This is a genomic window from Rhodococcus spongiicola, assembly GCF_004011835.1.
Classification (GTDB): Bacteria; Actinomycetota; Actinomycetes; order Mycobacteriales; family Mycobacteriaceae; genus Prescottella; species Prescottella spongiicola.
Window position 1 is genome coordinate 862,096 of the sequence record NZ_RKLN01000001.1, and the last position, 57,527, is coordinate 919,622.

Below are 57,527 nucleotides of genomic sequence, written 5' to 3' on the forward strand. Positions count from 1 at the left end.
TATGCTGCCGCGGAGCGAAAGTCGGACGCTGGTTGATATGGAAGAAGTGTCGGCGGGAGCTTTTTCCTGGGCGATGGCGCGGTGCTCACATGGGGCGCTGGGACGTACCGCTATCGCGGCAATTCCGCGCACGCGGGGGTGGGTTGCAGCGGCGGGGTGTCTCGGGAGAATCGGGTCTGGAACGGGCGCAAGGGTCGAGTTGGCATCTGTTCTCGCCCCTGCGGCGACTCATCCGGCCCCGCGACGGCCGGGCGTCTTCATTTCCCGACACGCGTGGTGTCTTGAGCCCCGGCGGTGGATCTAGATTGTACGGTTCTGCCGTTGAACAGGCTTTCTGCTGACGTCCAAGAAGTCTCATCCATTATCTAGGAGAAGACGACGTGCGAAACGGAACCAGGAGCATCATCGCAGCTCTCTCAGCCCTCACACTGGCCATCACCGCGGGTGGGGTCGCATCCGCCCAAGGATTGTTCGGTAGTGCCGGTGGGTTCGGAAGTGCCGGCGGGTTCGGAAGCATCGGCGCAATAGGAAGTCTCGGCGGCGCCGGGTCGTCGGGCAGCCTCGGGAAGCCCACCATTCCCGGGGACGGCACCTTCCCGGTGGGTAACGGGTTGTTCGGCACCGTCAAGCCGGGCATCTATCAGAACCCCGGCCTCCCGGACACGGTGTGCATTGCGGGCCGCGCAGGGCCAACGATCGCTAACCAATCGTTCTTCCTCAATACCTTTGGTCCGTTTCAGTACGGAACGGCGGTGATCATCGAACCCACCGACACCGAATTCTTCACGGCCAGTTGCGCGACGTGGGAGTGGGTTGCCCCCGTGCCGCATTCGACAGGATCGGTTGGCTCGTCAGGGTCGTCGGGCAGCCTCGGGAAGCCCACCATTGAAGGGACCGGTGTCTTCGACGTGGCAGCAGGCGAGGTCGAGCCGGGCATCTACCAGAATCCCGGGCTCATTGACCAGGACTGTTCCTGGGAACGAGTAGGGCCGAATTTCGAGACGGGTTACTCATACGAGCCCGAACCCGGTGAGCAGGTGGCGTCGGCGGTGATCATCGAACCCACCGACACCGAATTCATCACAACCGATTGCGCAACCTGGAAGTGGGTTGCCCCCGTGCCGGGCTCGACAGGCTCGCTGGGTTCGTCCTAGGAGAGGCCCGGTCGGCCGAGATCGGGCACGCCGTGCCTGGGTGTTCCCATCTCGGCTACCGTGCCGCCGCCTATATTCTGGTGCCGAACTCGACGCCGGCGCTCTCGAGAGGCTCCCGCAGATCGTCGAGTTTGATCCAGTCGTGTATCCAGGTCGGTGACTCGATCGGATTACGCAGAAGCCTCATCACTACCTCCGCCGCAAGGACCGCCGTTGCCCGGTACAGGCCGTAACTTGCAGCCCAACAGCATTGCCCGGCGCCGCCATGTGCCGCGATCACCCAGACGGCGCCGCCGGGCATGTCCGGCAGTATCGCCGCGAGTCGCGGCATCAGAGTGAGAGCGGCCAGCTTGACGGTGGCGACCCGGGAATCGAGCCGTAGGTAGCTGCGTACCGGGACGCCGAGGTCTACGGTGAGCTGGTTCTGGTCGCCGAAGTCTGTTCGCAACGCCGGAAATCGCGAGTATCCCGCTTGCGCGGGAAGTTTGAAAAGCTTGGGCCGGGTGTAGTTCCGCACCTGCGACCCGTCCGGGTCCGTGAAACGCTTGCCGCTCAGCCCGTCGAAGAACTCCGCGGATGCAGGCCCACCTAGCTCGCCCGCCCCGAACCCGATCACCACGTCCACTGGCCCACCGCCCCGAGCTGCCTCGACAGCGAGCAGGGTGGTCAGCCCGGGTGCGATCCCAACGCCGAGCAGGACAGGGCCATCCACTTGCTCGAGTTGCTGGAAGTAGTCGTAGTTGGAGGCGATGTCCGTGAACGCGATCCCGCGTACGGCGGCGGCCGCCGCCACGGTGGGATCCTCGATACCCGAGCAGTTCACCACTACGGACACCCCGTCCAAACCGGTGGACAAGGATGAGGGATCGGATAGGTCGATCACCCGGTCCGCGCGCGCCCGGTCGCGACCCGCCGCCAGCGCCTCGATGCCCGCCGCCCGCAGTATCTTGACCAGGTGCTTTCCTGCTGCCCCGGACCCACCGAGGACCAACACTGATTGCGTCATCCCGACCGCCTCCGAGCGCACCAGAGAATAACTCCGGTGCGAAATTCTAGACCTCGACTTCAGTACGCGACAACGGCGAGTCAGGACGACCGAGTGAGGACGACAAGACGCCGCCGCGGCAGAAGATCCTGACCCGACCGCGCCGCCCCCGTGTGCTCCACACCTGACGATCACTCTCGCCGACAGGGTCGACCACCTCGACAGCGAGCGCTGCGTCGACATCGGGCTGACGTTTCTGACCCCCGAGACCCACATCCTGCTCATCGGCGAACGCGGATGGGGCCCAGACGATTATGAGCGACGGATGGTCGGCTTGCTCGCTTGCGTCGCCGACCTCAGGGTATGAGCGGCTGTGCCGAGCGCGGTCTGAGCATCGACCTCTGGGACCCTGCTCGGACGAGCGCGCCGACACGATTGATTCGTCGATTACAGTCTGGCCATGACTGCCGCAGGAGACAGCCACGAAATCGACCGACTCCGTGAATCCGTACAAGCCCGCCTCGAAGTGGCGGTGGGAAAAGGGCGGCTGACCCTGGAGGAGTACTCGGAGCAGGCCGCGGTCGTGTGGTCGCGTGACATCGGTATCGAGCGTCTCCGCGAGCTGGCTTCTGTCGGTGTCGCGATGGCGCCAGTGTCGGCACCTCAGTCGACCATCGTCGGGGTCTTCGGGGACGTCAAGCGTTCCGGGCGTTGGTCACTCGCAGTGAAGACATCAGTGCTGCTCGTGTTCGGGGATCTGAAGCTCAACCTCAGGTCGGCGGTGATCGGTGCCCGGGTCTCGACGATCACCCTCATCTCAGTGTTCGGAGACAGCACCGTCACCGTTCCGGAGGGCGTGCACGTCGAGTTGGATGGGTTCCACCTCTTCGGTGACCGCGAGTTCGATTCCGGTGCACAGGCTCCCGGCCCCGGCGCTCCGACTATCCGGATCAAGTCGTACTCGGTGTTCGGCGACCTGAAGGTGCGCACTCGCTAGTCGTGGCTGAGCCGCTTCAGCAACGCCGACTTGATGGTGGGCCGCCCGGCTATGACCAGCGTGAACGTCGCCTCCCGCATAAGACGTTCCGCAGTGTTCCCGGCAACGGCCGAGGAACCGCCTTTCGCGGTGACGAGGGCAGTCGCCGTCCGGACCGCCAGCGCCGAGGCGCACGCTCGTGCGTCGGCGATCTCCGCTCGTCCTTCGAGGGCCGCATCGAGGTCCAGGCGCGCCTGCGCCACCTGCTTCTCGAACGGTTCGGCGTCGGCGCAAAGGGCCTTCAGTTCGGTGATGGCACGTCGCGTGATGCCCATGGCCGCGCACCCGCCCAGCCACATCACGAACGGCTGGCCCTCCGCGAACTCCTCCGGGGTGAGGGAAGCCGCAACCATTTCGCGGGGCACGGTCACACCGTCGAACGACAGGCGCACGGTGTTGGAACCTCGCGCAGCGATCAGGGGCAGTAGTTCAGCGGAGAGGCCCGGCAGCGAGTCGGTGGGAATGAAGGCCTGCACGATGGAGTTGTCGACCTCGTCGCGCGCCAACACCATGAGCAGATCGATCATGCCCCACCCGGTCACGAACGGCGCGAACCCGTCGAGCACGTAGCCGTCGTCGCCGCGGCGAGCCCACAGCAGCGGCGGCACCGGAATCGCGCCGGCGTTCGAGCCTCCCGCCCGGATGGTGCCGTCCAGGAGACCTGCGAGGTACCGCTCGCGTAGATCAGAGTTGGGTGAATTGGCGATCACCGCGGCCGGCCCGAAGTGCTGTATCCACGTGAAACCGGTGGCGAGGCACCCACCGCAGAGCGTCTCGACCACCTCGACCAGCACGGATGGCGTCACCTCCGTCTCGTCGGCCGCGGCGAGACCGTAGAAGCCGTGGTCGGCGAGGACCTCGAAATGACTCTCCGGGATCTGTCCGTCGGCGTCGACGCGACCGGCGACCGGGAACAGGATGTTGTCGGCGATTTCGTGCGCCATGTCAGTCCAGTTGGTCACCCTCTCGAGGGTAACGCCGAAGCGCGGTAGCCGCCGAGGCGCGAGCAGCCGACGGACATGACCGACGACAGATCGAGGCTAGGCGAGCTCGCTGTCCGCTCGGGATCGGCGGTCTGCGCTCGAGAGGAGCCCGCCGATCACTTCCAACGCGTCCGCCCACGCGTCGATGGTTGGTGGCGCGAGCCTGCGGTGATCCAACACGCCGGGCTGGGCGAGGGCCGGGTCGAATGGAACCTCGACGAATCCCGCGACCCGCGGCGACAGGGCGCCTCGGATCGGACCGAGGTCGACCGGTGAATCGGGGAGCTGATGCGAGACGACGACGATCGCCTCGCCGAGTACCTGCGGGCCGTATGCCGACACCACCCATGTGAGGGCGTCGCGCATGCGGCTGAGCGGTTCGGAGCGCGCGGGGGCCACCATCACCAGAGCGGCACCGGACCGAATCAGCGGGGCCAGCCGTGTCGAACGAAGAGCCGTGCCGACGTCGTGGACACGCGCGCTGTGACGGGCCGCGAGGAGCTCGTCGACGATCGCCGGATCGCTGGGCTGCCCGTCGCTGCTGCCGACCACCACGGCACCCGCCGACGTCAGTGCCATGCGGGACTCGAATTGCCGAATGGACCGCACCGAGTCGACGGCCTCGAATCCCGTCCGGGACAGCAGATTTCCGCCATCGCTGGTGGAGTCGACGGCCGAAACCTCCAGCCCGGTTCCGAGCCGCAGTGCGGTCGCGAGCCCGTAGGCCGTCGTGGTGGTCGCCGCGCCCCCCGATCCCGCAACGACCAACGCGGATACTCGCTCGGGCTCCGGCATGTTCGGCACCCGGCGTAGCGAGACCACATTGCTCACTACGCGTCCTCCACCTTCGCGATCTTGTATCCCTCGGGCGACGGGGCGACAGTGATCCGCTGCAGGATGACGCCCTCGGTTGCTCCTCGCAGGCCGAGTTCGACGGCAAACACGTTCGGATCCGGGGTTGATGTGATGGTGACACAGTGCTCGGTGCCGAGCGGGACGCCGTCGATCCACTTCTGGATGTCGGGAACAGCGCTCGGGGCGACCATGAGCGACGCGACACGGGCGCCGTCCCGTTCGACGTAGTAAGCGTGGTCGAAGGCCCGGATGACGCCGGGGCCGTCGGAAGTGCTGCCGGGACCGCGGCCGACGCTGCGCCCACCGGATGCCGATTCCTCACACCAGGCAGAGTCCGAGGCTGCCGGCGGCGCCGCCTGCGTCGCGAACGCGTCAGCTTCCGGATTCGGCGTACCGCCGGTCACCTCGTCGTCCCCGCCTAGGACGACGATGGCTGTCGTAGCTATCGCGAGAAGCGAAACCGCAAGCGCGCCGATCAACAGGGGCTTCCTGCGGTCGGATGTGTTCTTCTCCGCCGCGCGCTCCTTGGGCTCCGTGGGCGCAATGGGCTCGGTGTGCACCATGGGCTCGGTAGGCGCCGTGCGCTCCGTGGGCTCGGTAGGCGCCGTGCGCTCCGTGGGCTCCGTGCGCTCCGTCGGCGGCATGGGCGCCGCGGGCACGGTCGGCGGCATGGGCGCCGTGCGCTCCGTGGGTTCCGTGCGCTCCGTCGGCGGCATGGGCGCCGCGGGCACGGTCGGCGGCATGGGCGCCGTGCGCTCCGTGGGTTCCGTTCGCTCCGTCGGCGGCATGGGCGCCGCGGGCACGGTCGGCGGCATGGGCGCCGTGCGCTCCGTCGACGCCATGGGCGCCGTGCGCTCCGTCGGCGCCTTAGGTTCCTTGCGCGCCTTACGCTCCTTGCGCGCCTTACGCTCCTTGCGTGCCCGACGCTGCTTCCGCTCAGGGGCCGGTGATTCTGGAGCGACCAGCCACGTCGGCATCTGGTCGAAATCGGCGGGCAGGTCCGAGGTCTGTTGGGGTTGGGGGTTGACGACGTCGATCCGCGGGTCAGCCGGCAACACGCCCCAGGCCGGCTCGACATCGGGAACCGGGGTCGGATCGATGTCCGGAGCAGGATGTTGCTCGACAACCGGGACCGGCGCCGACGCGACGTCCGGAACCGGAGATGGCTCGACCGGCGCTTCGGCTAGAGATTGCTGCGGCGCGGATTCCTCGGTGACCGAGGCCCGTTCGTAGTGCTCGGTCACGTCCGGAAACAGTGAGTGACCGATCCGGTTGTCCGTCGCCATGTGTCCTCCTGCGGGATGGGGCGGACCCGCGACCGGGCCCGCCCCACCTGTCTCATGCCTGGGTGCCGGTACCTACGGCGTCGCTGATCATTTGCGATGCGAGACCGACGGACGATTCGGTGTAGAACGTCTCCAGACGCTCGTCCACATCCTCGAGGAACTGGTCACCGCCGGGCACTGATGCAACCAAATCTCTTGCCTGACGGTCCACTTCGGGCGCGATAGCGACGATGCCGCGTGCCGCCGACGCGGCCAGATTGAGGCCAGGGATGGCGTCCCACTGCGCGAGGGTCTCCTCCGTCCACTCCTGGATCCCCGGCTTGTCGATGTCCGGGATCGCCAGGTCCTTCGGCTCGCCGAGATCGCCGGCGCCCACGGCGGTACCGACCGAAGCGCCCACGGCGCCAAACGCCAGAGCCGCGGGGATGCCTGCGATCGCCGCACCGGCGGCAATACCGACGGGATTGCCAAGAGTCGCGGCTCCGCCGACCGCTGCACCAGCCAACGCGAACCCGGTGCCGAATGCGACCGCACCGGCTGTAGCGCCTCCGAGCCCTCCCGCGGCGACCCGGTCGGCGCGGCTGGTCTCGACACCGACCGAACGCCAGAAGTTCGATACTTCGGCCTCGATGACGGCGGAGGTGTTGTTGGTACGGGCGAGGTCGCCGTCGGTGACCCAGTTGGGCTGCGACGCATGGTGAGTGCCCAGACGCAGCGTGTCACGCGGAGCGATGATCGGCGCGGTGGGCTCTACCTGCGTCGGCAGGTGCAGTTCCTGGATCTGGATGGGTGCGACCTGGTAGTCGTCGGGTGCGTCGTAGGTGTTGGTCTCGTAGTCGTAGTTCTCGAGCGGCTGGTATTCGATGTTCTGATACTGGGCCGGCGGTTCGACCCAGTACAGGGGCTCAGGCTGCTCGGGCACCGAGGTGACGCCGCCCTGCGTCGACGGAGCCGATGTCACGCCGCCCTGCGTCTCGGGGGCGGATGTGACACCACCCTGCGAGGGCAGTTGGTTCGGTGCCGCCTGTGCTGTGCCGGAGGCGGCCACGATCACGGCGGCCGCAGCGGACGGAACGATTGCTACGCGCGCTATCTTCCCCGCATTCGCCTTGTGGTGCTTACCCATCTATGGGATTCCCCCTCGCTGTTCTGGACATAGTCTCGGTCGGTCCGACCTGCGGGAGCAGCGCGCCGAAGAAAGGAGACGTTCGGTGGTTCGCGATGAAGGAGGGATGGACGTGGCGAACGAGCGAAGCGCCGCCCACGCGGGCAGTTGAACACCCGCCAATCCCCCTCGGCAACAACGCTGCCCCCGTCTCGATAATGTCTATCCCGTCGACCCGAGGCCCCAGGCCAGACCCTTGCGTCGGGCACTTTACACGGGCCGGGCCCACGCACTCGAGGCGCCCCTCGACGGCGCCGGAGCAGCCGACTTGCATTGGTCCGCGGTCGCCGAACGTGTAGGACGAGCTCGCCGCGCCACGTCAGAGCCCGTCACCAGGGGTTGCGAATATCGGCGACCCGCTGAAACTCGGCGTTGCAGTATCCGTCTCATGGCAGCGGTCTGACCACCCGACAGGGATTCCCTGCAGCGAAGACGTGCCCCGGCACGTCCTTCGTCACGATGCTGCCTGCCCCGATCGTGGTGTTGTCGCCGACGGTCACCCCTGGGCAGACCGTGACGCCGCCGCCCATCCAGACATTGTTGCCAATGGTGATCGGCGCAGCCGTCTCCCACCGCTGTCGTCGGGCTTCATGGTCGGCCATCGGATGAAGGGCGGTCAGGAGCTGCGTCCTGGGCCCGATCGAGACGTCATCTCCGATCGTGATGGGCGCACAGTCCATCAGGATCGCGTCGTAGTTGAGAAAACTGTTCGCGCCGATGTGAATGTATCGACCGTAGTCACATTGGAACCGCGGCATGATCCACGATCCGGCACCCAGCGAACCTAGGAGGTCATCCAGCAAGGCCCGCCGCAGATCATCCTCGTCGGCAAGAGTGGCATTGAATTTGTCGAGCAGTCGCTGACACGCCTTGCGATCGGCAACCAGATCACCATCACTGTCGCGGTACAACTCTCCACGCAGCATGCGTTCACGCTGTTCACTCACAACGCGCGACGTTAGTTGGTGCGGCCACCTGTCGTTCAACTCGACCCGCACACGGGCACCTTCGAAGCCGTCAGGAAGCCGTGGTCGTACCGCGTGCGGCGATCCGCTCCCGTACCTCGGGCCGTCGCAGCGGCGGGACGGTCTTCGGCGGCTGCCGGCGCGATGGCAGGGCTGCGAGCAGTTCAACCGTCGTCGCTGCGACCTCCTCGACGGCCTTCTCGAAGGCGGTCCGGTTGGAGTCCGAGAGTTTCTGGATGCCGCTGACCTTGCGCACGTACTGCCGGGCAGCGGCTTCGATCTCCTCTGTGGTGGCTGCCGGTTCGAGCCCGCGCAGCTCCGTGATGTTTCGGCACATGCCTCGAACGGTAGTCCCGCGAAACGGCGTCCGGAAGCGTTCCGGAGGCAACCTCACCGGCTGCACTGCTGATGACCCGGGTACCAGGCGATGCTCGATTACGACATGTCCGAATCCGACTCGCACCGTTGATATTCGGGCATTCCAGTCTTCCCGCCACGAATTCGTCGCTACTGTGCGCGGCACACCCGTACACGAGGAACGGCGAAAATCATGGACTCAGCCCTGGCCACCGTGGCCCTACCGGCCGCGCTCGCGATCATCATGTTCGGACTCGGCCTGTCACTGACGGTCGCCGACTTCGTCCGCGTCGCACGACACCCCCGCGTCGTCTCGATCGCGCTGGCATGCCAATTGCTGATCCTGCCCGCGGTCGCGTTCGGGCTGGTGCTGCTGTTCGATCTGCCACCGCTGCTCGCGGTGGGCATGATGGTGCTCGCCGCCTCGCCCGGCGGCACCACGGCGAACCTGTTCAGCCACCTCTTCCGCGGTGACGTCGCGCTGAACATCACACTCACCGCTGTCAACTCGGTGATCGCGGTCGTGACACTTCCGATCGTCACGAACTTCGCACTCGGCTACTTCGACCCCGACACCGGGACCTCGGTGGGCATGCAGTTCACCAAGGTCCTGCAGGTGTTCGCAATCGTGCTCATTCCCGTCGCCATCGGAATGCTGGTGCGGGCCAAGCGCGCCGTCTTCGCCCAGCGCATGGATCGCCCCGTGCGGATCGCGTCGGCGGTCGTACTGATGCTCGTCATCGTCGGCACCATCGTGGCCGAACGCGAGAACGTCGGCAGCTACATCGCCGACGTCGGCATGATCACGCTACTGTTCTGCCTCGCGAGCCTGACTGTCGGCTACTGGATTCCGAAGCTCCTGGGCGCCGACAAGCGCCAGTCCATCGCGTGCTCGATGGAAATCGGCATCCACAACAGCGCCCTCGCGATCGCGATCGCGATCAGTGTCCTCGACAGCGTCGACATGGCGATCCCCGGCGCCGTCTACGGAGTGGTGATGTTCCCGGCCGCCGCTGCCGTCGGATGGCTGATCGCCCGGAGACGGGCCGAAACGAGCGATGCCCTCCCGGCCCGTGAGAGCGCCGAGAGGGCAACGGAAGCGGGCTAGCTCGTCAGCCCTGGATGCGCTCGATGATCGTGACGTTCGCGGTGCCGCCGCCCTCGCAGATCGTCTGCAGGCCATAGCGACCGTTAGTGCGCTCGAGCTCGTTGAGCAGCGTCGCCATCAATTTGGTGCCGGTCGCACCGAGCGGGTGACCGAGGGCGATCGCACCGCCGTTGACGTTGACCTTGGCCGGATCGGCCCCCAGCTCCTTGATCCACGCGAGCACGACGGGAGCGAAAGCCTCGTTGATCTCGACCAGGTCGATGTCGTCGAGGGTGAGGCCGGTCTTCTCGAGCGCGTGCTGGGTGGCCGGGATCGGCGCGCTCAGCATGAAGATCGGGTCGTCTCCGCGGGCACTGACGTGATGGATGCGGGCGCGCGGCTTCAAGCCGTACTTCTTCACGGCCTCTTCCGACGCGAGCAGCAGGGCGCTGGCCCCGTCGGAGATCTGGCTGGCGACGGCGGCAGTCATGCGACCGCCCTCGACCAACACGTTCAAGCCGGCCATCTTCTCGAGGCTCGTCTCGCGCGGGCCCTCGTCGGTGGTGAAGTCACCGACCGGCACGATCTCGTTGTCGAAGCGGCCCTCCGCGATTGCGGCCTTGGCACGCTCGTGGCTCCGCAACGCCCACTTCTCGAGCTCCTCGCGGCTGATGTCCCACTTGTCGGCGATCATCTCGGCGCCGCGGAACTGCGAGACCTCCTCGCCGCCGTAGCGTTCGGTCCAGCCCTTCGACTCGGCGGTCGGGGTGCTGAAGCCGAACTCCTTGCCCACGATCATGGCGGCCGAGATCGGGATCTGGCTCATGTTCTGGACACCACCGGCGACGATCAGGTCCGCGGTGCCGGCCAGGATCGCCTGTGCGCCGAACTGGAGGGCCTGCTGGCTCGAGCCGCACTGGCGGTCGACCGTCACGCCCGGGACATGCTGGGGCAGGCCTGCCGCCAGCCACGACATGCGCGCGATGTTGCCGGCCTGTCCGCCGATCGCATCGACACAACCGAAGATGACGTCGTCGACGTTGGCCGGATCGACACCGGTGCGCTCGACGAGTGCCTTGATGATGTGCGCGCCAAGGTCGATCGGGTGGACCGGGGCAAGGCCACCGTTCTTCTTGCCGATCGGGGTGCGGATGGCGTCGACTATGTAAACCTCGGGCATGGACGGCTCCTGGTTGTCATGTTACTTGCGAACGTCGGGGCTGGTGAGCCCGTCGAGAACAATGGAAAGGTACTGCTTGGCGACGGCCTCGGCGGTCATCGAGCCGCCCGGCCGATACCAGCGCACGGCCACCCAGACGGTGTCGCGCATGAAACGGAAGACCAGTTCGATGTCCAGATCCTGGCGGAAGCTGCCGTCGGCGACACCTGCCTCGAGCACCCCGACCCACAGGTCGCGGAACTCCTGCTTACGCTCGGCGAGATACGCGAACCGCTCATTGGAGGCGAGGTGTTTGACCTCGTCCTGGTAGATCGCGACCGCACTGTGGGAGGCATCGATGGCCTCGAACGAGGCGATCACCAGGGCCTCGAACGTCTCACGCGAGCCCATGTGGGCATCGACGATTTCGCGGTAGCGTCCGAACAATTCATCCTGGAAACCCCGAAGGATCTCGTCGACCATGGACTCCTTGGAGTCGAAATGATGGTAAAGACTGCCGGACAGGATGCCCGCCGCGTCCGCGATGTCGCGCACGGTGGTGGCACGCAGACCACGCTCGGCGAATAGGCAGGCGGCGAGTTCGAGTAGCTCGGCACGACGCCCGGACTTGTTCGAAGACTCGTCAGCGCCTCGGGGTGGGGTCATGCTCGGCATCCTACCAACCAAGCGATTGCTAGGGCCTCGTTCTTTGCTCGGTGGATGCCATTCCGGGGTGGCCGAATGCGGCATCGGGTCAGTACATCTGCACCGATGCGACACTCGGCCACACTCATGGACGGCTACCTATGCGCGCTGGCTGGAGATCGAGACGATCTCGCCGGTCAGGTAGGTGGTGTAGTCGCTCGCGAGCATCGCGATGGTTGCGGCGACCTCCCAGACCTCGGCGGCGCGCCCGTAAGCCTCGCGCGATGCCAGGGTGTCGAGCAATTCGTCGCTTGTCACCTTCGCCAGGAAGGGGTGGCGCGCGATGGACGGCGCGACCGCGTTGATACGCACGCCGTACTCCGCGGCCTCGATTGCCGAGCAGCGCGTGAGCGCCATGACACCGGCCTTCGCGGCGGCGTAGTGCGACTGCGAGTGCTGCGCACGCCAGCCCAGCACCGACGCGTTGTTCACCAGGACACCGCCGTGTTCGACGCTCTTGAAGTAGCGCAGCGCGGCGCGGGTGGCACGGAAGGTGCTGGTGAGGGTGATGTCGACGACGCGGTCCCACTGCTCGTCGGTCATGTCGACGATCGGGGTCTCGCCACCGAGGCCGGCATTGTTGACGAGAACGTCTATGCGGCCGAGCTTCTCGGCGGCGCCGGCGATGAGCGCATCGACCTGTTCGGTGCTCGAGACATCGCACACGAACGACTCGACCCGCGGGCCACCGAACTCGGCCGACAGCTTCTCGACGGTCTCGCCGAGACGACGTTCGTGGAAGTCGGACACCAGGACGTCTGCGCCCTCGAGTAGCGCGCGACGTGCGGTCGCGAAGCCGATGCCGGTTCCGGCCGCGGCCGTCACGACGACCTTCTTGCCCTTCAGCAGGTTGTGGCCCTCGATCTCCTCCGGGGCGACAGACAGGGGGGACTTGACAGTGGCGGTCACGGGCGTGCCTCTCGGGGAAGGCCGAGCACGCGCTCGGCGATGATGTTGCGCTGGATCTCGTTGGACCCGCCGTAGATGGTGTCGGCGCGGGTGAAGAGGAACAACCGTTGCAGGTCGTTCAGTTCCTCGCCCGGCTCGGTGTTCTCGACGCCCACCAGCGAGGCCGCACCCTGGACCTCCATGGCGAGTTCTCCGAGACCGCGGTGCCAGTTGGCCCACAGCAGCTTGGCGACCGACGCCTCACCACCGTTGGCGCTGGCGTCGACGGTGGTGAGCGTGCGCAGCGCATGAGCACGGATCACCTGCAGGCTCATCCACGCACGGGTGAGCTTGTTGCGGATCGCGGGATCCTTTGCGGCACCGTTACGCTCGGCCAACTCGACGATCGAGGCGAGCTCGCGAGCGAAGCCGATCTGCTGACCGAGGGTCGAGACACCACGCTCGAAGGTGAGGGTGCCCATCGCGACGCCCCAGCCGTTGCCCTCACCGCCGACGACCAGGTCGGCGTCGGTGCTGGCGTTGTCGAAGAACACCTCGTTGAACTCGGAGGTGCCCGTGAGCTGGATGATCGGGCGAACCTCGACGCCCTCCTGCTTCATGGGAACCAGCAGGTACGACAGGCCCTTGTGACGCGACGAGCCCGGCTCCGTGCGCGCGACGACGAAACACCAGTCGGCGAGGTGCGCGAGCGACGTCCACACCTTCTGACCGTTGACGACCCACCGGTCCCCCTCGAGGCGCGCCGTCGTCGACACATTCGCGAGGTCGGATCCCGCTCCGGGCTCGGAGTAGCCCTGGCACCACAGTTCGGTGACGGTCTTGATGCCCGGCAGGAAGCGCTTCTTCTGCGCTTCGGTGCCGAACGCGATGAGCGTCGGGCCGAGCAGCTCCTCACCGATATGACTCACGCGCGCAGGTGCATTTGCACGCGCATACTCCTGGTGGAAGATGATCTGCTGGCTCAGCGTCGCCTCGCGTCCGCCGTACTCCTTCGGCCACCCGAGGCAGGTCCAGCCGGCGGCGGCCAGGTGGCGGTCCCACTCGAGACGTTCCTCGAACGCCTCGTGTTCACGTCCCGGCCCGCCCAGGCCCTTCAGTTCGGCGAACTTCCCGGTGAGGTTCTCCTCCAGCCAAACACGAATCTCCCGCGCAAAAGCCTCGTCAGCGGCTGTCCTCGCGCTGGTCTCAATACCCTGGCTAACGTCCACAGCGATACGGTACCCTACCAAGCACTTGCTTTGTAGGCCTCGTCGAGGAGAGATAGTGAGCACGACTGTGACCACCGAGCCCCGGACGACCCCGGCCGCGCTGTGGCGCGCCGCTGAGCAATTCGGATCGAACGAGGCTGTCGCGGACGGACCGGACCGCATCACTTACACCGAGCTACTCGATCGCGTGCGCACCGCGGCGCGGGCACTGATGGCCAAGGACATCGAGGCCGGCGACTGCGTCGCCGTCTGGGCCCCCAACACCCACCACTGGATCGAGATCTTCCTGGCCGCCCAGTACGTCGGCGCGACCCTGGTTCCCATCAGCACCCGCTACACCGGCCACGAGGCACTCGAACTCCTCGAGCGCACCCAGGCCAAGGCCTTGGTCGTGCCCGACCGTTTCCTCGGCAACGACCGTCTCGCAAGCCTTCTCGAGACCGCCGGGCCCGACGGCCTTCGACCGCTGAAGCTCGTCGTGCGCACCCCGGCCGACGATTCCTCGTCCGGCGCAACGACCACCGAACTCCCGGGCGGCGAGATTCTCGAGTGGGATCAGTTGCCGGCCGCGGCCGCGGCCGTCACCGTCGAGGCCGCCGACGCCCGCGCCCGCGCGGTCTCCCCCGACGACGTCGCCGACATCCTGTTCACCTCGGGCACGACCGGAAAGTGCAAGGGAGTCGTCACCGCTCACCGGCAGACGGTCGGCATCGCCGACGCGTGGGCCGAGTGCGCCGAGGTCGGACCCAACGACCGCTACCTGATCATCAGCCCCTTCTTCCACTCGTTCGGCTACAAGGCCGGAATCGTGGTGTGCATCCTGCGGGGCGCCACCATGGTGCCGATGGCCGTCTTCGACATGCCGAAGGTGATGGCGATGATCGCCGACGAGAAGATCAGCGTGCTGCCGGGCGCGCCGACCATCCACCAATCGATCCTCGACTTCCCGAGCCGCGGAGACTTCGACCTGTCGAGCCTGCGGGTCGCCGTGACCGGCGCGGCCACGGTCCCGGTGGTCCTCGTCGAACGCTTGCAGTCCGAGATCGGCTACGACGCCGTCCTCACCGCCTACGGGCAGACCGAAGCCGTCGTGGTGACGATGTGCCGCACCGACGACGATCCCGTCACCGTCGCGAGCTCGTCCGGGAGGGCGATCCCCGGCATGGAGGTCAAGCTCGGTGAGCAGGACGAGATCCTTGTGCGCGGCGAGAACATCATGCTCGGCTACCTCGACGATCCCGAGGCGACGAAGAAGACGATCGACGAGGACGGCTGGCTGCACACCGGCGACGTCGGGGTGCTCGACGACCGCGGCTACCTCGACATCACCGACCGCCTCAAGGACATGTACATCTCCGGCGGATTCAACGTCTACCCGGCGGAGGTCGAAAATGCCCTCGCACGAATGGAATCCGTCGCCGAAGCCGCCGTCATCGGCATCCCCGACGAGCGGATGGGCGAGGTCGGCCGCGCATACGTCGTTCCGAAGCCGGACGCGACCGTTACGGAGGAAGAAGTCATCGCCTTCTGCAAGGAGCGGCTGGCGAACTTCAAGATCCCTCGCGAGGTGAGGATCGTCAGCTCTCTGCCGCGCAACGCTTCCGGCAAGGTGCTCAAGAACGATCTGCGCGAGGGCAAGGCATGACGCGCAGGTCCTCGGTCGGGGAATGGACGTCAACGGTATGAAAGCGAAGGCGAAATAGTGGATCTCGAACTGGATGAGAAGGCCCGCGCCTTCCAGCTGGAAGTGCGCGAATGGCTCGCCGCCAACGTCCCGGCGGAGCCACTGCCGTCGATGGACACCCCGGAGGGCTTCGAGGCCCACCGCGAGTGGGAACACAAGTTGGCCGACGCCCGGCTGTCGGTGGTCTCGTGGCCGTCGGAGCTCGGTGGCCGCGACGCGTCGATGATCGAGTGGGTCCTCTTCGAGGAGGAGTACTACAAGGCCGGCGCGCCGGGTCGGGTCAGCCAGAACGGCATCTTCCTGTTCGCACCGACGCTGTTCGAGCACGGCACCGAGGAGCAGCTCGCACGGATCATGCCGCGCATGGCGCGCGCCGACGACATCTGGGCGCAGGCGTGGTCGGAGCCGGAAGCCGGTAGCGACCTCGCCGGCATCCGCTCGACGGCACGCCGGACCGAAGGCGGGTGGATCCTCAACGGACAGAAGACCTGGAGCTCGCGCGCCGCGTACGCGGATTGGGGCTTCGGCATGTTCCGCTCCGACCCGGAGGCGCAGCGCCACAAGGGTTTGACGTACTTCATGTTCCCGCTGAGCGCAGACGGCGTCACGGTGCGCCCCATCCCCCAACTCGACGGCGAACCGGGCTTCGCGGAGATCTTCTTCGAGGACGTCTTCGTCCCGGATGCCGACGTCGTCGGCGAGGTCGGCAACGGCTGGCGCGTGGCGATGAGCACCGCGAGCAACGAGCGCGGCCTGTCGCTGCGCAGCCCGGGCCGCTTCACCTCGGCGGTCGACCGGCTGATCGAGGTGTGGAAGACGCACGCCGACGCCACCGACACCGCCGCCCGCGATCGCGTCGTCGACGCGTGGATCGGCGCGGAGGCGTACCGCCTGCACACCTGGGGCACCGTCACCCGCATGCTCGAGGGTGTCCCACTCGGCGTCGAAGGTTCGATCAACAAGCTCTTCTGGTCCGAGCTCGACGTCCGCATCCACGAGACCGCCCTCGATCTGCTGGGCGCCGACGGCGAGCTCGCCGGCAAGTGGCAGGACGGCTACCTGTTCTCGCTATCCGGCCCGATCTACGCCGGTACCAACGAAATTCAGCGCAACATCGTTGCCGAGCGTCTGCTCGGACTCCCGAAGGCGGATCGATGAAATTCTCCCTGTCCACCGAGCAGCGTGATTTCGCGGACAGCCTCCGCGGTCTGCTCGCAGGTGCCAACACCCCGGCCGTCGTCCGTGCGTGGGGCGAGAACGACACCGCGTCCGGCCGCGCACTGCTCCAGCAGCTCGCCGAGACGGGTGTGACCGCGCTCGCCGTGCCCGAGGAGTTCGACGGCATCGGCGCCCATCCGGCCGACCTGGCCGTCGCGTTCATCGAGCTGGGCCGCGCGGCAGTCCCGGGCCCGATCCTCGAGACCGCCGCCGCCGTCCCGGTCCTGCTTTCGTCGCTGGGAGACCATCAGTTGGCCAAGCGATTCCTGCCCGGCATAGCCGAGGGGTCCACGCTCGCGTCGCTGGTCTTCGAGCCGTCGACACCGCGCGCCCTCGACGGTGACCTTGCCGATCCGGTCCTGCGGGTCTCCGGTGACACCCTCGAATTGGTCCGCGCCAGCACGCGACTCGAATCGGTCGACCCGGCCCGTCGTCTGTTCGAGGTCGAGCCGGTCGAGACGCTGGCGCAGGGTCCGGACGTTGCCACCGCCGCGCAGAAGGCCTACGACCTCGCCGTTCTCGCCGTCTCGGCGCAGCTGATCGGCGCCGGCCACGCGATGATCGACCTTTCCACCGAGTACGCCAAGAACCGGTCGCAGTTCGGCCGCGTCATCGGCAGCTTCCAGGCCGTCAAGCACCATCTCGCCGACGCCCTCGTCGCCGTCGAAATGGCGACCCCGTTGGTGTACGGCGCGGCGATCTCCATCGCCGAGGGCGCTGCCACCGTCGGACGCGACGTCTCGGCCGCGAAGGTGGCCGCAGCGGACGCCGCCTATCTGGCATCCCGCAAGGCGCTGCAGGTTCATGGCGCGATCGGTTACACCCTCGAGTGTGACCTGTCGCTGTGGCTGACCAAGGTGCGGGCGCTGCAGTCCGCGTGGGGCACCGCCGCCGCGCACCGTGCACGGATTGCGAGCGCGCTGTGAGTGGGGTCGGAGTGTTCACGGAGGAGCAGCTCGAGCTCCGCAAGACGGTCGCCCAGCTACTGAGCAAGCGCGCCGACGCGGCCGCGCTGCGTCGAACGCTCGAGTCCGGAGAGGCGTTCGACCGCGGCCTGTGGGAGGTGCTGTGCCAGCAGGTCGGTGTCGCGGCGCTCGCGATCCCGGAGGAGTTCGGCGGCTTCGGCGCCACCGTCGTCGAGCAGCATCTGGTGCTCGAGGAACTCGGTGCGGCGTTGACGCCGTCGCCGATGTTCGGTTCGGCGGTCCTGGCCGCGCAGGCGATCCTGGCGTCGGGCAACACCGACGCGTGCGAGCGGCTGCTGCCCGGCATCGCCGAGGGATCGACCATCGCCGCGCTGTGCTGGGTGGGTCCCGACGGCCACTGGCGCAGCAACGAGGTCGCGTGCACAGCCTCCGGCAGCGATGCCGACGGTTTCACCGTCTCGGGCAGCGCGCACTACGTGCTCGACGGCGCGCACGCCGACGTGCTGATCGTCGCGGCGTCAGTCGAGGGTCAGGACGGTGCGATCGCACTGTTCGAGGTCGATCCGTCCGTTGACGGCGTGACGCGTCGCGCGCTGCCGACCATGGACCTGACCCGTCCGATGTCGCTGGTGGAGTTCGCCTCCGCCCCGGCCGTCCGGCTCACCGCCGACGACGCGTCCGCCGCGCTCGAGCGGGTCCGCGACATCGCGATCGTCGCGCTGTCCGCAGAGCAGGTCGGTGCCGCGGCACGCTGCCTGCAGATGACGGTGGACTACAGCAAGGACCGGGTGCAGTTCGGTCGCGCGATCGGCAGCTTCCAGGCGCTCAAGCACCGCATGGCCGACCTGTACTTCCTGGTGGAGACGGCACGGTCCGCCTCGTACGCGGCGGTCTACTCGCTGAGCGAGGGGCTGCCGTCGGCCGCCGCGGATGCCGCGGTCGCGAAGGCGTACTGCTCGGAGGCGTTCAACGCGGTCGCCGGCGATGCGATTCAGTTGCACGGCGGCATCGCGATCACGTGGGAGCACGACGCGCACCTGTTCTTCAAGCGCGCCCACGGTAGTTCGCAGCTGTTCGGGCAGCCCGAGCAGTACCTCCAGGAGATGGAGTCGCTCGCGGGTCTGCCCTCCTGAGTTCGGGTCCTGTGCCGGGGCGTTTCTCCGCCCCGGCACAGTCAGGCCAGCAGTTCCTCGAGGTACTGCGCGACGCCGTCGTCGTCGTTGCACGGCAGCACCCGTCCGGCCAGCGCACGCGCCTCCGGCAACGCGTTCTCCGGGCACAGCGCGGCGCCACCCCAGGTCAACATCGGCACGTCGTTGACGCCGTCACCGATCACCGCAACCTCGTGCGCCGCAATACCTCTCGATGCGCATAGCCTCGCGAGTGCGCTGGCCTTCGACACACCTGACGCCGCCATCTCGATGTACGGGGCACCCGAGTGAGTCAGCTCGACCCCATCGATTCCGGCCGTGAGCGCCAGACGGTAGAGCTCACGACCGGGCACCTCGGGATGCCGAGCGACGATCTTGACCATCGGCTCCCCCATCCGCGGCAACCGCTCCTCGAGGATCATCTCGTCGAGGGTCCGTTGATGGTCGGTGTGGTCGCACAGCGCCGCGTACTCGGGCTCGGCCACGAAGGTCGTGGGCCCGACGTTGGCGAACACCACGCCTGGCACGAGTGTGCGGACACGGTCCATGACCGCGACGGCCTCAGTGATCTCGATCGAGACGGTGGCGGTGATCTCGGGGGTGCCCTCGGCGAGGTCGAGGGTGATCGCACCGTTGGCGCAGATCACTTCGCCGCGGAACCCGCACGAGAGGGCCAGCGGACCGACCGAGTGCCGGGCGCGGGCGGTCGCCCACACCACCTCGATGCCGGCATCGCTTGCCGCCGCCATCGCCCGGGCCGTCCGCGGTGAGACCGTCCCGTCGGACCGCAGCAGGGTCCCGTCGAGGTCGGATGCCACCAGCCTGATTCGCGTCACCTCCCGATGATCGCAGGTATGAGAGCCGAGAGGGGATTCGGGACTCTTCCGCACCATCCGTCACCGGCCGGATGTCAGCCTCAGAAGTCGACTGCGCTGAATCAAACTGAGGAGCCGCCGAACACCAACTGCATGGAGCCGACTATCAGGCGTGCTGCAGCGAGGTCCAGCGCGGTGATCGGTGCCGTGGGGCACCTGGGCAGGCCGGTTGCGATGTCGCCTGCGCTATCTTCCCGGCACTCGGTGATCTGCTCCCGGGTGTAGGTCCGGTCGAATCGATAAGCCTCGAATACGGTCTCAGCGGAACCCGTGAAGCTGCCGCTGCTGCCTGCAGGGAGGCTCCCGCCACCGCTGGAGTCTTGAGCGTGGGCGACTGCAGGGGCTGCGGCCAGGACTAGCCCCGCGGTCAAGATTGCGGATCGCATCAAGGTGAGTCGCATGGTGGTCACCCTAGGCTGACACCACACCCACAGTCCGCCGAAACGGGACTATTCGGCCGAATCCGCTCACGCAGCCGGTCTGCTGTGTGATGCTCCGCCCATGGACACCCGCACCTTCGAAGAACTGGCCGCGCTCGAGGAGCTCCGCCAGCTCAAGTACCGATACTTCCGCACCCTGGACCTCAAGCAGTGGGACGAGTTCGCGGACACCCTCGACGACGACATCGTCGCCGAGTATGGAACTCATGCGCTGAGCGAGCCGCTGGTGTTCGAGGGCCGCGAAACCCTGGTCGGGTTCATGCGGAATGCCCTGGGGACGGAGGTCACCTCCGTGCACATCGCCAACCATCCCGAGATCACCGTCGACGGTGGTACCGCGGAGGGCTCGTGGGCCTTCGAGGACACCGTCATCGTCCCCGCCGCCCGACGCCTGATCACGGGTGCGGGCTACTACCGGGACAGCTATCGCCGTGGCGACGATGGCCGCTGGCGGATCACCCGGACGACGTACGAACGGATCTACGAATCGATGATCTCGCTCGACGACGTCCCCAGCTTCGAGTTCCTGACGCATATGTGGTCTCGGCCGCCGGTGCAGGGCGAGTAACTACTCAGCGGCCAACTGCCCAGCGGCACGACGCCAACACTCCTAGCCTGGGTTCATGACCACTCCATCGATCACCCTGAGTTCCGGAACCGTCATCCCCCAACTCGGCCTCGGAGTGTGGCAGGCCACGAACGCCCAGACCGAGCGCGCCGTGCGCTTCGCGCTCGACGAGGCGGGCTATCGGCATCTCGACACCGCGTCGACCTACCAGAACGAGGAGGGTGTCGGCCGGGGCATCGCGCGCTCGTCGGTGCCGCGTGAGGACATCTTCGTCACCACGAAGCTGTGGAACTCCGACCAGGGGTACGAGCCTGCACTCGCCGCCTTCGATGCGAGCTTGTCCCGACTCGGCCTCGACTACGTGGACATGTACCTCGTCCACTGGCCGCTGCTGGACCGGAACATCCGCCTGCGCACGTGGGACGCCCTCGAGACGATCGCCGCCTCCGGACGCGCCAAGGCGATCGGCGTATGCAACTTCGAACCGCACCACCTACAGGACCTCGTCGACCGCGGCGGCGCATTGCCCGTCGTCGACCAGGTGGAACTGAACCCGCACCTCCGCCAACACGCGATCCGCGACTTCGCAGCCCTGCACGGCATCGCCGTCGAGTCCTGGAGCCCACTCGGCGGCACCAGCAACTCCGGATGGGGCCCGGCGTCCAAGCCCAACACTCTGCTCAATGACCCGGTCATCGGGCGGATCGGCGAGCAGCACGGAAAGTCGCCTGCGCAGGTCCTCATCCGCTGGCACCTGCAGAACGGCCTGATCGTGATCCCGAAATCGACCCACGACGACCGGATCGCGCAGAACATCGACGTGTTCGACTTCGAACTCACCGATCAGGACCTCGCCGACATCGCGGCACTCGAGAACGGTGACCGCGTCGGACTCCACCCCGACGAGATGAACCTCGGCGCCCCCGCCTAGGAACGACCCCACCTGGGCTATGGGCAAAAAGACAGTACGGGAAGGACCTTCATGCGACTCACGCACTTCCTCGCCCTCGCCGCCATGGTGATGGCACTCGATGTCGCCCCCGCAACCGCGTCCGCGACGCCGAGCGAGGGCGTTGCTGGGGAGACCTTGGCAGAGGCCAGGATCGGCGACAAGGACTACATCCTCACCCGGATCACCATCGCGCCGGGCGGCACGACGGGCTGGCACTACCACGACGGCGAGCCGTACGGGATCATCACCGAGGGCACGTTGACGCACTACGACTCGGACTGCGCGATCGACGGCATCTACAACGCCGGCGACACGCTCATCGAACCGAGCGGCAGCGGCTACGTCCACATGGCCCGAAACTTGGGGCCGGTCCCGATGGTATTGCTCGCGCTGTTCGTCAACCCCGTCGGTAGCCCGCTCTCCCAGGAAGTCCCTGCGCCGGACTGCGCGCAGTCCCTCTGATTGTTCAGCGCCGCCAGTTCACCTTGTTCAGCGCCGCCAGTTCACCGACGGCATCATGCGCGTCGAGTCCACACATCCGTAAGTCCCGAGAATTGCCCAACCCCTTCCCTGATAGTAGAACTTGTTCCTACTATCAGCGGGGTATCCGCGGAGGAAGGGAGAAGGGATGGGTTCGGAGACGGACTCCGGAGCATTCGCCGGTGGCCCGCGCACAGTGGTGTCGCTGTGACGACGCATCAGGTGCTCGGCAAACAGGTCGACATGCCCGTCGAGGTTCGGACCGCATCGGCGTTCATGGCGATGTACTCGGTTCCCGCCGCGGCCGCGCAGAACCTGATCGACCACACGGGGCTCGAGCTCCTTCAGTACCGGCCGGGCCACGGCCTGTGCGGATTGGTGTTCGTCGACTACATCGACGGCGACCTGGGCCCGTACAACGAGTTCGGCGTGACGTTCATGGTTCGCAACCACCGTCGCCGCCGGAAATCTGTGCTGAGCGATCTGCGTTCACTGGTCAACGGTGACTCCGGCGCGTTGATCCACCAGTTGCCGGTCGATGGCGAATTCACTCTCGCCGCCGGCCGCGGGATTTGGGGCTTCCCCAAGATCCTGGCCGACTTCGAGGCCGACCACGTCAGCGACGTCCGTCGCGGCAAGGTCAGCCACGAAGGCCGCCTGATCGCAGAACTGGCTGTCAGACAGGGCCTTCCGACACTCGTTGGCGGCACCGACAGGTCTCTCATGGCGTACTCGCACCTGCAGGGTGTCACCCGGTACACGAAGTGGGACATGCGTTCTACCGGGGTCCGGTCCAGGATCGGGGGTGCCTCCCTGCGTCTGGGCGACCACCCGATCGCGGACGAACTGCGTTCGCTCGACCTGCCCCGCAGAGCACTGTTGGCCACCACGATCCCCGATCTGCGGATGACCTTCGGCGACGCAACCCCCGTCTGAAACTCCGACACTCGACGGACCCGACGTGCCTCTTGCGCATCGAGACCGTGTCGTGTGTGCTGGACACTTGGACATTTGACCAGTTCATTTTGACCTCGCGCAAAGGACTACCACGTGACGATCAGTCGACGCAGCGTGCTGGCGGGGGCCGCGACCGCCCCGGTGTTCGCGGCCATTGCCAACTCGACCGCTTCAGCTCAGCCCCGCTCCGCGGTCGCCTCGGCCCGCACCCAGGCGCCGTACTCGGGATTCCGGGTCGGCGTCGGGTTGTCGGACGTGACCGGGCCGATCGCCGAGAACGGCATGATGGGCTACTCGCAGTTCGACCAGCGGGCCGAGGGACTACATCAGCGGACCCGCGTGCGCGCGTACGTCTTCGCCGACGGCGGCGACAACCGCGTCGTCTACGTCTGCACCGACGCCTGCATGGTGTTCCAGGCGGTGCACGACGCCGTGCTGGCACGTCTCGCCGGAATGTACGGCAACCTCTACACCGAGAAGAACGTGATGCTCACCGCCGTGCACTCGCACGCGGCGTGTGGCGGCGCCTCGCAGGACTACGCGTACAGTCTTGCGACGCTGGGCTTCCAGCCACAGGTGTTCGACGCCGAGGTCGACGGCGTCGTCGAGGCGATCACCGCCGCCCACGACGACCTGGCGGCAGGCACGGTGTCGTACGGGCGCAGCGAACTGACGAACGCCAGCGTCAACCGGTCCCGCGTCGCCTTCGACCGAAACCCTCAGCGCGACAAGGACTACTACCCGCTCGGTATCGACACCGCGATGCGTGTGCTGAAGGTCAGTCAGGGTGACGACAACGTCGGCGCCATCGCCTGGTTCCCCACCCACTGCGCGTCGCTGACCAACAAGAATCACCTGATCTCCGGCGACAACAAGGGTGCCGCCTCCTACTTCTGGGAACACGATGTCGCCGGGGTGCGCTATCTCGACGGCAGGCCCGGCTTCGTCGCCTGCTTCCCGCAGACGAACGCCGGCGACATGTCCCCCAACCTGCACCTCGCACCGGGACAGGGGCCCACCGACGACGAGTTCGAGAACACCCGCATCATCGGTGAACGCCAGGTGACTGCCGCCCGGGAGGCGTTCGGGAACGCGGCGACGTCATCGTCGACCACGGTCGACAGTCGAATCATGTACCTGGACATGGCGAACCAGGTTGTCGACGGCAGGTACACATCCGACGGGCAGACGCGTCGCACTTCGCCTGCGTGCATCGGTGCCGCGATGGCCGCGGGCAGCACCGAGGACGGCCCCGCGATCGAGATCTTCTCCGAGGGCACCCGCAACCCGCTGCTCGCCGCACTCGGCGGCACGGACACCCCCACCCCGCAGTGGCTCGCCGACGCGCAGGCTCCCAAGCTGGTGCTGGTCCCGGTCGGCCTGTTGCCCCCGGACGGCTGGGTGCCGAACGTGCTCAAGATCCAGATCATCCGCATCGGCGACGTCTACGTCGTGGGCGGGCCGGCCGAGTTCACCATCGTGTCGGGTCTCCGCATCCGGCGGACGGTCGCGGAGGAACTGGGTGTCCCACTCGAGAACGTCGTCTTCCAGGGCTACGCCAACGCGTACTCGAGCTACTGCTCCACGCCTGAGGAGTACGACGAGCAGCAGTACGAGGGTGGCTCGACGCTGTTCGGTCGCAACACCCTTCCCGCCTACCAGCAGGGCTTCGCGGCTCTGGCTGCGGCGATGAGGGACGGAGTGGACGCCCCACGCGGTCCCGCACCGCGCGATGTGTCCGGCTTCCAGCCCGGGTTCGGACGCGAGTTCCCGTTCGACGCGCCGCCGCCCGGGCGCAACTTCGGCGACGTCGTCGTCCAGCCGGCGGGCAACGTCGGCGCGGGCGAGCAGGTGGCTGTCGAGTTCGTCACCGGCCACCCCAAGAACGACCTGCACCGCGGCGGGACATTCTTCGAGGTGCAGCGACGAGACGGCGACCGCTGGTTGCGCCACGCCGATGACGGCGACTGGTCTACCAAGTACCGCTGGCGCCGCGACGGAACCAACGCCTCGATCGCGCGCATCACGTGGGACGTACCGGCAGGCACCCCGTCCGGCTCCTACCGGATCCAGCACTTCGGCAACTGGAAGAACCCCGTCGGCGCGGTGTTCCCCCTCACCGGCACGTCAGCGGAGTTCACCGTCCGCTAGACCAGGCCTCTGCAGCCGAAGGGTCCCTTCGTGCGCCGAGAGCGCAGGAAGGGACCCTTCCCACACCTTGCGCGGGTACGGCTTGATCACCGGGTAGCCTCACGCAGTGCACGGGGCAACCTGTGACAACTACCGAACGCACACACACGGGGGCCCGCACCAGCGGGCTGAGAGGACGGCTAGGGCCGTCGACCGTCGAACCTGTCCGGGTAATGCCGGCGTAGGGAGTACTTGCATGAGCAAAGCTGGATCCAATCCCGCCTCTGTCACCGTGGGCCCGATCGAGGGCAGCACCAAGGAATATGTCGAGTTCGACGCCGGGATCGGTGTCCCGGTGCGGCGCGTCCACCTCACCAATGGCGAGCATCTCGACCTGTACGACACATCGGGGCCGTACACGGACCCGAGTGCCGATATCGACCTCGAGTCCGGTCTGCCGCCAATTCGCGCATCGTGGGTGGCCGACCGGGAGGGTACGCAACTCGACGCAGCCAGGGCCGGGGTCATCACCCCAGAGATGCGGTACTGCGCTGTTCGCGAGGGAGTTTCACCAGAGCTCGTTCGCGAGGAGGTCGCCGCCGGCAGGGCAGTGATCCCGGCCAACCATCGTCATCCAGAGCTCGAGCCGATGATCATCGGCAAAGCGTTCGCGGTGAAGATCAACGCGAATATCGGCAACAGTGCCGTCACGTCCTCGATCGCCGAGGAAGTCGAGAAGATGGTGTGGGCCACCCGCTGGGGTGCCGACACGATCATGGACCTGTCCACCGGCAAGAACATCCACGAAACGCGTGAGTGGATTCTGCGCAACTCCCCGGTGCCGGTCGGAACGGTGCCGATCTATCAGGCCCTCGAGAAGGTCAACGGCGACCCGGCCGCATTGACGTGGGAGATCTACCGCGACACCGTGATCGAACAGTGCGAGCAGGGTGTGGACTACATGACCGTGCACGCGGGTGTTCTGCTACATTACGTTCCGCTGACCGCGAATCGGGTCACGGGAATTGTCTCGCGTGGCGGGTCCATCATGGCCGCTTGGTGTCTCGCCCACCATCAGGAGTCGTTCCTCTACACGCACTTCGAGGAGTTGTGCGAGATCCTCCACCGCTACGACGTCACGTTCTCGCTGGGCGACGGGTTGCGGCCGGGATCGATCGCGGACGCGAACGACGAAGCCCAGTTTGCCGAACTTCGCACACTCGGTGAGCTCACTCGGATCGCGAAATCGCATGGAGTGCAGGTCATGATCGAGGGCCCCGGGCACGTGCCCATGCACAAGATCGTCGAGAACGTGCGACTCGAGGAGGAGCTGTGCGAGGAGGCCCCGTTCTACACCCTGGGCCCGCTCGCCACCGACATCGCCCCAGCGTACGACCACATCACGTCCGCGATCGGTGCTGCGATGATCGCTCAGGCGGGGACCGCGATGCTCTGCTACGTAACCCCGAAGGAACATCTGGGCCTGCCGAACCGCGACGACGTCAAGACCGGTGTCATCACCTACAAGATCGCCGCCCACGCCGCCGATCTTGCCAAGGGGCATCCACGTGCGCAGGAACGTGATGACGCACTTTCGCGGGCGCGGTTCGAGTTCCGCTGGCACGACCAGTTCGCACTCTCCCTCGACCCTGATACGGCGCGGGAGTTCCACGACGAAACCCTGCCGGCGGAACCGGCCAAGTCGGCCCACTTCTGCTCGATGTGTGGCCCGAAGTTCTGCTCGATGCGGATCTCAGCCGATGTTCGAAAGTATGCCGCCGAGCATGGTCTCGACTCCGCTGAAGCGATCGAGGCGGGAATGGCAGACAAGGCGGCCGAGTTCGCCGAGTCCGGATCGCGGGTGTACCTCCCGATCGATTCCTTGTCCAAGGCGGGCGATCGGTAAGGGAACCGTTCGCAGCTTCACGGCACCTCAGAAGCCGACACGGCGCCGGGAGATTGTGCGACGTCACATCGCACAATCTCCCGGCGCTCGGCCCGCGGGTCGGCAACCCGCTTGTGCGCGTCGTGATCGACGCGTCGAGCTGAGTCACGCTACGCCGAGGGTCCGCCCGGTACGGCCCAGCGTGGCGTCCAACGTTGCCTGGTCGACGTCGACGGGCTGCTCGAGTCCGGGCATCAGACGCTTCAGTATCGGATGCCAGCTTTCGGCACGGTCTGGGAAGCAGGTGTTCAGGAGATCGACCATTGCGGCGGGTGCCACCGACGCTCCGGGCGAAGCGCCGAGCAGGCCTGCTATGGAGCCGTCTTCTCCGGCCACTACTTCGGTGCCGAAGGTCAGTACCCCAACCTTGCGCGGGTGCGGCTTGATCAGTTGAGCCCGTTGCCCGGCATCGATCCAGGACCAGTCATCGACACGGGCCGTAGGGTGGAATCGCCTAAGCTGCTGGAGCGTTCGGCTTGGTGTGGCCACGAGCTGACCGATGAGGTAGCGCACCAGTCCGAAATTCTGAATGCAGACAGCAATCATCGGCGCAAGGTTGCGAAGCCGGATCGTAGTCAACAGGTCGGTGAGACGACCGTGTTTGAGTAGCCGGGTGCTGAAGGTCGCGTAGGGACCGAACATCAACGATGCGCGCCCGCCGATCACCCGCTTGTCGAGGTGCGGCACCGACATCGGCGGGGCACCGACGTCGGCTTGGCTGTACACCTTTGCCTCGTGACGAGAAACAAGCTCGGGGTTGTCAGTACGCAGGAACCGTGCGCCGATGGGGAACACCGCGTACCCGTTGACCTCGGGGATGCGGGCCTTCTGCAGCAATTTGAGTGCGTAGCCGCCCGCACCGACGAACACGAACCGCGATCTGACCGAGAATCGACTTCCGTCGGCACGCCCGGAGATGGTCCACCAACCTCCCGAATCGCGGCGTAGCCGAGTGACTTCGTGCCCTGTCAGCACTACCGCACCACGCGTATCCATGTCTCGAATCAACTCGCGTGTCAGCGTGCCGAAATCGACATCGATACCGGCGGCGTACCGGGTCGCGGCGATCGGTCCGGAATCGGTACGACCGTCCATCACCAGCGGTGCCCACCGGCCGATGACCTCGGGGTCCTCGCTGTACTCCATAGCCGCGAACAGTGGCGATCTTTGCAGTGTCTCGTACCGCTGCCGCAAGTACGCCACATCACGGTCGCCGAAAACCACATTCAGATGCGGCGTCGGATTCGCAAACGAAGGGGTCAGGTCTCCAGCTTCGACAAGGGAAGCCCAGAACTGCCGCGAAAGTTGGAAGTGTCGGCCGATCTCTTCGGCCCTGGACGAGTCACAGGGGTCAGGCATGTAATTGAGTTCGCAAAGTCCCGCGTGGCCGGTACCGGCGTTGTTCCACGGTGCGCTGCTCTCCGCAGCGATGTCCTCGAGGCGTTCGAGAACGAGCACCGACCAGTCGGGCTCGAGTCGCGCGAGCAACGCACCCAACGTAGCCGACATGATGCCCGCGCCAACCAGGACGACATCGTATTCGGAGCCGATATCCTTTGTGCCGCCGATGGATCGGGGTTCACGCACCATAGTGCACCTACCTTCGGATCGCTGGTTCTTCCAGAGTGCAAGACACAAGCCGATCCGTCCAATGAACATACAGCGGCATTATGATCCGGATATGGATTGGTTCTTGTCCGACGAGGCCGCAGCGATCGTGCCCCTACTTGCGGCATTCGATACTTCTGCACGCGAGGGACACGTCACGCGCGCGGCCGACCAGCTGGGTATGCCGCAGTCGTCGGTCAGTCGGCGCATCAAAGCACTGGAGCAACTGATCGGCGTACCGCTGTTCCAGCAAGTCGGTCGCGGAGTCTCACTGACCACGGCGGGGCGCGAGCTGCATGAGCACACTCGTGATCTCATTCGTGAACTCGATTACGCGATCACCACCGTGCGAAGCCACGCCGACCCCGACAGCGGCCTCGTGCGTTTCGGGTTTCCACTGACACTGGGACCGCAAAGCGTTCCTTCTCTTCTCGCCGACTTCCACCGCACCGCGCCGCGTGTACGGCTACATCTCGTCCAGGCACATGGGGAAGCACTCGCAGAGATGGTGCGAGACGGGCGACTGGACCTCGCGGTCATGATCCCGCCACCCGACGACCTACCCGTCACAGTTCTGGGACACCAACGTCTGTTGCTGCATGTCGCGATCACCCATCGGCTCGCGGGCCGTGACGAAATCCGCCTCAGCGAACTGGCCGATGAACACTTCGTCGCCAGTCCTCCGCCCTACCACGTGCGAAAGCAACTCGAAAGCTACTGCAAGGAAGCAGGATTCGATCCATATATTGCTTTCGAGATCAGCGAGTTCGATACGATACGGGCGTTCGTCGCCTACGATCTCGGAATCGCGCTCTTGCCGCCAGCCGAAGCTGTAGTCCCCGGAGTTGTGTCGATTCCTGTCACCGGCACCAGTGAGCGATCCATCGGGCTGGTGGTCGGTACGCGACAGCCGTCCCCCGCGGTTCAACGACTACGGGATCACATCGTCAAGCATGCGGACAGATTGTTGATGACCACAGACTCTCCACCGAACTGTTGATCACCCGCCGCGAACCCGCGCTGCAACACGCTTCGGGACAGCCTCCCTCATAGTTGAGGGCCCCTTCACGCGGCATCAGCGCGTGAAGGGGCCCTCCAACTCATTTCCCCCGGGGCAGGTCTACAACCAGGTGTCCTCGGTGACCGTTGTGAGGAACGCCTCGAGGTCGTCCCGCCACTTCGCCGGCACCGTCTTGTCCGGTTCGATCGCGGTGTACTGCCCCCGGTAGAACAACAACGGCCGCTCGGTCCTGACCTCACTCATCGAGTGGACCCGACCGAACACCACGAAGTGGTCGCCACCGTCGTGGACCGTCTCCACCGTGCAGTCGATGTGAGCGAGTGAGCCCGTCAAGATCGGAGATCCCAACGGGGAGGGCGTCCAGTCGATTCCGGCGAACTTGTCCGGCTCGCGAGAACCGAACCGGGCGCACGTCGCCTGCTGCTCCTCGGCGAGGACGTTGACGCAGAACCGGCCCGACCGCTCGATCGCCGCCCAGGACCGCGACGCCTTGGTCGGGCAGAACAGCACGAGCGGCGGCTCGAGCGACAACGCTGCGAACGACTGACACGCGAACCCGACCGGGGCACCGTCGTCGACCGTCGTGATAATCGTGACGCCGGTGCAGAACTGACCGAGGACGTTTCGGAACTGGCGTGGATCGATCTCGGCCCCGGTCGCGGTCGCCCCGTCCTTGTCGGGCGAGGAGACCGCGTCGGGCGATGTCACGGCTTCATTCCCACCGTGAAGTCGTGGCCCCACAAGCTCACGGCCGTGCTCTCCCGCGCGATCCAGTTGTCGTCCTCGACCTCGAGTCCTTCACAACCGAACTCGACGTCGAAGCCGCCCGGGGTCTTCATGTAGAAGGACAGCATCAGATCGTTCACGTGGCGACCGAGGGTCGCGGACATCTTCACGTTCTTGCGCAACGCGCGGTCGAGGCACAACCCGACGTCGTCGGAGTTCTCGACTTCCACCATCAGGTGCACAATTCCCGTCGGGTTCGGCAGCGGCAGGAATGCGAGGCTGTGGTGACGCGGGTTGCAGCCGAGGAAGCGCAGCCACGCCGGCTCGCCGTCTTCCGCCCGACCGACGAGTTGCGGCGGCAGCCGCATCGAGTCGCGTAGCTTGAAGCCGAGCACGTCGCGGTAGAACCGCAGCGACGCCTCGTCGTCATTGGTGGTGAGCACGACGTGGCCCAGACCCTGCTCACCGGTGACGAACTTGTGTCCGTACGGGCTCACCACACGGCGGTGCTCGAGCGCTGCGCCGTGGAACACCTCGAGGGTGTTGCCCGACGTGTCCTCGAACGTGATCATCTCGACGACGCGACGGTCGGCGAGCTGATCGGCGGTACCCTCCTTGAACGGCACTCCCGCGGCACGCAGGTTGTCCCGCACCTCCTGCAGCTCAGCCTGATTCGCGGTCTCCCAGCCGGAAACCTGCAGGCGGTCGCGTTCGCCCGGCACGATTACCAACCGGGCAGGGAAGTCGTCCATCCTCAGGTACAGGGCGTCCGGGTTGGTGCCCTTGCCCTCGACCATGCCGAGGACCTTGAGACCGTACTCGCGCCACGCGGCCATGTCCGTAGCCTCGATGCGCATGTAGGCGAGTGAACGAATACCCATTACTTGCTCCCGTCCAGAAGGAAGTCGCTCGCGAGCCGGTTGAATTCGTCGAACTTCTCGAGCTGCGCCCAGTGCCCACAGCCGCCGAACACGTGCAGCTGCACTCGCGGAATCATCTTGAGTGCCACCAGCGCACCATCGATCGGGTTGACGCGGTCCTCACGGCCCCAGATGAGGAGCACCCGCTGACGCAGCTTGTAGGCGTCACGCCACAACATGCCGAGCTCGAACTCCGAGCTCGAGAACGACTTCCCCATCGCCTTGGCCGCCGCGAGCGACTCCGGCGTGCTCGCCGAGGCGAAGCGCTCGTCGATCAGTTCGTCCGTGATCAGATTCTGGTCGAACACCATGATGCGCAGGAACGCCTCGAGATTCTCCCGCGTCGGCTGGTACGCGAACTTGCCGAGGTTCTTGACGCCCTCGGTGGGGTCCGGAGCGAAGAGGTTGACACTCAGGCCGCCGGGGCCCATGAGCACGAGCCGGCCCGCGCGATCCGGGTAGTCGAGCGCGAACCGCACCGCGGCACCGCCTCCGAGCGAATTACCCAGCAGATGAACGCGCTCGGTGATCCCGATCGTGTCGAGCAGATCCCTGAGCGCCGACGCACTGTGCCGGAAGTACTGCGGGTGATCGGTCGGCTTGTCGGACTGGCCGTAGCCGGGCTGATCGACAGCGATCACGTGGAATCGCTGGGCCAGAACCGGGATGTTCTTGGCGAAGTTCGACCAAGAAGACGCACCCGGGCCACCACCGTGCAGCAGCACGATCGTCGGGCCTTTACCCACACCCGCCTCGTGGTAGTGCAGCCTCAGATCTGGCCGAGCCTGCGCGAAGCGCGAGGTCGACTCGTACGTGAGTTCTTCAGTTGCAGTCACGTTTCGCCCCTAGACCATCGTGTCCGTGAGCGGCAGACCGAACTCCGCGCCGCCGAACATCACGTAGGCGCGCTCGGCATCGTTGGCGGCGTGGACCCGGCCGGCGTGCGCATCGCGCCAGAAGCGCTGGATCGGGGTGCCGTTGGCCAGCGCGGTGGCGCCCGAGTTCTCGAACAGCAGGTCGATCGACGCGATGGCACGGCCGGTGGCGCGGACCTGGTCACGGCGGGCGCGCAGACGCAGCTCGATCGGAACCTCCTCGCCGGCAATCAGATGCGCGTACTCGTCGGCGACGTTGCCCGACAGCTGTCGCCATGCAGCGTCGATGTCGCTGGACGCCTCGGCGATACGGACCTTCGAGAACGGGTCGTCCTTGGCCTTCTCACCCGCGTAGGCTGCGCGCACGCGCTTGCCCTGGTGCTCGACGTGCGCGTCGTATGCACCGTAGGCCATGCCGACGATCGGGGTCGAGATCGTCGTGGGATGAATAGTGCCCCAAGGCATCTTGTAGACGGAAGCGGAGTTCTGCTGCAGGCCCGGAGAGGCGAGGTCGTTCATCGCCTTGAAGCTGAGGAAGCGGTGACGCGGTACGAACACGTCCTTCACGACGATGGTGTTGCTGCCCGTACCGCGCAGGCCGACGACGTTCCACACGTCGTCGATCTCGTAGTCCTCGCGGGGGATCAGGAAGCTGCCGAAGTCGACGGGGCGGCCGTCCTTGATGACCGGTCCACCGACGACGACCCACGTCGCGTGGTCACAGCCCGAGGACCATGCCCACGCACCGTTGACCTTGTAGCCGCCCTCGACGACCTCACCGGCACCCATCGGCGCGTACGACGACGAAATGCGAACGTCGGTGTCCTCGCCCCAGACGTCTTCCTGCGCCTGCTGATCGAACAACGCGAGATGCCAGTTGTGGACGCCGAGAATTCCGGCGACCCAACCAGTGGAACCACAAGCACTAGCGATGTTGCGCACCGCGGTGAAGAAGGTGACGGGATCGGCCTCGTAGCCGCCCCACTGCTTGGGCTGCAGCAGGCGGAAGAAGCCACTCTCCTGCAGGGCCTTGATGGACTCGTCGGGGATGCGGCGCAGATCTTCGGTCTCCTGCGCGCGTTCACGCAGCACCGGCAGTAGCGCGTCGATCCGACCCATCACCTCGCGGCTGTCATGGTCACCCACTGGACGCTCCCGTCTTTGAATCGATGTTCACTGCCCTGAGACTAGAACACGTTCTCTTCCATGTCGAGAGAAACCAAACGCTGCCGGTAACCAGTAGTCGTCGGCGATGCAAAGCCCCCGGAATCTAGCGGAATCGGCCGAAGTTCTATAACGTGTTCTAGCAAATGCCAGGAAGGATGTGAGGTACTGATGGCGCAGATTCGTGAGATCGATGTGGGAGCCTCGCCGACGCGTTTCGCGCGCGGTTGGCACTGCCTCGGTCTGGAGAGCGAGTTTCTCGACGGCAAGCCGCACGCGGTGGAGGCATTCGGCACCAAGCTGGTGATCTTCGCCGACAGTCAGAACAAGCTCCACGTACTCGACGCTTACTGCCGGCACATGGGTGGAGACCTGAGCCAGGGCGAGATCAAGGGTGACTCGGTCGCGTGCCCGTTCCACGACTGGCGCTGGGGTGGCAACGGCAAGTGTACCGACATCCCATACGCCCGCCGCGTGCCGCCGATCGCTCGCACGCGCTCGTGGATCACACTCCAGGAGAACAAGCAGCTGTTCGTCTGGAACGACCCGGAGGGCAATCCTCCGCCGGACGATGTCGTGATCCCGCACATTCCGCAGGTCTTCACCGACGAGTGGACCGACTGGAAGTGGAATCGGATCCTCGTCGAGGGCTCGAACTGCCGTGAGATCGTCGACAACGTCGTGGACATGGCGCACTTCTTCTACGTCCACTTCGGTTTCCCGAAGTACTTCAAGAATGTCTTCGAGGGTCATATCGCATCGCAGTACCTGCAGAACCACGGCCGCCCTGACGTACAGAACATGGGCACCCAGTACGGCGAGTCGGTGCTCGACTCGGAGGCGTCGTACTTCGGCCCGTCGTACATGATCAACTGGCTGCACAACGACTACAGCGGCTACAAGGCCGAGAGCATCCTGATCAACTGCCACTACCCGGTCACGCAGGACTCGTTCGTGCTCATGTACGGCGTGAGCGTGGAGAAGCCCAAGGGCCTCGACGATGCCACCACCGAGAAGATCGCCGGCAAGTTCACCGAGGGCGTCACGATGGGCTTCGAGCAGGACGTCGAGATCTGGAAGAACAAGACCAAGATCGACAACCCGCTGCTGTGCGAGGAGGACGGCCCGGTCTACCAGCTGCGCCGCTGGTACCAGCAGTTCTACGTCGACGTCGCCGACGTCGACGAGAAGATGACGCAGCGCTTCGAGTTCGAGATCGACACCACCAAGGCCGTCGAAGCCTGGCAGCGTGAGGTCGACGAGAACCTGGCCCGTCAGGCCCGGGAAAAGGCCGCGAAGGCCGACACGGACAGCGCCGACAGCGCCGAGCACAAGACGGGAGTGTGACTATGACCTCGACCTGGGCCAAGGCCCCCAGCTACGCGGACAGCCCGGACCGGGTCGAGGCCGTCCGTGCGCAGACCGTCGCCGACCAGCACAACTATCTCGACGCTGGTCTACAGGAGGTGCAGTGCCGGTCGTGCGGCACGTGCGTGCTCGTGCGCAAGAACAGCTACAGACACACCAGCATCCAGTGGCAGGCCAACCCGGAAGACGTGTGCCCCGAGTTCGCCGGTTCGGGCGGACGAACCGGGTCGCGTCAGACCTGCCCGCGGCTGCTGGACAGCATCGAACACGCGGTGCTGGAAGGCATCATCGAGGTACGTGACACGGAGTCCTAGCGAGCTGTCGAAACGAACCTGATGTTTGTGATGAGAAGGGGCGTGCATCCCACGGGATGCACGCCCCTTTTTGCAGTTTTCCGATTCTGCAGTGTCCGATTCTGCAGTGTCCGATTCTGCAGTGTCCGATACGGACCTACCGCGCCGCGCCCTCGCGCTGCAATTCGAGCGCGATGTCGATCAACTGATCCTCCTGACCACCGACCAGCTTTCGCTTGCCGGCCCGCACGAGCATCTCCGCCGCTGACACTCCGTAGCGCTCGGCCTGCAGCTCGGCGTGCTTGAGGAAGCTCGAGTAGACACCGGCATACCCCATCATCAGGGCCTGCCGGTCAAGCAGACACTCGGCCGGCATCACGGGGCGCACGACGTTCTCCGCGGCGTCGGCGACAGAGAAGAAGTCGATGCCGGTCTTCACACCGATCTTGTCGCACACGCCGACGAAGGCCTCGACCGGAGTGTTGCCGGCGCCCGCGCCGAAACGCCGGGTGCTGCCGTCGATCTGCTTGGCCCCGGCCCGAACCGCCGCGACGGAGTTCGCGACGCCGAGCCCCAGGTTCTCGTGGCCGTGGAAGCCGACCTGGGCGTCATTGCCGAGTTCCTGAGCGAGCGCCTCGACGCGTTCGGTCACCTGTTCCAGGACGAGTGCACCGGCGGAGTCGACGACGTACACGCACTGGCAGCCGGCGTCGGCCATGATGCGGGCCTGCTCGGCGAGCTTCTCGGGTGTGACGGTGTGCGCCATCATCAGGAAGCCGACCGTCTCGAGACCACGGTCTCGGGCGAGCCCGAAGTGCTGGATGGAGACGTCGGCCTCGGTGCAGTGCGTCGCGATACGGCAGATCGACGCGCCGTTGTCCTGCGCCTCGATGATGTCCTCCTTGACGCCGACACCGGGCAGCATGAGGAACGCGATCTTCGCCCGCTTAGCGGTTTCGACCGCGATCTTGATCAGTCGTTGCTCAGGGGTTCTCGAGAATCCGTAGTTGAACGAGGACCCACCGAGCCCGTCACCGTGAGTGACCTCGATGACCGGCACACCGGAGCCGTCGAGGGCCGCGACGATGTCGCGTACCTCGGCGCCCGTGAACTGGTGCCGTTTGTGGTGAGATCCGTCGCGCAGCGAGGTATCCGTCACGCGGATGTCCCACGTGCTGTCGAAGTGAACCCCGTCGGTGTGAACCCCGTCGGTGTGAACCCCGTCGGCATGAACACTGCCGGTCCGGCCGATCTTGTCGCTGTTGCCCATGTCGCTCACGCCTTCACACTCAGAAGCTCTCGGGCGATCTCCTCGCCCACCTTGGTTGCCGCGGCGGTCATGATGTCGAGGTTGCCCGCGTACGGCGGGAGGAAGTCGCCGGCACCCTCGACCTCGACGAACGTCGTGACGGTGGCGTGCCCGCCCGAGACGACGGTCGGGCCGCTGAACTGGGGCTCGTTGAGCAGTCGGTATCCGGGTACGTACTGCTGGACGTCCGCGACGACGCGGTGGATCGATTCGGTGATCGCATCGCGGTCGGCATCCTCGCTGATGGCACAGAAGATGGTGTCGCGCATGATCATCGGCGGCTCGGCGGGGTTCAGGATGATGATGGCCTTTCCCGCGCGGGCACCGCCGATCACCTCGACACCGCGGCTGGTGGTCTTGGTGAACTCATCGATGTTCGCGCGCGTTCCCGGCCCGGCTGACACCGACGCGACCGACGCGACGATTTCCGCGTACGGCACGTCCACGACGCGGGAGACCGCGTAGACGATCGGGATGGTCGCCTGACCACCACAAGTGATCATGTTGATGTTCGGGGCGTCCAGATGTGCACGCAAATTCGCCGGCGGCACCACGGCCGGGCCGACCGCGGCCGGGGTCAGGTCGATTGCGCGGATTCCGTGCTCGGCGTACCGCGGCGCGGCATCGCGGTGCACGCGCGCGGAGGTCGCCTCGAAGATCAGGTCGGGCTTCTCGGCCTGGTCGAGCAACCAGTCGACGCCCTCCGCGGACGTCTCGAGCCCCATCTTCCGGGCGCGCGCGAGGCCTTCGCTCGCGGAATCGATGCCGATCATCCAGCGCGGCTCGATCCAGCGGGAACGCTGCAACTTGTAGAGCAGGTCCGTGCTGATGTTGCCGGAACCCACTATTGCGACACTTGCCTTCGTCATGTGAACTCCTACTCGAACCGCAGGAATGCCGCGACGAACGCAGACACCACGAAGAGGGCTGTAACGCGTGTTCGTTTGCCATCGTCACGGTCGGGCGCTCCCGGACATACTTACTGGCAGAAAGCATGGACTGGCAGCCACCCCATTCTATAACGTGTTCTACATGAGCAAGCAGGAATACGACATTGTCGTCGTCGGCAGCGGTGCTGCCGGTATGACCGCCGCCCTGACCGCCGCACATCAGGGCCTGAGCGTGGTCGTCGTGGAGAAGGCCGCCCACTACGGCGGCTCGTCCGCACGGTCGGGCGGAGGTGTCTGGATCCCGAACAACGAGGTGCTCGAACGTGACGGCGTCACCGACACCACCGACGCGGCCCGCACCTACCTCCACAACATCATCGGCGACGTCGTTCCGCCGGAGAAGATCGACACCTACATCGATCGCGGCCCCGAGATGCTCTCGTTCGTGCTGAAGAACAGCGCCCTGGAGCTGCAGTGGGTGCCGAACTACTCGGACTACTACCCAGAAGCGCCCGGCGGCCGGCTCGGCGGACGCTCCGTCGAGCCGGCTCCGTTCGACGGCAACCGTCTCGGCGACGACCGCAAGAACCTCGAGCCGGACTACGTGACGGCCCCCAAGAACTTCGTCATGACCCAGGCCGACTTCCGCTGGCTCAACCTGTTCATGCGCAACCGTCGCGGTCTCACGCGCGCGATGAAGGTCGGCATGCGTTTCCTGGGCGCCCAGATTCGAGGCAAGGACCTTCTGGTGCGCGGCCAGGCCCTCATGGCCGGGCTGCGGATCGGCCTGCGCGACGCGGGGGTCCCGATCCTGCTGAACACCCCGCTCACCGATCTCCATACCGAAGATGACGCCGTGCGCGGCGTGAAGGTACTGATCGACGGTGAGGAACAGGTCATCCACGCCCGCTACGGCGTCGTACTCGGCTCCGGCGGATTCGAGCACAACGACGAGATGCGCAAGAAGTATCAGCGTGCCCCGATCGGCACGGAGTGGACCGTCGGCGCCAAGGCGAATACCGGTGACGGCATCGCTGCCGGCCAGAAGCTCGGTGCCGCTGTCGATTTCATGGACGACGCGTGGTGGGGCCCCTCGATCCCGCTCACCGGCGGACCGTGGTTCGCGCTGTCGGAGCGCACCCTGCCGGGCTCCATCATGGTAAATACGAGCGGAAAGCGCTTCGGCAACGAGGCCGCGCCCTACGTCGAGGCCGTCCACACGATGTACGGCGGCGAGTACGGCCAGGGCGAGGGACCCGGTGAGAACATCCCCACCTGGATGATCCTCGACCAGCGCTACCGCAACCGGTACACGTTCGCAGCCATCACTCCCCGCTCGCCGTTCCCCGGCCGATGGCTCAAGGCAGGAATCGTGGTCAAGGCCAACACGATTGCAGAACTTGCAGAGAAGACCGGCATGCCCGTCGATGCCCTCACCGAGACGGTCGATCGCTTCAACGGCTTCGCGCGCGACGGCAAGGATGAGGACTTCGGACGCGGCGACAGCGGATACGACCACTACTACGGCGATCCCCGCCTGAAGAACCCCAGCCTCGCAGAGATCAGCAAAGCGCCGTTCTACGCGATCAAGATGGTCCCCGGTGATCTCGGCACCAAGGGCGGCATCGTCACCGACGTCGACGGTCGGGCGCTCCGCGAGGACGGCTCGGTCATCGAGGGCCTCTACGCCGCCGGCAACTGCAGCTCGCCGGTCATGGGGCACACCTACGCCGGCCCCGGCGCGACCATCGGACCCGCCATGACGTTCGCATACCTGGCCGCACTCGATGTCGCCACCCGGGCCCGCGCCGCTGCGGAATCCGTGAAGAACTGACAGGAGAGACCAGTGCCCATCGATCCGTCAATTGCGATCGGAGCCGAGCTGCCCGGCCAGGAGTTCTCCTGGACGCCCTCGGACGTGCAGCTCTACCACCTCGGGATCGGCGCGGGTGGCCGCCCGCTCGACCCGCAGGAGCTGCGGTACCTCGACGACGCCAAGCCGCAGGTCCTGCCGACCTTCGCGACCGTCGTCGCCAACATCCACGCCACCGAGGCGCCGCGCGTGTCGTTCCCCGGGGTCGAGATCGACCTGGCCAAGGTCGTCCACGGCAGCCAGGAAGTGACTGTGCACCAGCCCATTCCCGCCAGCGGATCGGCTCGGACGACCACCCGGATCGCCGAGGTGTGGGACAAGGGCAAGGCCGCGGTGATCGTGCAGGAATCATCGACCGTGACACTGGACGGATCGCCCCTCTGGACGGCGCGTTCGTCGATCTTCGCGCGCGGAGAAGGCGGTTTCGGAGGCGAAAGAGGTCCCTCTCAGTCCGTCGAGCTACCCGATCGTGCACCCGATGCAGAAGTGATCTCGCAGGTCCTGCCGCAGCAAGCGCTCCTCTACCGGATGTGCGGAGATCGCAATCCGCTCCACTCGGATCCCGACTTCGCGTCGGCAGCAGGCTTCCCCGCACCGATCCTGCACGGACTGTGCACGTACGGCATCGTCTGCAAGGCAGCGACCGACACCGTCCTCGACGGTGATGCTAATCGCGTCAAGGGATTCCGGGCGCGATTCGCCGGAGTGGTCTTTCCGGGCGAGACGCTCCGGACGCGAATCTGGCGGGAGGGCAGCGAACTGCTGCTCTCCGCAACCGTTCCCGAACGTGACGAGTCGCCGGCCCTGGCGGACGTCGTGCTCACCGTCGCGTAGCGACACCCCGCCTGTACCGGTCGGGTCGACACACGTGTCGACCCGACCGGGCAATTTGCACCTCGATTCCCCCTCAACACCCTGGAGTACACCAAATGACGTCATTCGACGAGCAGCCGCGACTGTCGCGGCGAGGCTTCCTGGCTGCGGGCGCCGGCGCTGTCGCGGCAGGCGCCTTCGCGGGGGCCTGGACCCCGGCCTTCGCCGTTCCCGCAGGTTCCTTGGGATCGCTCGGTTCCCTCGGCTCGGGATCTACGGCACCGCTTCCCACCCCGCCCGACTTCCCCGAGGGAATCGAGCTCTTCCAGCAGGCGTACGAGAACTGGTCCAAGGAGATCGTGCTCGACGCTACCTGGGTCTGCTCACCGAAGACTCCTGACGACGTCGTCCGTCTTGCCAATTGGGCACACGAGAACGGCTACAAGGTCCGTCCCCGCGGCGCGATGCACGGCTGGACCCCACTGACGGTCGTGCACGACTCGAACGTGGAGAAGGTGATCCTGGCCGACACCATGTCGCACCTGGACTCGGTGGAGGTGAACCCGTCCGGGTCCCCCGCGACCGTCACAGCCGGTGCGGGCGCAAGCCTCCAGTCGATCTGCACCGAACTGGAGGAGCACAATCTCGGCTGGGCCAACCTGCCCGCTCCCGGTGAGCTGTCGATCGCCGGCGCGCTCGCCGTCGACGCCCACGGTGCAGCCTTGCCGGCCGACGGTGAAGCACCGGTGCCGGGCCACACCTTCGGGTCCCTGAGCAACCTCATCACCGAACTCACCGCCGTGGTCTGGGACGGCGAGAAGTACGCGCTCAGGACCTACCTGCGCGACGATCCCGCGATCACCCCGATGCTCACCAATCTCGGTCGTTGTTTCCTGACCTCGGTGACCATGCAGGCCGGTCCCAACGTGCGTCAGCGGTGCCAGAGCTACACCGACATCCCGTGGGAGGAACTGTTCGCACCGAAGGGTACCGATGGACGGACCTTCGAGAAGTTCGTAGCCGAAAGTGGAGGCGCCGAGGCGATCTGGTACCCCTTCACCGAAAAGCCGTGGATGAAGGTCTGGTCGGTCGCGCCGACCAAGCCGCCTCAGTCAAAGGAGGTGAAGAAGCCCTACAACTACACCTTCTCCGACAACCTGCCCGAGTTCATCACCGACATGCTCGGAGCGATCACCTCCGGAAACCCCTCGATCGCACCGGCGTTCGGTAGGGGGATGTACGCCGCCACCTCCGACGGCCTGACCTTGACCAACACGAGGGACATCTGGGGCTGGTCGAAGGACGTCCAGTTCTACATCAAGGCGACGACGATGCGTCTGACGGAGGGCGGCGGCGCCGTCATCACGAGTCGTGCCAACATCGCCACGGTGATCTACGACTTCACGCAATGGTTCAACGAGCGCGTGGAGTTCTACCGCTCCCAGGGCAAGTACCCGCTGAACGGCCCGGTCGAGATCCGTTGCTGCGGACTCGACCAGCCTGCCGATGTGCAAGTGCCCTCGGCAGGTCCGCCGACCATCTCGGCGGTTCGTCCGCGTCCCGATCGTCCCGACTGGGACGTCGCCATCTGGCTGAACGTTCTCGGCGTTCCGGGCACCCCCGGCATGTTCGAGTTCTACCAGGAGATGGAGCAGTGGATGCGGCAGCACTACAACGACGACAACGCCACGTTCCGTCCGGAGTGGTCGAAGGGGTGGGCGTTCGGTCCCGATCCCTACACCGACCCTGACATCATCGCGAACAAGATGCCCGCCACCTACCGCGAGGGCGTCCCGGGGTCCGAGAACTGGGACACTGCACTGGCTCGCTTCAACGAGATCGATCCGCACCGCATCTTCTCGAACGACTTCATGGATCAGCTGCTCCCCTAGCCGGTCCTGATACCGAATCGACGCCGGTGGCACCTCGCGAATTCGCAGGTGTCACCGGCGTCGTTTCAGGCCCGCTCGTTCTCGCCGTCGGTGTAACGTCGAGGGTGACTAATTGCAGATGCGAATGAGGTGATGCTGTCATGACCTCGATAAATCCGGAGCCTGCACCTCCTCCGCCCCCTTCCGGTCCCGCGGAATCCAGACAACCGCCAGCCCCTCCGCCGACCAACGCCGGCTGGGCCGTGGCCACACTGGTCGCCTTCTGGCCTCTCGCATTCTCCGCATTCAGCAATGCGTTCGAGGTCTATCCACGGTGGGCGCGCGGCGACTACGCAGGCGCCCGGTCCGCCTCCAATCGGGTCCGCAGGCTCGGGCAGCTGTCGTTGTGGCTACTCGGCGGCATCTTGGTGCTCGTCGTGATTGCCTATGTCGTGTTGACTGCGGCGTGGATCTCCCGCGAAGGCTCTTGGTATGACAACGGACTGATGCACTGGTAGTCCTCGGCACACGATTGCCCTTCCCGTCGTAGGCGATGCGATCGTCACCACCCGACGACGAGGATGACGGCCGCTGAGACGCCTGCAAGTCCCGCAACGGTGACGGTCAAGCCAAGGACGTGAAGAAACGGATATACCGTGCGACCTGCCTCGAGACGCTCAACGGCTCGTTCGTTTCGACTGCGCGCGGTCACCATCACCGCAGACGCCGCCACGACTGCCCAAGTCCCGAACACTTGTACCATCACCGACGACCCTGGTACGTACCGCAGACAGAGGAAGGCGACGGCCACTAGACCCATGGCGGTGCGCACCCAGGCGAGTGTTGTCCGCTCGGGTTGCAACCCGGGGTCTCGGTGCCCCGTGCCCGCCCCGTTCAACGCACTGCCAAAACGAGCAATGTGATGCCCGCAGCGGCGATGATGCACGCGACCAGTGCCGCGATCGCCGGCACCGGCAAACTGCGACCCTCCCGCATCGCCGCCTCCACACCCATCCAGCGCAGGAACGCGAAGACGACCAACAGGACCGCACCGACGAGCAGACTCACCACGAGGGTGGTTTGGATCCCCGGTGACGCCACCTCCGCCCCGAACGCCTCCAGACCGACCGCGCCGGCGATCAGCCCGAGGCCGGTTCGAATCCAGGCGAGGAAGGTCCGCTCGTTCGCAAGGCTGAAGCGCGGGTCCGGATCCTCCCCGACACGGAACGCTTTCGGTCGCCACCCGCGCAGTGCCACCGTGACGTCCCTCCTCGCTCGAGGACCAGCTCACCGGATGCCGCGGCATATGCCGCGACCCGTCAGCGAAACACCTTACGCAGGCCGAGGGGCCTCGGCGGGCGCTTCGGAAGCCCGACGCTGCACTTCCTCGAGTCAGTCCAGTTCGGTGCAACTTCAGCGGTCGTCGACGAAGGGAATTAATCGACATGTCCACCTGGCTCATCACCGGCTGCTCGAGCGGCCTAGGTCGCGCGCTCGCCCGCGAGGTGCTTGCCCGCGGCCACAACGCGGTCGTCACTGCCCGCGACACCGCCGCCTTGCAAGAGTTCATCGACGGGTACCCGAGCACCGCGCTGGTGGTCGGTCTGGACGTAACGAAACCCGCGCAGGTGACAGCGGCGACGGAGCGGGCCCAGGCCCGGTTCGGCAGTGTCGACGTGCTCGTGAACAACGCGGGGCACGGCTACCGCGCTGCGGTCGAAGAGGGCAATGCGGACGACGTCGACCGGTTGTTCGCCACCAACTTCTTCGGTGCGGTCTCGATGATCAAGGCCGTGCTGCCGGGCATGCGGGCACGGGGTGCCGGCGCGATCGTGAACATCTCCTCGATCGGGGCGAGGAGCACAGCAGTCGGATCCGGCTACTACGCGGCGACCAAGGCAGCGCTCGAGGGACTATCCGGATCGCTCCAGAAGGAAGTCCGACCGCTCGGCATCAGCGTGACGATCGTCGAACCCGGTGGGTTCCGCACCGACTTCGCGGGCCCCAAGCTGGCCCAGTCCGCCGAGCCGATCGCGGACTACGCCGAGACGGCAGGAAAGCGACGCAAGGAAAACGCCACCGTGTACGGCAGGGAGCCGGGCGACCCAGCGAAGGCCGCGCGGGCGATCGTCACAGCCGTCGACGCTCCGGATGCACCGTTCCTGCTTCTGCTCGGCGAGGACGCCTACGACAGATTTCAGAGCGTCTACAAGGCCCGCCGCTCGGATGTGGAGCAGTGGCGGGAACTCACGCTGGGCACGAGCTACGCCGAGTGACCGAAACAGCTACGCGGACAACACGAGTCCCGAGGTGGGCACGCCGGTGCCGGCGGTCACGAGGACGTTCTCGACGTCGGGCACCTGGTTGACCGACGTGCCCCGGATCTGCCGCACCCCCTCGGCGACGCCGTTCATGCCGTGAATGTACGCCTCACCGAGTTGACCGCCGTGCGTATTGATCGGCAACCGCCCGCCCAACTCGATCGCGCCGTCAGCGATGAAATCGCGTGCCTCGCCGCGACTGCAGAAGCCGAGCTCCTCGAGCTGCATCAGTACGTACGGGGTGAAGTGGTCGTAGAGCACCGCCATCTGCATGTCCGATGGCCGCAGCCCCGACTGCTCCCACAACTGGTCCCCGACCAGCTCCATCTCGGGCAGTCCCGTCAGGCCGTCGCGGTAGTAGCTGGTCATGATGTACTGGTCGGCTCCGCTGCCCTGCGCTGCCGCTGCGACGATCGCCGGCTTGTTCGGCAGATCGCGGGCCCGCTCCGGCGAGGTGACGACGATCGCGATGCCACCGTCGGATTCCTGGCAGCAGTCCAGCAGGTGTAGCGGTTCGGCGATGAACCGTGAGTTCTGATGGTCCTCGAGCGTGATCGGCTTGCCGTAGAAGAACGCCTTGGGGTTGGTGGCGGCATGCTTGCGGTCCGCGACCGCGACACGGCCGAAATCTTCACTCGTAGCGCCATACACATGCATGTACCGCTGCGCAACCATCGCGACGAACGACGCGGGGGTTCCCAGCCCGTGGGGGTACGAGAACGCATTGTCCGTACCCGAGGAGTTGACCTGCTGCACCAGCCCGGCGTTGACCTGACCGAAGCGGGCACCCGACCGCTCGTTGAACGCTCGGTACGCCACCACGACGTCCGCTACACCGGTTGCGACCGCCATCGCTGCCTGCTGGATGGTGGCGCACGCCGCGCCGCCACCGTAGTGGATCCGGCTGAAAAACTTCAGACTCGGAATCCCGACCGAACGAGCAACGGCCGCTTCGGTGTTGGTGTCCATCGTGAACGACGTCAGGCCGTCGACGTCCGACGGTTTCAGTCCCGCGTCGTCGAGTGCCGCCTTGACTGCCTCGGCTGCCAGGCGGAGTTCGCTACGTCCTGAGTCCTTCGAGAAGTCGGTGGCTCCGATGCCGACGATCGCGGCCTTCCCGGACAGCCCGCTCACGCTCGTCCTCCATCCGAGTCGTCGTTCATCACCAACGTCGCCGTGGACGTGATGTGGTCCCCGAGGCTGTCCTTGCCGACGACCTTGACCGTCACGACCCCGTCCTCCATCGCCACGACCTCACCGGACAGGTGCAGCGTGTCGTATGCGTACCACGGCACACCGAGGCGCAGCTTGATCGACGTGATCCGCGCTCGCGGACCGGCCCAGTCCGTGATGAATCGCTGCACCAACCCGGTGTCGGTGAGGATGTTGACGAAGATGTCCTTGGACCCTCGCTGCTGTGCCTTGTCCCGGTCGTGGTGCACGTCCTGGAAGTCTCTGGTGGCCAACGCCGTCGAGACAATGAACGTGGGATCCCCGTGGATGGACAGGCCCGGGAGCTTGTCGCCGACGGAGATCTCGAGTGCGCTGGTCATCTACGACTCCTTCACCGGACGCCACGCGTACAGCGTCCAGGGCTCGTTCCCGGTTTCGTCATCGCCCGGGAAGTCCAGGTAGCAGGCCTCCACCGGCATGCCGACCGCGACCTCGGACGGGTCGACGTCGCGGAGCTCGCCGAGCATGCGCACGCCCTCCTCGAGCTCGACGAGCGCCACCACGAACGGCAGCGAGCGGCCCGGAACCTTGGGGGCGTGATGGACGACGAAGCTGAAGACGGTGCCGCGACCCGAGGCGACGACGAAGTCGGTGGTCTCGGTCTTGTCCTTCCACAGCGCCGGTACCGGGGGGTGTTGCAGCGATCCGTCCGGCCGTTGCTGGATCCGCAACTCGTGCGCGGCAACGCCGTCCCAGAAGAACTGGGTATCACGCGACGGCATCGGCCGGAGCATCCGCGACGGATCGAGATCATCGGGGACCGAACCGGATTCGGTCTCGACGTGCTGCGTCTTTGCCGGCGGAGCGAATTTGAGGATACGGAACAGCATCTCGGCGACGACCTCGTCGCCGACCTTCCAGAAGTTGCGTGTGGTGAAGAACCAGCCCTCACCGAGCCCGGTCTTCTTCGGGCCGACCACGTCCTCGAGGGTCGACTCGATGGTCACCTCCTCGCCTGGACGGAGGTAGCGATGGTAGGTCTGGTCACAGTTGGTCGCGACCACCGACGTATACCCGGCATCGTCGAGGATCTGTGTCATCCGGCCCAGCGGATCGTCCTCCTCGCGAACGGCTCCGAGGCCGCGCATGGTCCACACCTGCGCCATCGCGGGCGGTGCCACGAGACCGCCGTGGCCCGCCGCGATCGCCGCGTCCTCGTCCACGTAGATCGGGTTCTCGTCGCCGATCGCCTCGAGCCAGTTGCGGATCATCGGCATGTTGATCGGGTCGCGGCCCGCGCGCGGCTTGCTCGGCCCACCCGCCCTGACCTGCTCGGCGCCGGCGAGGATCTGTGCTGTCGTGTCGTTGTCTGTCATCGCGGCACCTTCGGCAGTCCGAGTCCGGCCATGGCGATGAGCTCACGCATGACCTCGTTGACGCCACCACCGAAGGTGATGACCACGTTTCGCTTCACCTGGACGTCGAGCCAGCGCATGAGTGCTGCAGTCTCGGGATCACCCGGGTCGCCGTGAGCGCCGATGATCTCGTCCGCGATCCGCCCCACGCGCTGAATACGTTCGGTCGCAAAGACCTTGGTGGCCGACGCGTCCGCGACGTCGACGTCGCCGGTGGCCGCTGCGACCTGCCAGTTCAGCAGTTCGTTGAGACGGTAGGTCGCGTGGATCTCGCCCAGTCCACGGCGGACATCGGGCAGGTCCAACAGGTTCCGCTTGGCCGCCCAGTTGTGCACCTTCTCGTACAGGCCAGCCACCCGACCGGCGGGTCCGAGCATGACCCGTTCATGATTGAGCTGCGTCGTGATGAGCTTCCAGCCCCTGTTCTCCTCGCCGACGAGCATGCTCGCCGGAACACGGACGTCGGAGTAGTAGGTGGCGTTGACGTGATGTGCGCCGTCGGAGGTAATGATCGGCGTCCATGAGAAACCGGGATCTTTGGTGTCGACGATCAGGATCGAGATGCCGCGGTGCCGCGACTCGGCGTCGCCGGTGCGGACCGCGAGCCAGATGTAGTCGGCGTCGTGACCACCGGTCGTGAAGATCTTCTGACCATTGATGACGTACTCGTCGCCGTCTCGCACCGCCGTGGTGCGTAGCGCGGCGAGGTCGGTACCCGCATCGGGCTCGGAGTAGCCGATCGCGAAGTGCACCTCGCCGGCGAGGATGGCGGGCAGGAACTTGCGCTTCTGTTCCTCCGTCCCGTACACCTGCAGCGTCGGCCCGACGGTCTGCAGTGTGACGGACGGCAGCGGAACGTCCGCTCGCACGGCCTCGTTGACGAATATCTGTTGCTCGATCTCGCCGAAGCCTCGGCCACCGAACTCGACGGGCCAGCCGACACCGAGCCAGCCGTCCTTGCCCATCCGGCGAATGACCTCGCGGTAGGTGGGGCCGTGCCGTTCGGTCATCATGATCTCGGCTTCGGCCGGAGAGATCAGTTCGGAGAAGTAGCGGCGCAGTTCCGCCTGCAGCTCACGCTGCTCGGGTGTCAGATCGATGAACACCGGGCCCCCACGAGGTCGAGTCGGTACGAGGCGCCGCCGACGAGGCGCGCCAGGTCTTTGGCGATGGAGAAGTAGCGATGCATCGGGTACGTGACGTCGACGCCGATACCGCCGTGCAGATGGTGCAGCGTTCGCATCGCGGCCGGGACCTCGGTCGCGATCCAGTACGCCATCACATCGAGATCGTCTGCGGCATTGAGCTCTTCGGCCACCCGCCACGCTGAAGCGAGCGCGGACACGTGCAGCGTCCGGGACGTGACGTAGACGTCCGCAATCTGCTGGGCGACGGCCTGGAAGGTCGCGAGCGGCTTGCCGAACTGCTCCCGGGTGGACAGGTGCTCGGCCGCCAGTGCGGTCGCACCGGCGAGCAGTCCGTCTGCGTAGGCGCCGATGCTCGCGAGCGCGATCCGGTACAGGGTCGCAACGCCGTCGGGTCCCCCGCCGAGGACCTCCGCTGAAGGAACCCGGACCGCGTCCAGCCGGACCGAGAACTCCGGACCACCGCTCGAACTCGGGCTCTTGGTGAGCGTGACCCCCGGCGCGTCCGGGGCCACCGGCACCACGCCGGCGTCGGTCGGCACCAGGATGCGGTGAGCGATGTCCGCGAAAGGCACCGCGATCTTGTGTCCGGTCACGACGACGTCGTCTCCGTCCGCGACGGCGGTCGTCGACGGCGTCGCGGGGAACGCGGCGCCCTGCTCGGCCAGTGCCGCGGTGAGCACCCGTCCGGTCGAGACGCCGTCGAGCAGCGCGTCCTGCTGCTCGGCAGTGCCGAGCGCGAGCACCGGGAGCACACCGAAGCCGAGCGTCGCGAGCGCCGGGACGGGCGCGGCGCCACGGCCGATCTCGGTGAGCATCGTCGCGATCTCCAGCACACCCAACCCGTCGCCGCCGAGCCGCTCCGGCACGGCAAGCGAGAGCAGGTCCGCTTTTGCGAGCGCCTGCCACAACTCGTCGCTGAAGCCACTTGTGTCGGCCGGATCGGTGTGCTCGCGAGCCAGCAGACCCACGACGATCTCCGCCACCGTTTCTTGTGTCTGATCCAGAGAGAAATCCACGCTGCCAATCCCGCCTACGATTTAGAACGTGTTCCTGTTGTATCACTCGCAGGATAGCGATGAAAGTCCCACAAGATCGAGAACATGTTCACCTGGCCATACGATTCGGGTTCGACGACGCCGCGAGTGCCTGATGCCAGTATCTGCTGATGTCGTCGTCACTCACAGCCGAACGCTTTCGCCGCCTCGCTCGGTCGTCGCCGTGGCGCTGGCAGTCGCTCGAGTTCCACTGGAGCACCCATCGCGACGCGCGCCGGCGCGCCTGGATCCGCAGGCCCGGCGATCTACGGGTCGAGGACGCGGACGGCAGACTGGTCCAAGTCTCCAGCGAGAGCAAGCCCCCTCAGGGAGCCCGCGCTTACTTGACCTCCGGTTACGGGCGGGCGCCGATTCCGGTTCGGTGGCCGTCCCAGGTCGAACCCGTCTACGCCGACGACGGCCTGGTCGCAGCCGTACCGGATGCCATCGATATCGACTACGACCGGCCGTTCTTCGAGAGCTACCACTGGGTCGCGATGCTGAACCCGATCGAACTGGCCGACCGCGTCCACGACCGTGACGCAGCCGAGTCGGCTCCCGTCGAGCTACGGGACTTGACGGTCGTCGAGCACCACGGCCGACCGGCATGGCAGGCGACGGCACAGCCCACGGCGGCCTACGACCCGCGCTGCAGCTGCTGTCCGCTTCTCAGCGGCGAGTTCGACGACGAACACGACGTCTGGGCTCCCGGACCACCCTCCCTCGTCCGTCTCGACGAGCAGACCGGCGTGTGTGTCCGGATCGAGTGCAACGAAGATGTCGCGCTCGACGTGGAGATCGTCGGCGTCGACCTCCGCCTGGACAACGACCTGTTCGCGCGGCGGCGCCGCCGTTTCTTCCGTCGCTGACCGCTGCTCCTGAGAACGGCGGCCCCGAGAAGGACGAACGCCCGCCCGTGAGCATCTTCCAATGTCCACGAGCGGGCGATCGTTTCAAGTCTGAAGCCGCAGGTGTCAGTCCCGCGGCAGCCCCAGCAGACGCTCGGCGGCGACCGTCAGCAGGATCTGGGTGGTCCCCCCGGCGATGGACAGGCACCGCGAGTTGAGGAACTCCCGCGTGAGCGGACCCTCGACCCAGCCGGCCTCACCCGCGAGCTCGACGGCGAACTCCGCCACGTCCTGACGATTGCGCACGCCGACGAGCTTGCGCACGCTCGATGCCGGCCCTGGATCCTGGCCGTCGAGTTGACGCAGCGTCGTGCGGAGCTCGAGCAGTGATCCGACCAGCGCCTCGGCGATCAGCGCGCCCAGGCGGTCAGCAGTCACCGGATCGGGATCACCCGCGAGTTCGAGGAGTTCCTCGACCGCCTTGCCGAGCGACGATCCCCCGCCCATCGCGACCCGCTCGTTCGCCAGGGTCGTGCGGGCCAGCTTCCACCCGCCGTTCACCTGCCCGACGACGCACTCGTCGGGGATGAAGACGTCGTCGAGGAAGACCTCGTTGAACAGCGCTTCGCCAGTGATCTCCCGCAGCGGCGAGATTCGAATCCCGGCGGTGCGCATGTCCAGCAGGAAGTAGGTGATGCCCTTGTGCTTGGGCGCATCCTTGTCGGTGCGCGCAAGGCAGATCGCCCAGTCCGCCTCACGGGCGAGCGACGTCCAGACCTTCTGCCCGTTGAGCCTCCAGCCACCTTCGACCTTCTCTGCGGTGGTGCGCAACGACGCCAGGTCCGAGCCCGCGCCGGGTTCGCTGAACAACTGGCACCAGGTGATCTCGCCGCGCAGCGTCGGCAGCGCGAAACGTTCGATCTGCTCGGGACTTCCGTGCTCGAGGACCGTCGGAACCGCCCACCAGCCGATGACGAGGTCGGGGCGGTCGATGCCGGCCGCGGCCATCTCCTCGGCGATCAGGATCTGCTCGGCGGCGCCCGCGCCGCGACCGTACGGACGCGGCCAGTGCGGAGCTGCGTACCCCGACTCCGCGAGCGCCACGCGGCGTTCGGAGTCCGGCACGTCCGCGAGGGCGGCGACGTCGGCGCGGATGGCCTCACGCTCCGACTCGAGTTCGGTCAGATCGATTGTGAGATGGCGGCGGGCTCCGTCGCGGGTCAGTTCCGTCACCCGGGCACGCCAGCGGTTGCTGCCGCCGAGGAACTGCTTCAGCGAGACCGCGCGGCGCAAGTAGTAGTGCGCGTCGTGCTCCCACGTGAAGCCGATACCGCCGAGGATCTGGATGCAATCCTTCGCGTTCTGGACTGCCGCGTCGAGCGCGATCGATGCGGCCACGGCCGCGGCGATCGGCAGTTCCGACACCGCGGACCGGCCCGTGTCCGGGTCCGGCAGGGCGTCTTCGGCCGCGACCGCGGCATCCCACGCCACCGCACGCGCTTGCTCGGTACGACACAGCATTTCCGCACACAGATGCTTGATCGCTTGGAACGAGCCGATCGGCTTGCCGAACTGCTCGCGGATCTTGGCGTACTCGACCGCGGTGTTCAGGGTCCAGCCGGCCACACCTGCCGCCTCCGCGGCCGCGAGTGCCGCCGCGAGGTCGCGCACGAGTTCCGGCGCCGCGCCCGAGACGATCCGGTCCGGCGCCACGACAACGTTCTCGAGGCGGATCCGGGCCGTGCCACGACTCTTGTCGAGAATGTCGAGCTCCTCGACCACCAGACCGGGCGCAGCACCGTCGACCAGGCACCACACGAGGTCGTCGCCGGCGCGTACCGGCAGAAGAACCGCAGTGCCGGGCCCGCCACCGAGCGCGTTGCCCGCATCACCGTTGAGGACCAATCCTCCGTCGGCTTCGGCGGTGGCGGACAGCGCGCCGCCGTCGACCACGATCGAGACCGGGAGATCGCCTTCCGCGATCTGCCCAGCCCATTGCTTGGCGGCGGCACCGGCGCCGCGTCCGAGGACCAGTCCGGCGAGAGCAGTCGGCAGAAGCGGGCCACCCACGAGTTCGGCCGCGCTCTGTTCCAACATCGCGGCCAAGTCGACGATCTCACCTCCGACGCCTCCGACAGACTCCGGAACGCCGACCGCAAACAGGCCGAGTTCGGCGACCGCGGGCCACGACTGGCGCCAGAAATCCGCAGGTCCCTCGCGTAGGATGGCGGTCGGGGTCGCGGAGCGCGCCCACGCCTGTATCGACCTCTGGACAGCTTTCTGTTCGTCGGTCGTGGCGATTGTCACGGTTACACCTCTCTTGATGACAACTTCATCTAGAACGTGTTCTAATATGATCGGCCGTCAGGAGTCAAGGTGCGAAGGAACTGTCGATGACCACCTCATCACGATCTCAGGCCGCAGGGGGGCCGGTCTCGACCCTCAGCGACGACGACCTCAGTTCGAATGCTCAGCGCGAGCGACGCAAGAGGATCCTCGACGCTACCCTCGCGTTGGCATCCAAGGGCGGCTACGAAGCCGTCCAGATGAGGGCCGTCGCCGAACGCGCGGATGTCGCCGTGGGCACGCTCTACCGCTACTTCCCGTCGAAGGTCCACCTGCTCGTCTCCGCGCTCGCCCGCGAGTTCGCACGGATCGAGTCGAAAGGCAAGATCCCACCGGGCCGCAGCCCGCTCGAGCGGATGCAGCTCATCCTCGGCCAGATCACCAAGGCCATGCAGCGCGATCCCCTGCTCGCCGAGGCCATGACCCGCGCGTTCATGTTTGCCGACGCGTCCGCAGCCGCAGAGGTCGATCAGGTCGGCAAGCTGATGGACACCTTGTTCGCGCGCGCCATCACCGACGGGGTGCCCACCGAGGAAGAGCTCGCGATCGCGCGCGTCATCAGCGACGTGTGGCTGTCGAACCTTGTCGCGTGGCTCACCCGCCGATCCTCGGCCACCGATGTCGCGAAACGTCTGGAACTCACGGTCGAACTGCTCCTCGGCAACGGCTCGAAAGCGCACGTATAGGCGGTATCCACCCCCTCTGGGTGGGGAGGACTGCGCGCCAGCGCGCCTCCGATCGCTTAGGTTTGTTTCTGTGAGCGCTCTAGATCTGCCGATCGAACTCCGCCGGGCCCTGTCCACCGCGGCCCGGACTCCCCGCCTGCTGGTGGCGTCCGACTACGACGGTACGATGGCGCCGATCGTCTCCGATCCGGAGAAGGCGTACCCCCATGCCGAATCGGTGCGGGCGCTGCGCGCTCTCGCCGGACTCGCCGGCACCGCCGCTGCAGTCATCTCCGGGCGGGCACTCAAGGACCTCGCAACGCTGTCGCGGCTCCCGGTCGAAGTCCAACTGGTCGGCAGCCACGGTTCCGAGTTCGACATCGGATTCGTGCACGCGATCGACGCGAACGCCCGCAAGCTGCTGGGCGAGGTGACATCGGAGTTGTCCCGGATCGCAGACCTGCACCCCGGGGTGACCGTGGAGACCAAGCCCGCCAGCGCGGCACTGCACGTACGCAACGCCACCCCGGAGGTGGGAGCGAAGGCCCTCGCAGCGGTCCACGCCGAAGCCGCGCTGTGGACCGGAGTGCAGGTCACGGAAGGCAAGTCCGTCATCGAGCTCGCTGTCATCCCGACAGACAAGGGCAACGCACTCGACATCCTCCGCCATCAGGAGGCCGCGACCGCCACGGTCTTCTTCGGCGACGACGTCACCGACGAGAATGCCTTCAGACGCCTGCAGGGCCCGGACATCGGCATCAAGGTCGGTGAGGGTGAGACTTCGGCCGAGTACCGCGTCGACTCGTCCGAGGACGTCGCGGCCGCACTGGCGCTCCTGCTCGAGGAGCGGCGCACGTGGCTCTCCGGCGCGGACGCACCACCGATCGAGCGGCTGACGATGCTCGCCAGCCCCCGCTCCGTCGCCCTCATCACCCCCGATGCGAACGTGACTTGGATGTGCCACCCTGAGCCGGACTCGGCCGCCGTGTTCGCGCACCTGCTCGGCGGTACCGAGGCCGGACATTTCAGTGTCGGCCCACAGCGCGAGGCACTGCCGCTGAGCCAGCAGTACATCGACAGCACCATGACGGTGCAGACACGGTGGGCCAGTCTCGCGGTCACCGACTACCTGCCGCACGACGTCGACGCCGGTCGTACCGACCTCACCCGCGTCATCACCGGTCGGGCGAAGGCGGTCGTGAGCTTCGCTCCTCGTCCCGAGTTCGGCCAGGTGCCTGTCCAGTTCGAGCCTGACACCGACGGCCTACGGGTCTTCGGCACCAACGAACCCATGGTGCTGCGCTCCCCCGGCGTGCGTTGGAACATCACCACCGACGGCACACAGCAAACGGCGTACGCCGTCGTCGACCCCTCACAGGGCCCGATCGTGCTCGAATTACGTTTCGGAACAGACGATCTCAGTCCATCGAACACACCCGAGCCAGAACGGCGCGAGATTGCCGAGTCGTACTGGAGGGACTGGGCGAAGACTCTCGAGCTACCGCCACTGAAGCGGGACCTGATGAAGCGGTCGGCGCTGACGCTCCGCGGATTGGTACACGCCCCGAGCGGATCGATTATCGCGGCAGCGACCACCTCCTTGCCGGAGGAGATCGGCGGCGTGCGCAACTGGGACTACCGCTACTGCTGGCTGCGTGACGCCGCGCTGACAGCGTCGGCGCTTGTGAGCCTGGGTTCGCTCGAGGAGGCCGAGGGCTACCTCGAATGGGTACACGGCGTGCTCGAGACGCTGTCCGGCCCAGAGCGCCTGCACCCGCTGTACACGCTGTACGGAACCGGACTGCCCCCGGAGGCAGTGATCGACTCGCTTCCCGGATACGCGGGGTCGCGGCCGGTGCGCGTCGGCAACGCAGCCAACCAGCAGGTCCAGCTCGACGTGTTCGGACCGATCGTCGATCTCATCTCGAGCCTCGCCCACGCCCGCGAGCAGAAGGGCATAGCCGGTTCCGGGGCGCTCACCGACCGAGACTGGGAACTGGTGTGCGCCATGGTCTCCGCGGTGGAACGCCGCTGGACCGAGCCGGACCACGGCATCTGGGAGATCCGCGACAACCCGCGCCACCACGTGTACTCGAAGGTGATGGGCTGGCTCACCGTCGACCGGTCGCTGACCCTGGCCGAGAACTTCGGCCGAAAGGCCGGGGCGGGCTGGGCTGCCTTGCGCGACGAGATCGCCGAGGAAGTGACCGAGAAGGGCTGGAACGCGGACGTCGAGTCCTACACGGCGGCCTACGACGGCACCGACCTCGACGCGGCCACGCTGCACATCGGACTGTCCGGGCTGATCGACCCCTCCGATGAGCGGTTCACCGCGACCGTCGACGCGACCGAGGCCGAACTGCGCAGCGGATCGACCGTGTACCGGTACCACCACGACGACGGACTGCCCGGCTCGGAGGGCGGATTCCACCTCTGTGCAGCGTGGTTGGTCGAGGCGTACCTCCTGATCGGGCAGCGCTCCGATGCCGAGGCGCTGTTCAAGCAGTTGGTGAACGCGGCCGGACCGACCGGCCTGCTCGCCGAGGAGTACGACCCCGTCACCGAGCGCTCGCTGGGAAATCACCCCCAGGCGTACAGCCATCTCGGCCTGCTGCGGTGTGCGCAGTTGCTCAGCTCCGATAAATTCGCCCAGAGCTGACGTCCGACCTCACGCCGTCTCGGCGATGTCCGGCTCGACAACGGAGCCTGGTGGCGATGCGGTGGTGCGGCCGGCCACCAGTTGTGTCTCGACCGTCTCGACGGTCGCGACACCGGAGTCCGAGCGTGAGAGCAAGAGGGTGCCGGCGCGTCGACCCTTGTCCTCCTGCGGTTGGCGCACCGTGGTCAGGCCCTCGCGTAGGGCCTCCTCGATACCGTCGAAACCGGTAATCGACAACTGGCCTGGGACGTCGACGTCCTCGCGTCTCGCCCACTCCAAGGCACCGAGCGCCAGGACATCGGTGGTGCACACGAATGCGGTGATGCGCGGGTTGGCCGCGAGTGCCTGCGCGGCCGCGGAGCTCCCGGCACGGGCGGTGTGCTCGGAACGCTCTACGACGGTGAGCGACGTCGGATCCAGACCGGCGTCCGCTAGCGCGTCCTGGACGCCGGCGATGCGCTCACGCTGGACGTGGAATTTGGGGGCGTGCAGACGCTCCCGGTCGACGACGCCGTCGCAACGGTCGTGACCGAGACGCATACACAGGACACCGATCTCCTTGTGCCCCAGATCGATCAGGTGGTCCGCCACCGTCCGCGTCGCGGCACGGTCGTCGATGCCGATGAGCGAGACCCCCGGCACCCCCCGCGGCTGGTCACAGATGACGGTCGGCAGGCGCCGCTCCCGCACCGCGGCGAGGTAGGGGTCGTCGTCGGCGACGGAGTACACGACGAAACCGTCGACGCCGGCCTGCTGGACCACCGCAGCAGCCTCAGCGTCGTCGCGGGCGGGCCCGGCAGGGATGAGCAGCAGACCCTGCCCGGCAGCTTCGCACGATTCGGCGAGGCCCGCGAGGAAGCTCATCGCGGCCGGATCCCGGAACGAGTAGCTCAGCGCCTCGGTGAGTAGCAGGCCGACCGCTCCGGCCCGTCGGGTGCGAAGTGAACGAGCCACCGGATCGGGACCGGGGTAGCCGCGCTGCTTGGCCGCGAGCAGCACCCGTTCGCGCAGCTCGGCCGAGAGCTGGTCGGGCCGGTTGTACGCGTTGGAGACGGTCGTCCGCGAGATCTTCAGTTCGGCGGCGAGCGACGCCAGCGTGGCTCGGGGGCGCGGCTGACGAGACCTTGGCATAACGGGACGGTAGCGGCTCGGCGACAAGAGAGCTAACTCGGATGGCTGCCTGGTGCGAAGCGACCAAAATAGCTCCGTTAAAGTGTAAACGAGAACCGTTACCAATAAGGAACCGCGGCCGTTCCAGACCGGCCGTTTCGAAATCGTGACCAGGAGAAAGTTGTGCGCATATCCCGCAAGTCCCTTGCTTTGCGTTCGGCCACAGTGGCCGCCGGAGCGACCCTCGCCGCGGCGGTCTTGACCGCCTGCGGTAGCTCTGCCGACACCGACGACCAGATCCGTGTCGTCGCATCTACCAATGTGTGGGGCAGCGTCGCGCAGGCCGTCGCCGGAGACCGGCTCGAGGTCACCTCGATCATCACCGAGCCGTCCGCCGACCCACACTCGTACGAGGCCAGTCCGGCCGACGCCGCCGACATCACCGACGCTTCGCTCGTCGTCCTCAACGGCGGTGGCTACGACCAGTTCTTCGAGGACATCCTCGGATCCGCCGGGGACAAACCGACTGTCAACGCGTTCGAACTGTACGAGGAGAGGACGGGCGAGCACGCGAGCGACTCCGACACAGACGAGCACGCGAGCGACTCCGACACAGACGAGCACGCGGGGGAGTCCGAGGAAGAACACGCCGCCCACGCGCATGGAGCAGAGAACGAGCACGTCTGGTACGACATGCCGACTGTCGACGCCACCGCGAGCGCGATAGCCGAGCAACTCGGCAAACTCGACCCCGAAGGTGCTGCGACGTACACGGACAACGCGGAGGCGTTCCGGGCGCAACTGCAACAGGTCTCCGAGACAACGGCTGAAATCGCGTCCACGCACCGCGGCGAGCCCGTGGCGCAAACGGAACCGATCGCGCACTACCTGATCGAG

General features: G+C 66.4%; 54 protein-coding genes and 1 riboswitch (1 of these 55 running past the window's edge). Of the genes, 25 read left to right on the forward strand and 29 right to left on the reverse strand.

Translation table 11 applies throughout. From position 1 onward, the window contains the following. Positions 1-380 precede the first annotated feature (380 nt). Complete coding sequence (locus EF834_RS03990; RefSeq protein ID WP_127945890.1) at positions 381-1,154, forward strand: hypothetical protein; 774 nt, start codon at positions 381-383, stop codon at positions 1,152-1,154. Positions 1,155-1,224: 70 nt separating this feature from the next. On the opposite strand, the gene EF834_RS03995 is transcribed toward EF834_RS03990, so the two are convergent. Next, the gene (locus EF834_RS03995; protein WP_127945891.1) at positions 1,225-2,160 is read right to left on the reverse strand and encodes an NAD-dependent epimerase/dehydratase family protein; all 936 of its coding nucleotides are present in this window, start codon (positions 2,158-2,160) and stop codon (positions 1,225-1,227) included. A gap of 439 nt (positions 2,161-2,599) precedes the next feature. Here EF834_RS03995 and EF834_RS04000 point away from each other — a divergent pair, with 439 nt between their 5' ends. Further along, on the forward strand, positions 2,600-3,136 hold the full coding sequence (locus tag EF834_RS04000) for a LiaF domain-containing protein (protein WP_127945892.1): 537 nt from the start codon (positions 2,600-2,602) through the stop codon (positions 3,134-3,136). On the opposite strand, the gene EF834_RS04005 is transcribed toward EF834_RS04000, so the two are convergent. The 6 genes from EF834_RS04005 to EF834_RS04030 all read right to left on the reverse strand — a co-directional run bounded on the left by EF834_RS04005 (position 3,133) and on the right by EF834_RS04030 (position 8,766). Continuing rightward, complete coding sequence (locus tag EF834_RS04005) at positions 3,133-4,137, reverse strand: acyl-CoA dehydrogenase family protein (RefSeq protein WP_206615168.1); 1,005 nt, start codon at positions 4,135-4,137, stop codon at positions 3,133-3,135. The genes EF834_RS04000 and EF834_RS04005 overlap by 4 nt on opposite strands. Positions 4,138-4,215: 78 nt before the next feature. Further along, entirely contained in the window at positions 4,216-4,989 is a 774-nt protein-coding gene (locus EF834_RS04010; protein ID WP_127945893.1) for a hypothetical protein, read from the reverse strand. Further along, positions 4,989-6,299, reverse strand: coding sequence for a hypothetical protein (locus tag EF834_RS04015; protein WP_127945894.1), 1,311 nt, complete (start codon positions 6,297-6,299; stop codon positions 4,989-4,991). The genes EF834_RS04010 and EF834_RS04015 overlap by 1 nt, the downstream gene beginning before the upstream one ends. Before the next feature lie 52 nt (positions 6,300-6,351). Continuing rightward, the gene (locus tag EF834_RS04020) at positions 6,352-7,425 is read right to left on the reverse strand and encodes a hypothetical protein (protein ID WP_127945895.1); all 1,074 of its coding nucleotides are present in this window, start codon (positions 7,423-7,425) and stop codon (positions 6,352-6,354) included. Between the two features lie 425 nt (positions 7,426-7,850). Continuing rightward, positions 7,851-8,411 (reverse strand): sugar O-acetyltransferase, encoded by a 561-nt coding sequence (locus EF834_RS04025; protein ID WP_127945896.1) that lies wholly within the window; start codon positions 8,409-8,411, stop codon positions 7,851-7,853. A 70-nt stretch (positions 8,412-8,481) separates the two neighbouring features. Further along, entirely contained in the window at positions 8,482-8,766 is a 285-nt protein-coding gene (locus EF834_RS04030; protein WP_127945897.1) for a DUF2277 domain-containing protein, read from the reverse strand. 213 nt (positions 8,767-8,979) lie between these two features. Here EF834_RS04030 and EF834_RS04035 point away from each other — a divergent pair, with 213 nt between their 5' ends. Continuing rightward, complete coding sequence (locus tag EF834_RS04035) at positions 8,980-9,894, forward strand: bile acid:sodium symporter family protein (RefSeq protein WP_127945898.1); 915 nt, start codon at positions 8,980-8,982, stop codon at positions 9,892-9,894. Between the two features lie 4 nt (positions 9,895-9,898). Here EF834_RS04035 and EF834_RS04040 read toward each other — a convergent pair whose 3' ends face one another. The 4 genes from EF834_RS04040 to EF834_RS04055 form a co-directional block, all read right to left on the reverse strand. After that, complete coding sequence (locus EF834_RS04040) at positions 9,899-11,053, reverse strand: acetyl-CoA C-acetyltransferase (RefSeq protein ID WP_127945899.1); 1,155 nt, start codon at positions 11,051-11,053, stop codon at positions 9,899-9,901. A 21-nt stretch (positions 11,054-11,074) separates the two neighbouring features. After that, on the reverse strand, positions 11,075-11,698 hold the full coding sequence (locus EF834_RS04045) for a TetR/AcrR family transcriptional regulator (protein WP_127945900.1): 624 nt from the start codon (positions 11,696-11,698) through the stop codon (positions 11,075-11,077). A 138-nt stretch (positions 11,699-11,836) separates the two neighbouring features. Further along, positions 11,837-12,646, reverse strand: a complete 810-nt coding sequence (locus EF834_RS04050; protein ID WP_127945901.1) for an SDR family oxidoreductase — start codon at positions 12,644-12,646, stop codon at positions 11,837-11,839. Next, positions 12,643-13,854, reverse strand: a complete 1,212-nt coding sequence (locus tag EF834_RS04055; protein WP_127945902.1) for an acyl-CoA dehydrogenase family protein — start codon at positions 13,852-13,854, stop codon at positions 12,643-12,645. The genes EF834_RS04050 and EF834_RS04055 overlap by 4 nt, the downstream gene beginning before the upstream one ends. A 67-nt stretch (positions 13,855-13,921) precedes the next feature. Here EF834_RS04055 and EF834_RS04060 point away from each other — a divergent pair, with 67 nt between their 5' ends. The 4 genes from EF834_RS04060 to EF834_RS04075 are packed head-to-tail and all read left to right on the forward strand — an operon-like array spanning position 13,922 to position 18,815. Next, positions 13,922-15,499 carry a FadD3 family acyl-CoA ligase gene (locus EF834_RS04060; RefSeq protein ID WP_127946066.1) on the forward strand — a complete coding sequence of 526 codons (1,578 nt, stop codon included), beginning with the start codon at positions 13,922-13,924 and terminating at the stop codon, positions 15,497-15,499. A 57-nt stretch (positions 15,500-15,556) separates the two neighbouring features. Further along, on the forward strand, positions 15,557-16,696 hold the full coding sequence (locus EF834_RS04065) for an acyl-CoA dehydrogenase family protein (protein ID WP_127945903.1): 1,140 nt from the start codon (positions 15,557-15,559) through the stop codon (positions 16,694-16,696). Continuing rightward, complete coding sequence (locus EF834_RS04070; protein WP_127945904.1) at positions 16,693-17,682, forward strand: acyl-CoA dehydrogenase family protein; 990 nt, start codon at positions 16,693-16,695, stop codon at positions 17,680-17,682. The genes EF834_RS04065 and EF834_RS04070 overlap by 4 nt, the downstream gene beginning before the upstream one ends. Then, positions 17,679-18,815, forward strand: a complete 1,137-nt coding sequence (locus EF834_RS04075; protein WP_235870977.1) for an acyl-CoA dehydrogenase family protein — start codon at positions 17,679-17,681, stop codon at positions 18,813-18,815. The genes EF834_RS04070 and EF834_RS04075 overlap by 4 nt, the downstream gene beginning before the upstream one ends. 41 nt (positions 18,816-18,856) lie before the next feature. On the opposite strand, the gene EF834_RS04080 is transcribed toward EF834_RS04075, so the two are convergent. Together EF834_RS04080 and EF834_RS04085 are read right to left on the reverse strand one after the other, a co-directional pair. After that, positions 18,857-19,669 carry an HAD family hydrolase gene (locus EF834_RS04080; RefSeq protein WP_127945905.1) on the reverse strand — a complete coding sequence of 271 codons (813 nt, stop codon included), beginning with the start codon at positions 19,667-19,669 and terminating at the stop codon, positions 18,857-18,859. 101 nt (positions 19,670-19,770) lie between these two features. After that, positions 19,771-20,109, reverse strand: a complete 339-nt coding sequence (locus EF834_RS04085; RefSeq protein ID WP_127945906.1) for a hypothetical protein — start codon at positions 20,107-20,109, stop codon at positions 19,771-19,773. Positions 20,110-20,209: 100 nt separating this feature from the next. Between EF834_RS04085 and EF834_RS04090 the strand changes: the two genes are divergently transcribed. The 6 genes from EF834_RS04090 to thiC all read left to right on the forward strand — a co-directional run bounded on the left by EF834_RS04090 (position 20,210) and on the right by thiC (position 27,141). Further along, positions 20,210-20,716: a nuclear transport factor 2 family protein gene (locus EF834_RS04090; RefSeq protein WP_127945907.1), complete on the forward strand. Its 507-nt coding sequence runs from the start codon at positions 20,210-20,212 to the stop codon at positions 20,714-20,716. A gap of 55 nt (positions 20,717-20,771) precedes the next feature. Then, the gene (locus EF834_RS04095) at positions 20,772-21,647 is read left to right on the forward strand and encodes an aldo/keto reductase (RefSeq protein ID WP_127945908.1); all 876 of its coding nucleotides are present in this window, start codon (positions 20,772-20,774) and stop codon (positions 21,645-21,647) included. Positions 21,648-21,698: 51 nt separating this feature from the next. Further along, on the forward strand, positions 21,699-22,130 hold the full coding sequence (locus EF834_RS04100) for a cupin domain-containing protein (RefSeq protein WP_127945909.1): 432 nt from the start codon (positions 21,699-21,701) through the stop codon (positions 22,128-22,130). Positions 22,131-22,355: 225 nt separating this feature from the next. After that, a complete protein-coding gene (locus EF834_RS04105) occupies positions 22,356-23,084 on the forward strand; it encodes an acetoacetate decarboxylase family protein (protein ID WP_206615169.1) in 729 nt (242 codons plus the stop codon). A 114-nt stretch (positions 23,085-23,198) separates the two neighbouring features. Further along, a complete protein-coding gene (locus tag EF834_RS04110) occupies positions 23,199-25,256 on the forward strand; it encodes a neutral/alkaline ceramidase (RefSeq protein WP_127945910.1) in 2,058 nt (685 codons plus the stop codon). A gap of 136 nt (positions 25,257-25,392) precedes the next feature. After that, a riboswitch (TPP riboswitch) is annotated at positions 25,393-25,500 on the forward strand. After that, positions 25,492-27,141 carry a phosphomethylpyrimidine synthase ThiC gene (thiC, locus tag EF834_RS04115; protein WP_127945911.1) on the forward strand — a complete coding sequence of 550 codons (1,650 nt, stop codon included), beginning with the start codon at positions 25,492-25,494 and terminating at the stop codon, positions 27,139-27,141. Its footprint overlaps the riboswitch before it by 9 nt. A gap of 144 nt (positions 27,142-27,285) precedes the next feature. On the opposite strand, the gene mqo is transcribed toward thiC, so the two are convergent. Then, complete coding sequence (gene mqo, locus EF834_RS04120) at positions 27,286-28,770, reverse strand: malate dehydrogenase (quinone) (protein ID WP_127945912.1); 1,485 nt, start codon at positions 28,768-28,770, stop codon at positions 27,286-27,288. Here mqo and EF834_RS04125 point away from each other — a divergent pair. Continuing rightward, positions 28,688-29,788, forward strand: coding sequence for a LysR substrate-binding domain-containing protein (locus tag EF834_RS04125; protein ID WP_235870979.1), 1,101 nt, complete (start codon positions 28,688-28,690; stop codon positions 29,786-29,788). The two genes, mqo and EF834_RS04125, sit on opposite strands and share 83 nt — an antisense overlap. Positions 29,789-29,908: 120 nt before the next feature. Here EF834_RS04125 and hsaB read toward each other — a convergent pair whose 3' ends face one another. Genes hsaB through hsaA form a run of 4 tightly spaced genes read right to left on the reverse strand, consistent with a single transcriptional unit; the run spans position 29,909 to position 33,449 of the window. Beyond that, complete coding sequence (gene hsaB / locus EF834_RS04130; protein ID WP_127946070.1) at positions 29,909-30,454, reverse strand: 3-hydroxy-9,10-secoandrosta-1,3,5(10)-triene-9,17-dione monooxygenase reductase subunit; 546 nt, start codon at positions 30,452-30,454, stop codon at positions 29,909-29,911. Between the two features lie 59 nt (positions 30,455-30,513). After that, positions 30,514-31,416: an iron-dependent extradiol dioxygenase HsaC gene (gene hsaC / locus EF834_RS04135; protein ID WP_127945913.1), complete on the reverse strand. Its 903-nt coding sequence runs from the start codon at positions 31,414-31,416 to the stop codon at positions 30,514-30,516. Next, complete coding sequence (hsaD, locus tag EF834_RS04140) at positions 31,416-32,291, reverse strand: 4,5:9,10-diseco-3-hydroxy-5,9,17-trioxoandrosta-1(10),2-diene-4-oate hydrolase (protein WP_127945914.1); 876 nt, start codon at positions 32,289-32,291, stop codon at positions 31,416-31,418. Before hsaD ends, hsaC begins: the two co-directional genes overlap by 1 nt. 9 nt (positions 32,292-32,300) lie before the next feature. Further along, complete coding sequence (hsaA, locus tag EF834_RS04145) at positions 32,301-33,449, reverse strand: 3-hydroxy-9,10-secoandrosta-1,3,5(10)-triene-9,17-dione monooxygenase oxygenase subunit (RefSeq protein ID WP_206615180.1); 1,149 nt, start codon at positions 33,447-33,449, stop codon at positions 32,301-32,303. A gap of 216 nt (positions 33,450-33,665) precedes the next feature. Here hsaA and EF834_RS04150 point away from each other — a divergent pair, with 216 nt between their 5' ends. Together EF834_RS04150 and EF834_RS04155 are read left to right on the forward strand one after the other, a co-directional pair. Next, positions 33,666-34,841, forward strand: a complete 1,176-nt coding sequence (locus EF834_RS04150) for a Rieske 2Fe-2S domain-containing protein (RefSeq protein WP_127945916.1) — start codon at positions 33,666-33,668, stop codon at positions 34,839-34,841. Next, a complete protein-coding gene (locus tag EF834_RS04155; protein WP_127945917.1) occupies positions 34,838-35,176 on the forward strand; it encodes a hypothetical protein in 339 nt (112 codons plus the stop codon). Before EF834_RS04150 ends, EF834_RS04155 begins: the two co-directional genes overlap by 4 nt. A 136-nt stretch (positions 35,177-35,312) precedes the next feature. Here the strand turns inward: EF834_RS04155 and dmpG are convergent, their stop codons facing one another. Further along, positions 35,313-36,434, reverse strand: a complete 1,122-nt coding sequence (gene dmpG / locus EF834_RS04160) for a 4-hydroxy-2-oxovalerate aldolase (RefSeq protein ID WP_408014459.1) — start codon at positions 36,432-36,434, stop codon at positions 35,313-35,315. Continuing rightward, positions 36,431-37,333: an acetaldehyde dehydrogenase (acetylating) gene (locus EF834_RS04165; RefSeq protein WP_127945918.1), complete on the reverse strand. Its 903-nt coding sequence runs from the start codon at positions 37,331-37,333 to the stop codon at positions 36,431-36,433. The genes dmpG and EF834_RS04165 overlap by 4 nt, the downstream gene beginning before the upstream one ends. Before the next feature lie 154 nt (positions 37,334-37,487). Between EF834_RS04165 and kstD the strand changes: the two genes are divergently transcribed. The 4 genes from kstD (at position 37,488) to EF834_RS04185 (ending at position 42,429) form a co-directional block, all read left to right on the forward strand. Then, entirely contained in the window at positions 37,488-39,188 is a 1,701-nt protein-coding gene (gene kstD / locus EF834_RS04170) for a 3-oxosteroid 1-dehydrogenase (RefSeq protein ID WP_127945919.1), read from the forward strand. Between the two features lie 12 nt (positions 39,189-39,200). Then, positions 39,201-40,061: a MaoC/PaaZ C-terminal domain-containing protein gene (locus tag EF834_RS04175; RefSeq protein ID WP_127945920.1), complete on the forward strand. Its 861-nt coding sequence runs from the start codon at positions 39,201-39,203 to the stop codon at positions 40,059-40,061. 95 nt (positions 40,062-40,156) lie between these two features. After that, positions 40,157-41,932, forward strand: a complete 1,776-nt coding sequence (locus tag EF834_RS04180; RefSeq protein ID WP_127945921.1) for a cholesterol oxidase substrate-binding domain-containing protein — start codon at positions 40,157-40,159, stop codon at positions 41,930-41,932. Between the two features lie 140 nt (positions 41,933-42,072). Next, entirely contained in the window at positions 42,073-42,429 is a 357-nt protein-coding gene (locus tag EF834_RS04185; protein WP_127945922.1) for a CD225/dispanin family protein, read from the forward strand. A 44-nt stretch (positions 42,430-42,473) separates the two neighbouring features. On the opposite strand, the gene EF834_RS04190 is transcribed toward EF834_RS04185, so the two are convergent. Together EF834_RS04190 and EF834_RS04195 are read right to left on the reverse strand one after the other, a co-directional pair. After that, positions 42,474-42,857 (reverse strand): DUF202 domain-containing protein, encoded by a 384-nt coding sequence (locus EF834_RS04190; protein WP_268960911.1) that lies wholly within the window; start codon positions 42,855-42,857, stop codon positions 42,474-42,476. Next, positions 42,806-43,168, reverse strand: a complete 363-nt coding sequence (locus EF834_RS04195; protein ID WP_127945924.1) for a YidH family protein — start codon at positions 43,166-43,168, stop codon at positions 42,806-42,808. The genes EF834_RS04190 and EF834_RS04195 overlap by 52 nt, the downstream gene beginning before the upstream one ends. 188 nt (positions 43,169-43,356) lie before the next feature. On the opposite strand from EF834_RS04195, the gene EF834_RS04200 reads away from it, so the two are divergent. Next, positions 43,357-44,187, forward strand: a complete 831-nt coding sequence (locus EF834_RS04200) for an oxidoreductase (RefSeq protein WP_127945925.1) — start codon at positions 43,357-43,359, stop codon at positions 44,185-44,187. A gap of 9 nt (positions 44,188-44,196) precedes the next feature. Here EF834_RS04200 and EF834_RS04205 read toward each other — a convergent pair whose 3' ends face one another. Genes EF834_RS04205 through EF834_RS04225 form a run of 5 tightly spaced genes read right to left on the reverse strand, consistent with a single transcriptional unit; the run spans position 44,197 to position 48,984 of the window. Continuing rightward, positions 44,197-45,366: a lipid-transfer protein gene (locus EF834_RS04205; protein ID WP_127945926.1), complete on the reverse strand. Its 1,170-nt coding sequence runs from the start codon at positions 45,364-45,366 to the stop codon at positions 44,197-44,199. After that, positions 45,363-45,785 (reverse strand): MaoC family dehydratase, encoded by a 423-nt coding sequence (locus EF834_RS04210; protein WP_127945927.1) that lies wholly within the window; start codon positions 45,783-45,785, stop codon positions 45,363-45,365. Before EF834_RS04210 ends, EF834_RS04205 begins: the two co-directional genes overlap by 4 nt. Next, complete coding sequence (locus EF834_RS04215; RefSeq protein WP_127945928.1) at positions 45,786-46,781, reverse strand: bifunctional MaoC family dehydratase N-terminal/OB-fold nucleic acid binding domain-containing protein; 996 nt, start codon at positions 46,779-46,781, stop codon at positions 45,786-45,788. It abuts the gene before it with no gap. Further along, complete coding sequence (locus tag EF834_RS04220; protein WP_127945929.1) at positions 46,778-47,926, reverse strand: acyl-CoA dehydrogenase family protein; 1,149 nt, start codon at positions 47,924-47,926, stop codon at positions 46,778-46,780. Before EF834_RS04220 ends, EF834_RS04215 begins: the two co-directional genes overlap by 4 nt. Continuing rightward, positions 47,911-48,984, reverse strand: coding sequence for an acyl-CoA dehydrogenase family protein (locus EF834_RS04225; RefSeq protein ID WP_127945930.1), 1,074 nt, complete (start codon positions 48,982-48,984; stop codon positions 47,911-47,913). The genes EF834_RS04220 and EF834_RS04225 overlap by 16 nt, the downstream gene beginning before the upstream one ends. Positions 48,985-49,133: 149 nt before the next feature. Between EF834_RS04225 and EF834_RS04230 the strand changes: the two genes are divergently transcribed. Continuing rightward, positions 49,134-49,871: a hypothetical protein gene (locus EF834_RS04230; protein WP_127945931.1), complete on the forward strand. Its 738-nt coding sequence runs from the start codon at positions 49,134-49,136 to the stop codon at positions 49,869-49,871. Between the two features lie 105 nt (positions 49,872-49,976). Here EF834_RS04230 and EF834_RS04235 read toward each other — a convergent pair whose 3' ends face one another. Beyond that, a complete protein-coding gene (locus EF834_RS04235; protein WP_127945932.1) occupies positions 49,977-52,157 on the reverse strand; it encodes an acyl-CoA dehydrogenase in 2,181 nt (726 codons plus the stop codon). Between the two features lie 86 nt (positions 52,158-52,243). Between EF834_RS04235 and kstR the strand changes: the two genes are divergently transcribed. After that, positions 52,244-52,882, forward strand: a complete 639-nt coding sequence (gene kstR, locus EF834_RS04240; RefSeq protein WP_127945933.1) for a cholesterol catabolism transcriptional regulator KstR — start codon at positions 52,244-52,246, stop codon at positions 52,880-52,882. A gap of 70 nt (positions 52,883-52,952) precedes the next feature. Then, the gene (otsB, locus tag EF834_RS04245; protein ID WP_127945934.1) at positions 52,953-55,520 is read left to right on the forward strand and encodes a trehalose-phosphatase; all 2,568 of its coding nucleotides are present in this window, start codon (positions 52,953-52,955) and stop codon (positions 55,518-55,520) included. 9 nt (positions 55,521-55,529) lie between these two features. Here the strand turns inward: otsB and EF834_RS04250 are convergent, their stop codons facing one another. Beyond that, a complete protein-coding gene (locus EF834_RS04250; RefSeq protein WP_127945935.1) occupies positions 55,530-56,651 on the reverse strand; it encodes a LacI family DNA-binding transcriptional regulator in 1,122 nt (373 codons plus the stop codon). Between the two features lie 162 nt (positions 56,652-56,813). Between EF834_RS04250 and EF834_RS04255 the strand changes: the two genes are divergently transcribed. Then, positions 56,814-57,527 carry the 5' portion of a metal ABC transporter solute-binding protein, Zn/Mn family gene (locus tag EF834_RS04255; RefSeq protein WP_127945936.1) on the forward strand. 300 nt of this gene lie beyond the right edge of the window, so 714 of the gene's 1,014 nt are visible here — the first part of the coding sequence; its start codon is at positions 56,814-56,816; its stop codon lies off the right edge, out of view.

What these genes read in the sequence shown, in the direction of transcription:
- EF834_RS04180 (WP_127945921.1), top strand. Translation starts at nt 40,157, where the DNA reads ATGACGTCATTCGACGAGCAGCCGCGACTGTCGCGGCGAGGCTTCCTG.
- mqo (WP_127945912.1), bottom strand. Translation starts at nt 28,770, where the DNA reads ATGGTGCGTGAACCCCGATCCATCGGCGGCACAAAGGATATCGGCTCC.
- EF834_RS04200 (WP_127945925.1), top strand. Translation starts at nt 43,357, where the DNA reads ATGTCCACCTGGCTCATCACCGGCTGCTCGAGCGGCCTAGGTCGCGCG.
- EF834_RS04230 (WP_127945931.1), top strand. Translation starts at nt 49,134, where the DNA reads ATGTCGTCGTCACTCACAGCCGAACGCTTTCGCCGCCTCGCTCGGTCG.
- EF834_RS04125 (WP_235870979.1), top strand. Translation starts at nt 28,688, where the DNA reads ATGATGCCCGCGCCAACCAGGACGACATCGTATTCGGAGCCGATATCC.
- EF834_RS04070 (WP_127945904.1), top strand. Translation starts at nt 16,693, where the DNA reads ATGAAATTCTCCCTGTCCACCGAGCAGCGTGATTTCGCGGACAGCCTC.
- EF834_RS04185 (WP_127945922.1), top strand. Translation starts at nt 42,073, where the DNA reads ATGACCTCGATAAATCCGGAGCCTGCACCTCCTCCGCCCCCTTCCGGT.
- thiC (WP_127945911.1), top strand. Translation starts at nt 25,492, where the DNA reads ATGAGCAAAGCTGGATCCAATCCCGCCTCTGTCACCGTGGGCCCGATC.
- EF834_RS04150 (WP_127945916.1), top strand. Translation starts at nt 33,666, where the DNA reads ATGGCGCAGATTCGTGAGATCGATGTGGGAGCCTCGCCGACGCGTTTC.
- kstR (WP_127945933.1), top strand. Translation starts at nt 52,244, where the DNA reads ATGACCACCTCATCACGATCTCAGGCCGCAGGGGGGCCGGTCTCGACC.
- EF834_RS04085 (WP_127945906.1), bottom strand. Translation starts at nt 20,109, where the DNA reads ATGCGACTCACCTTGATGCGATCCGCAATCTTGACCGCGGGGCTAGTC.
- EF834_RS04015 (WP_127945894.1), bottom strand. Translation starts at nt 6,299, where the DNA reads ATGGCGACGGACAACCGGATCGGTCACTCACTGTTTCCGGACGTGACC.
- EF834_RS04250 (WP_127945935.1), bottom strand. Translation starts at nt 56,651, where the DNA reads ATGCCAAGGTCTCGTCAGCCGCGCCCCCGAGCCACGCTGGCGTCGCTC.
- EF834_RS04020 (WP_127945895.1), bottom strand. Translation starts at nt 7,425, where the DNA reads ATGGGTAAGCACCACAAGGCGAATGCGGGGAAGATAGCGCGCGTAGCA.
- EF834_RS04090 (WP_127945907.1), top strand. Translation starts at nt 20,210, where the DNA reads ATGGACACCCGCACCTTCGAAGAACTGGCCGCGCTCGAGGAGCTCCGC.
- EF834_RS04100 (WP_127945909.1), top strand. Translation starts at nt 21,699, where the DNA reads ATGCGACTCACGCACTTCCTCGCCCTCGCCGCCATGGTGATGGCACTC.
- EF834_RS04000 (WP_127945892.1), top strand. Translation starts at nt 2,600, where the DNA reads ATGACTGCCGCAGGAGACAGCCACGAAATCGACCGACTCCGTGAATCC.
- EF834_RS04030 (WP_127945897.1), bottom strand. Translation starts at nt 8,766, where the DNA reads ATGTGCCGAAACATCACGGAGCTGCGCGGGCTCGAACCGGCAGCCACC.
- EF834_RS04035 (WP_127945898.1), top strand. Translation starts at nt 8,980, where the DNA reads ATGGACTCAGCCCTGGCCACCGTGGCCCTACCGGCCGCGCTCGCGATC.
- EF834_RS04095 (WP_127945908.1), top strand. Translation starts at nt 20,772, where the DNA reads ATGACCACTCCATCGATCACCCTGAGTTCCGGAACCGTCATCCCCCAA.
- hsaA (WP_206615180.1), bottom strand. Translation starts at nt 33,449, where the DNA reads ATGGGTCGGATCGACGCGCTACTGCCGGTGCTGCGTGAACGCGCGCAG.
- EF834_RS03995 (WP_127945891.1), bottom strand. Translation starts at nt 2,160, where the DNA reads ATGACGCAATCAGTGTTGGTCCTCGGTGGGTCCGGGGCAGCAGGAAAG.
- EF834_RS04210 (WP_127945927.1), bottom strand. Translation starts at nt 45,785, where the DNA reads ATGACCAGCGCACTCGAGATCTCCGTCGGCGACAAGCTCCCGGGCCTG.
- EF834_RS04215 (WP_127945928.1), bottom strand. Translation starts at nt 46,781, where the DNA reads ATGACAGACAACGACACGACAGCACAGATCCTCGCCGGCGCCGAGCAG.
- EF834_RS04165 (WP_127945918.1), bottom strand. Translation starts at nt 37,333, where the DNA reads ATGACGAAGGCAAGTGTCGCAATAGTGGGTTCCGGCAACATCAGCACG.
- EF834_RS04040 (WP_127945899.1), bottom strand. Translation starts at nt 11,053, where the DNA reads ATGCCCGAGGTTTACATAGTCGACGCCATCCGCACCCCGATCGGCAAG.
- EF834_RS04045 (WP_127945900.1), bottom strand. Translation starts at nt 11,698, where the DNA reads ATGACCCCACCCCGAGGCGCTGACGAGTCTTCGAACAAGTCCGGGCGT.
- hsaC (WP_127945913.1), bottom strand. Translation starts at nt 31,416, where the DNA reads ATGGGTATTCGTTCACTCGCCTACATGCGCATCGAGGCTACGGACATG.